Annotated in this window: 55 protein-coding genes and 1 riboswitch (2 of these 56 cut by a window edge); of the genes, 26 read left to right on the top strand and 29 right to left on the bottom strand. The window is 66.4% G+C overall.

Going from position 1 to position 56944, the window contains the following annotated elements:
* From JWS14_RS24190 to JWS14_RS24175, 4 genes are all read right to left on the bottom strand, one after another.
* Positions 1–111 carry the 5' end (the start) of a C45 family autoproteolytic acyltransferase/hydrolase gene (locus JWS14_RS24190; protein WP_206014552.1) on the bottom strand. The gene continues 1395 nt to the left of window position 1, outside the view, so the window shows 111 of its 1506 coding nt (coding positions 1–111); it begins with the start codon at positions 109–111; its stop codon lies off the left edge, out of view.
* Positions 108–947 carry a polysaccharide deacetylase family protein gene (locus JWS14_RS24185; RefSeq protein WP_206014551.1) on the bottom strand — a complete coding sequence of 280 codons (840 nt, stop codon included), beginning with the start codon at positions 945–947 and terminating at the stop codon, positions 108–110. Before JWS14_RS24185 ends, JWS14_RS24190 begins: the two co-directional genes overlap by 4 nt.
* Before the next feature lie 192 nt (positions 948–1139).
* On the bottom strand, positions 1140–2627 hold the full coding sequence (locus JWS14_RS24180; protein ID WP_206014550.1) for an APC family permease: 1488 nt from the start codon (positions 2625–2627) through the stop codon (positions 1140–1142).
* A gap of 113 nt (positions 2628–2740) precedes the next feature.
* The gene (locus JWS14_RS24175; protein ID WP_206014549.1) at positions 2741–4120 is read right to left on the bottom strand and encodes an aspartate aminotransferase family protein; all 1380 of its coding nucleotides are present in this window, start codon (positions 4118–4120) and stop codon (positions 2741–2743) included.
* Positions 4121–4411: 291 nt separating this feature from the next.
* On the opposite strand from JWS14_RS24175, the gene JWS14_RS24170 reads away from it, so the two are divergent.
* Positions 4412–5938: a gamma-aminobutyraldehyde dehydrogenase gene (locus JWS14_RS24170; RefSeq protein WP_206014548.1), complete on the top strand. Its 1527-nt coding sequence runs from the start codon at positions 4412–4414 to the stop codon at positions 5936–5938.
* Positions 5939–5940: 2 nt separating this feature from the next.
* Here JWS14_RS24170 and JWS14_RS24165 read toward each other — a convergent pair whose 3' ends face one another.
* Entirely contained in the window at positions 5941–6402 is a 462-nt protein-coding gene (locus JWS14_RS24165) for an Lrp/AsnC family transcriptional regulator (RefSeq protein ID WP_072939510.1), read from the bottom strand.
* A 253-nt stretch (positions 6403–6655) separates the two neighbouring features.
* Between JWS14_RS24165 and JWS14_RS24160 the strand changes: the two genes are divergently transcribed.
* On the top strand, positions 6656–8152 hold the full coding sequence (locus JWS14_RS24160; protein WP_206014547.1) for an APC family permease: 1497 nt from the start codon (positions 6656–6658) through the stop codon (positions 8150–8152).
* Between the two features lie 62 nt (positions 8153–8214).
* On the opposite strand, the gene JWS14_RS24155 is transcribed toward JWS14_RS24160, so the two are convergent.
* From JWS14_RS24155 to JWS14_RS24145, 3 genes are all read right to left on the bottom strand, one after another.
* On the bottom strand, positions 8215–11472 hold the full coding sequence (locus JWS14_RS24155; RefSeq protein ID WP_095863023.1) for an NAD-glutamate dehydrogenase domain-containing protein: 3258 nt from the start codon (positions 11470–11472) through the stop codon (positions 8215–8217).
* Between the two features lie 129 nt (positions 11473–11601).
* The gene (locus JWS14_RS24150) at positions 11602–12990 is read right to left on the bottom strand and encodes an aspartate aminotransferase family protein (protein WP_095863022.1); all 1389 of its coding nucleotides are present in this window, start codon (positions 12988–12990) and stop codon (positions 11602–11604) included.
* 20 nt (positions 12991–13010) lie between these two features.
* On the bottom strand, positions 13011–14528 hold the full coding sequence (locus tag JWS14_RS24145; protein WP_206014546.1) for a CoA-acylating methylmalonate-semialdehyde dehydrogenase: 1518 nt from the start codon (positions 14526–14528) through the stop codon (positions 13011–13013).
* Between the two features lie 140 nt (positions 14529–14668).
* Here JWS14_RS24145 and JWS14_RS24140 point away from each other — a divergent pair, with 140 nt between their 5' ends.
* Both JWS14_RS24140 and ald read left to right on the top strand, forming a co-directional pair.
* Positions 14669–16276 carry a PucR family transcriptional regulator gene (locus tag JWS14_RS24140; RefSeq protein ID WP_206014545.1) on the top strand — a complete coding sequence of 536 codons (1608 nt, stop codon included), beginning with the start codon at positions 14669–14671 and terminating at the stop codon, positions 16274–16276.
* A 212-nt stretch (positions 16277–16488) separates the two neighbouring features.
* A complete protein-coding gene (gene ald, locus JWS14_RS24135; protein ID WP_206014544.1) occupies positions 16489–17595 on the top strand; it encodes an alanine dehydrogenase in 1107 nt (368 codons plus the stop codon).
* A 4-nt stretch (positions 17596–17599) separates the two neighbouring features.
* Here the strand turns inward: ald and JWS14_RS24130 are convergent, their stop codons facing one another.
* On the bottom strand, positions 17600–18289 hold the full coding sequence (locus JWS14_RS24130) for a ZIP family metal transporter (protein WP_206014543.1): 690 nt from the start codon (positions 18287–18289) through the stop codon (positions 17600–17602).
* A 47-nt stretch (positions 18290–18336) separates the two neighbouring features.
* Between JWS14_RS24130 and JWS14_RS24125 the strand changes: the two genes are divergently transcribed.
* On the top strand, positions 18337–19218 hold the full coding sequence (locus JWS14_RS24125) for a 5-oxoprolinase subunit C family protein (RefSeq protein WP_206014542.1): 882 nt from the start codon (positions 18337–18339) through the stop codon (positions 19216–19218).
* Positions 19219–19231: 13 nt separating this feature from the next.
* On the opposite strand, the gene rlmB is transcribed toward JWS14_RS24125, so the two are convergent.
* The 5 genes from rlmB to carD are packed head-to-tail and all read right to left on the bottom strand — an operon-like array spanning position 19232 to position 23272.
* Positions 19232–20200, bottom strand: coding sequence for a 23S rRNA (guanosine(2251)-2'-O)-methyltransferase RlmB (rlmB, locus tag JWS14_RS24120; protein ID WP_072947412.1), 969 nt, complete (start codon positions 20198–20200; stop codon positions 19232–19234).
* A 2-nt stretch (positions 20201–20202) separates the two neighbouring features.
* Positions 20203–21597, bottom strand: coding sequence for a cysteine--tRNA ligase (gene cysS, locus JWS14_RS24115; protein WP_072947411.1), 1395 nt, complete (start codon positions 21595–21597; stop codon positions 20203–20205).
* Positions 21598–21608: 11 nt separating this feature from the next.
* Positions 21609–22085: a 2-C-methyl-D-erythritol 2,4-cyclodiphosphate synthase gene (gene ispF / locus JWS14_RS24110; RefSeq protein ID WP_005244898.1), complete on the bottom strand. Its 477-nt coding sequence runs from the start codon at positions 22083–22085 to the stop codon at positions 21609–21611.
* A complete protein-coding gene (gene ispD / locus JWS14_RS24105) occupies positions 22085–22765 on the bottom strand; it encodes a 2-C-methyl-D-erythritol 4-phosphate cytidylyltransferase (RefSeq protein WP_072947410.1) in 681 nt (226 codons plus the stop codon). The genes ispF and ispD overlap by 1 nt, the downstream gene beginning before the upstream one ends.
* An 18-nt stretch (positions 22766–22783) precedes the next feature.
* A complete protein-coding gene (gene carD, locus JWS14_RS24100) occupies positions 22784–23272 on the bottom strand; it encodes an RNA polymerase-binding transcription factor CarD (RefSeq protein WP_005262216.1) in 489 nt (162 codons plus the stop codon).
* A gap of 263 nt (positions 23273–23535) precedes the next feature.
* Between carD and JWS14_RS24095 the strand changes: the two genes are divergently transcribed.
* A complete protein-coding gene (locus JWS14_RS24095) occupies positions 23536–24168 on the top strand; it encodes a copper chaperone PCu(A)C domain-containing protein (RefSeq protein ID WP_095863017.1) in 633 nt (210 codons plus the stop codon).
* Between the two features lie 46 nt (positions 24169–24214).
* Positions 24215–25597 carry a DNA repair protein RadA gene (radA, locus tag JWS14_RS24090; RefSeq protein ID WP_072947408.1) on the top strand — a complete coding sequence of 461 codons (1383 nt, stop codon included), beginning with the start codon at positions 24215–24217 and terminating at the stop codon, positions 25595–25597.
* Between the two features lie 6 nt (positions 25598–25603).
* Here the strand turns inward: radA and JWS14_RS24085 are convergent, their stop codons facing one another.
* The gene (locus JWS14_RS24085; RefSeq protein WP_179377631.1) at positions 25604–26167 is read right to left on the bottom strand and encodes a PaaI family thioesterase; all 564 of its coding nucleotides are present in this window, start codon (positions 26165–26167) and stop codon (positions 25604–25606) included.
* A gap of 85 nt (positions 26168–26252) precedes the next feature.
* On the opposite strand from JWS14_RS24085, the gene disA reads away from it, so the two are divergent.
* Positions 26253–27338: a DNA integrity scanning diadenylate cyclase DisA gene (disA, locus tag JWS14_RS24080; RefSeq protein ID WP_012691546.1), complete on the top strand. Its 1086-nt coding sequence runs from the start codon at positions 26253–26255 to the stop codon at positions 27336–27338.
* 17 nt (positions 27339–27355) lie between these two features.
* Here disA and JWS14_RS24075 read toward each other — a convergent pair whose 3' ends face one another.
* Entirely contained in the window at positions 27356–28075 is a 720-nt protein-coding gene (locus JWS14_RS24075; RefSeq protein WP_095863016.1) for a FadR/GntR family transcriptional regulator, read from the bottom strand.
* 217 nt (positions 28076–28292) lie between these two features.
* On the opposite strand from JWS14_RS24075, the gene JWS14_RS24070 reads away from it, so the two are divergent.
* The 3 genes from JWS14_RS24070 to JWS14_RS24060 are packed head-to-tail and all read left to right on the top strand — an operon-like array spanning position 28293 to position 32160.
* A complete protein-coding gene (locus tag JWS14_RS24070) occupies positions 28293–29741 on the top strand; it encodes an aspartate ammonia-lyase (RefSeq protein WP_072947405.1) in 1449 nt (482 codons plus the stop codon).
* Positions 29738–31183, top strand: a complete 1446-nt coding sequence (locus tag JWS14_RS24065) for an amino acid permease (RefSeq protein WP_206014541.1) — start codon at positions 29738–29740, stop codon at positions 31181–31183. The genes JWS14_RS24070 and JWS14_RS24065 overlap by 4 nt, the downstream gene beginning before the upstream one ends.
* A 14-nt stretch (positions 31184–31197) precedes the next feature.
* Complete coding sequence (locus tag JWS14_RS24060; RefSeq protein WP_206014540.1) at positions 31198–32160, top strand: asparaginase; 963 nt, start codon at positions 31198–31200, stop codon at positions 32158–32160.
* Here the strand turns inward: JWS14_RS24060 and JWS14_RS24055 are convergent.
* Positions 32153–32917: a hypothetical protein gene (locus tag JWS14_RS24055; RefSeq protein ID WP_072947402.1), complete on the bottom strand. Its 765-nt coding sequence runs from the start codon at positions 32915–32917 to the stop codon at positions 32153–32155. The genes JWS14_RS24060 and JWS14_RS24055 overlap by 8 nt on opposite strands.
* Positions 32918–32976: 59 nt before the next feature.
* Positions 32977–33603, bottom strand: a complete 627-nt coding sequence (locus tag JWS14_RS24050) for a carbonic anhydrase (protein ID WP_095863013.1) — start codon at positions 33601–33603, stop codon at positions 32977–32979.
* Positions 33604–33703: 100 nt separating this feature from the next.
* Here JWS14_RS24050 and JWS14_RS24045 point away from each other — a divergent pair, with 100 nt between their 5' ends.
* Positions 33704–34606, top strand: coding sequence for an HhH-GPD family protein (locus JWS14_RS24045; RefSeq protein ID WP_072947389.1), 903 nt, complete (start codon positions 33704–33706; stop codon positions 34604–34606).
* Here JWS14_RS24045 and JWS14_RS24040 read toward each other — a convergent pair.
* Positions 34584–35579 carry a methyltransferase gene (locus JWS14_RS24040; protein ID WP_206014539.1) on the bottom strand — a complete coding sequence of 332 codons (996 nt, stop codon included), beginning with the start codon at positions 35577–35579 and terminating at the stop codon, positions 34584–34586. The genes JWS14_RS24045 and JWS14_RS24040 overlap by 23 nt on opposite strands.
* Before the next feature lie 2 nt (positions 35580–35581).
* Positions 35582–36838, bottom strand: coding sequence for a tryptophan 2,3-dioxygenase (locus JWS14_RS24035; RefSeq protein WP_206014538.1), 1257 nt, complete (start codon positions 36836–36838; stop codon positions 35582–35584).
* A gap of 217 nt (positions 36839–37055) precedes the next feature.
* Here JWS14_RS24035 and JWS14_RS24030 point away from each other — a divergent pair, with 217 nt between their 5' ends.
* The 5 genes from JWS14_RS24030 to JWS14_RS24010 all read left to right on the top strand — a co-directional run bounded on the left by JWS14_RS24030 (position 37056) and on the right by JWS14_RS24010 (position 44677).
* Entirely contained in the window at positions 37056–38108 is a 1053-nt protein-coding gene (locus tag JWS14_RS24030; RefSeq protein ID WP_206014537.1) for a cupin domain-containing protein, read from the top strand.
* Positions 38102–41545 (top strand): ATP-binding cassette domain-containing protein, encoded by a 3444-nt coding sequence (locus JWS14_RS24025; protein ID WP_206014536.1) that lies wholly within the window; start codon positions 38102–38104, stop codon positions 41543–41545. The genes JWS14_RS24030 and JWS14_RS24025 overlap by 7 nt, the downstream gene beginning before the upstream one ends.
* Entirely contained in the window at positions 41511–42437 is a 927-nt protein-coding gene (locus JWS14_RS24020; RefSeq protein WP_072947384.1) for a hypothetical protein, read from the top strand. The genes JWS14_RS24025 and JWS14_RS24020 overlap by 35 nt, the downstream gene beginning before the upstream one ends.
* On the top strand, positions 42438–43292 hold the full coding sequence (locus tag JWS14_RS24015) for an aminotransferase class IV (protein ID WP_095863008.1): 855 nt from the start codon (positions 42438–42440) through the stop codon (positions 43290–43292).
* Positions 43293–43417: 125 nt separating this feature from the next.
* On the top strand, positions 43418–44677 hold the full coding sequence (locus JWS14_RS24010; protein WP_072947382.1) for an ATP-grasp domain-containing protein: 1260 nt from the start codon (positions 43418–43420) through the stop codon (positions 44675–44677).
* A 25-nt stretch (positions 44678–44702) separates the two neighbouring features.
* Here JWS14_RS24010 and JWS14_RS24005 read toward each other — a convergent pair whose 3' ends face one another.
* The 5 genes from JWS14_RS24005 to JWS14_RS23985 form a co-directional block, all read right to left on the bottom strand.
* Complete coding sequence (locus JWS14_RS24005; protein WP_206014535.1) at positions 44703–45896, bottom strand: ATP-grasp domain-containing protein; 1194 nt, start codon at positions 45894–45896, stop codon at positions 44703–44705.
* A gap of 58 nt (positions 45897–45954) precedes the next feature.
* Positions 45955–46974 (bottom strand): methyltransferase, encoded by a 1020-nt coding sequence (locus tag JWS14_RS24000; protein WP_206014534.1) that lies wholly within the window; start codon positions 46972–46974, stop codon positions 45955–45957.
* A 146-nt stretch (positions 46975–47120) separates the two neighbouring features.
* Positions 47121–48311, bottom strand: a complete 1191-nt coding sequence (locus JWS14_RS23995) for a PIN domain-containing protein (RefSeq protein WP_095863006.1) — start codon at positions 48309–48311, stop codon at positions 47121–47123.
* A 19-nt stretch (positions 48312–48330) separates the two neighbouring features.
* Positions 48331–48789, bottom strand: coding sequence for a helix-turn-helix domain-containing protein (locus JWS14_RS23990; protein ID WP_241031451.1), 459 nt, complete (start codon positions 48787–48789; stop codon positions 48331–48333).
* Positions 48790–48851: 62 nt separating this feature from the next.
* Positions 48852–49607, bottom strand: coding sequence for an alpha/beta fold hydrolase (locus tag JWS14_RS23985; RefSeq protein WP_072947377.1), 756 nt, complete (start codon positions 49605–49607; stop codon positions 48852–48854).
* Between the two features lie 32 nt (positions 49608–49639).
* Here JWS14_RS23985 and JWS14_RS23980 point away from each other — a divergent pair, with 32 nt between their 5' ends.
* From JWS14_RS23980 to JWS14_RS23970, 3 genes are all read left to right on the top strand, one after another.
* Complete coding sequence (locus JWS14_RS23980) at positions 49640–49954, top strand: antibiotic biosynthesis monooxygenase family protein (RefSeq protein WP_012691525.1); 315 nt, start codon at positions 49640–49642, stop codon at positions 49952–49954.
* 50 nt (positions 49955–50004) lie between these two features.
* Positions 50005–50137, top strand: a riboswitch (cobalamin riboswitch).
* Between the two features lie 23 nt (positions 50138–50160).
* Complete coding sequence (locus tag JWS14_RS23975; protein WP_005244930.1) at positions 50161–50355, top strand: CbtB domain-containing protein; 195 nt, start codon at positions 50161–50163, stop codon at positions 50353–50355.
* Positions 50346–51143 (top strand): CbtA family protein, encoded by a 798-nt coding sequence (locus tag JWS14_RS23970; RefSeq protein ID WP_206014533.1) that lies wholly within the window; start codon positions 50346–50348, stop codon positions 51141–51143. The genes JWS14_RS23975 and JWS14_RS23970 overlap by 10 nt, the downstream gene beginning before the upstream one ends.
* Positions 51144–51183: 40 nt before the next feature.
* Here the strand turns inward: JWS14_RS23970 and JWS14_RS23965 are convergent, their stop codons facing one another.
* A complete protein-coding gene (locus JWS14_RS23965) occupies positions 51184–52128 on the bottom strand; it encodes a DUF5996 family protein (RefSeq protein ID WP_095863004.1) in 945 nt (314 codons plus the stop codon).
* Between the two features lie 143 nt (positions 52129–52271).
* On the opposite strand from JWS14_RS23965, the gene JWS14_RS23960 reads away from it, so the two are divergent.
* Entirely contained in the window at positions 52272–52727 is a 456-nt protein-coding gene (locus JWS14_RS23960) for a hypothetical protein (RefSeq protein ID WP_095863003.1), read from the top strand.
* On the opposite strand, the gene JWS14_RS23955 is transcribed toward JWS14_RS23960, so the two are convergent.
* Positions 52724–53389, bottom strand: a complete 666-nt coding sequence (locus JWS14_RS23955) for a DsbA family oxidoreductase (RefSeq protein ID WP_095863002.1) — start codon at positions 53387–53389, stop codon at positions 52724–52726. The two genes, JWS14_RS23960 and JWS14_RS23955, sit on opposite strands and share 4 nt — an antisense overlap.
* A gap of 236 nt (positions 53390–53625) precedes the next feature.
* Between JWS14_RS23955 and JWS14_RS23950 the strand changes: the two genes are divergently transcribed.
* The 5 genes from JWS14_RS23950 to JWS14_RS23930 are packed head-to-tail and all read left to right on the top strand — an operon-like array spanning position 53626 to position 55600.
* Entirely contained in the window at positions 53626–53820 is a 195-nt protein-coding gene (locus JWS14_RS23950) for a CbtB domain-containing protein (protein ID WP_072947372.1), read from the top strand.
* A gap of 22 nt (positions 53821–53842) precedes the next feature.
* Positions 53843–54286: an SH3-like domain-containing protein gene (locus tag JWS14_RS51180; protein ID WP_072947371.1), complete on the top strand. Its 444-nt coding sequence runs from the start codon at positions 53843–53845 to the stop codon at positions 54284–54286.
* Complete coding sequence (locus tag JWS14_RS51175) at positions 54283–54582, top strand: SH3-like domain-containing protein (RefSeq protein ID WP_072947370.1); 300 nt, start codon at positions 54283–54285, stop codon at positions 54580–54582. The genes JWS14_RS51180 and JWS14_RS51175 overlap by 4 nt, the downstream gene beginning before the upstream one ends.
* Positions 54579–55268 (top strand): thiocyanate hydrolase subunit gamma, encoded by a 690-nt coding sequence (gene scnC, locus JWS14_RS23935; RefSeq protein WP_072947369.1) that lies wholly within the window; start codon positions 54579–54581, stop codon positions 55266–55268. The genes JWS14_RS51175 and scnC overlap by 4 nt, the downstream gene beginning before the upstream one ends.
* Complete coding sequence (locus tag JWS14_RS23930; protein ID WP_072947368.1) at positions 55265–55600, top strand: SH3-like domain-containing protein; 336 nt, start codon at positions 55265–55267, stop codon at positions 55598–55600. Before scnC ends, JWS14_RS23930 begins: the two co-directional genes overlap by 4 nt.
* Positions 55601–55607: 7 nt before the next feature.
* Here the strand turns inward: JWS14_RS23930 and JWS14_RS23925 are convergent, their stop codons facing one another.
* Both JWS14_RS23925 and JWS14_RS23920 read right to left on the bottom strand, forming a co-directional pair.
* Entirely contained in the window at positions 55608–56045 is a 438-nt protein-coding gene (locus tag JWS14_RS23925) for an OsmC family protein (protein ID WP_005244949.1), read from the bottom strand.
* A gap of 39 nt (positions 56046–56084) precedes the next feature.
* Positions 56085–56944, bottom strand: partial view of a helix-turn-helix transcriptional regulator gene (locus tag JWS14_RS23920; protein ID WP_072947367.1) — the 3' portion only. The gene runs 91 nt beyond the window's last position; 860 of the gene's 951 nt are visible here — the last part of the coding sequence; its start codon lies beyond the right edge, outside the window — the gene reads right to left on this strand; its stop codon occupies positions 56085–56087.

Genomic DNA, 56944 nt, shown 5'->3' with positions numbered 1-56944 from the left:
CAGCCGCTGGTACGCGGCCACCGACGCGCCGACCTGTTCCGCGTGGGCACTGCCGAATTCGTGTCCGCGGTCCCACGGCCGGGTCTGCGTGGAGCGGAACCGGCGGGTCACGACGCCACCCGCAGCAGTCGCGGCGCCACCAACTCGGCGACCTCGTCGAGGCGGGCGAACCACACGTCGCCGGATTCGGCCATGTGCGCCACCACCTGCTCGAACTGGGCGAGCCGGTAGGGGCGTCCGATGACCTCGGGGTGCATCGTGAAGCTCGTGTGCCGACGTTCGGCGCGGGCGGACTCGAATTCGGCTGTCCAGCAACGGCGCAGCTCTTCGGGGTCGGCGACGTTGCCGCCGCCGTCGATGTTCCAGCCGAAGCGCGGCCAGTCGTCGAGCGACCAGTGCACGGGCAGTTCGAGGATCTCGAGGCCGTCCCAGGACTCGACGTACGGGCGGTCGTCGCCCATACAGCTGGAGTCGTAGAGGAATCCGCGATCGACGAGCAGAGCGAACGTCTCGGGGGTGAGTTCCCAGGACGTGGAGCGGTATCCCTGCGGCCGCGGGACGCCCAGCCGCTCGAGGGCTTCGAGGCCCCTGTCGATCTCGTCGATCTGCTGCTGCTCGCTCACCTTGTCGCTGCGCAGGTGCAGGTGTCCGTGATGGCCGATCTCGTGCCCCGCGTCGAGCAGGCTCTCCACCATCGCGGGATGGTGCTGCGCAGTGTGTCCGGGGACGAAGAACGTGGCCGAGATGTCGTAGCGGCCGAGCAGGTCGAGGATGCGCGGCACGCCGCGCGTGACGCCGTAGCGGCCCTCGGACAGGATGGTCAGACGGCGTGCGTACTCGTCGCCCTCCCCGAGCCAGCCGGCCTCCGCGTCGACGTCGAAGGTCAACGACACCGCGGCGGCCTTGCCGCCCGGCCAGTCTGCGGTGGGAAAGTCCTGAATCGTCAAGACACGCTCCTCTGATTGCGCCGCTTCGGCGGCGGGTGGGACCCGATGCTGCGCATTTCGGCATCCAATGGGGATTGATTCAACGCTTTGCGTGTTGCAGACCACATTAACAGCGCGCAAACCGACACACAACCCCAGAAATACCGAAACTTTGCGTCGAACTTTGTCGGCCCCGCTGCGCATTGCGCAGCGTCAGTCGCCGGTCTGCGGTTCGCCGTCCCGCAGCGCCGCGTAGGCAGCCGGGCGGGACCGTCGCATCCGCAGGGCGACGACCACACCGACGCCGTACGCGGCGAGCACCAGGCCTCCGATGATCAACGCGCCCAGCCGATCTCCGATGAGGAGTTCGAAGTTGGTCACGACGAGAGCGACGACCGCGAGCAGACCGAGGATCGCGAGCGACGGTGCCACGACCGTGTGCCAGCGGCGCTTGTCGAGATCGTGCCTGCGGAAGAACACGATGACCGCCAGATTGGTGAGCGCCATGAGCAGGACGATCCCGAGCGTCGCCGCACCGGACAGCCACGTGTAGGCCTGGGTGATCGGGTCGATACCGCTGAGCGCGACCACCGCGAGCAGCACTCCCGAGATCGCGGTCAGGACGATCGACGAGCGCGAGGGCGCCCCGTACTTCGGGCTGACCCGGCCGAGCGCCGACGGCAGCACTCCCATCGAGCCGAGCGTGAACTGGTATCGCGTGATGACGTTGTGGAACGACAGCACGCACGCGAAGACGCTGGTCACCACGAGAAGTTGCACGATGTCGTGCACGACCGCCCCCGCGTACCGGGTGGCGAGGTCGAACACCATGTTCACGGGATCGTCCGATGCCGTATCCACCGCATCGGTCGCACCGGCTCCGACGACCACCGCCCACGCGGACAGCGCGTAGAACGCACCGATCGACACGACCGCGACGTACGTTGCGCGCGGAACGGTGCGGTCGGGGTCGCGCGCCTCGTTCCGGAACACGGCCGTGGCCTCGAACCCGAAGAAGGCGAAGAACGCGAACATCAGACCCAGCCCGGGCGAGCCGTCGAACACCGTGGTCGGCAGCAGAGGGGCGGCTGTCAGTCCTGCTGCGCCGCCCTTGACCAGGATGGCGACGTCGAGCACGACGACGATGAGCGCCTCCGCGATCAGGAGTACCCCGAGAACCTTGGAACTGAGCTCGATGTCGCGGTACCCGAGCACGGAGACGATCCCGAAAGCTGCGAACGAGAACACCCACCAGGGGGCGTCGACATGCAGGTACTGCGCGGCGGCGTTGCTCGCCGCCACCCCTTGGTAGGAGTAGACGGCGATGAGGAGCATCGAATACGACACGAGCGCCAGCAACGCGGCACCGAGCCCGTTGATCCGTCCGAGCCCGGCCTGCACGTACGAGTAGAACGCCCCCGCATTGCGGACATGCCTACTCATGAGGGTGTATCCGACCGCGAACAGGGTGAGGATGACAGCGGCGATCAGGAAGAACAGCGGCGCACCGATGCTGCCGCCGAACGCGATGACGATGGGCACCTGGGCGGCGACGACGGCGAGCGGTGCGGCGGCGGCCACCACCATGAAGACGATGGCGCCGACGCCCAATCCGCGGTTCAGGGGATGCATGCTCTCGCCGCGATCGGGGCCGTCCGGGCCGGCACCGCCGTTCGCGGACAGCGAGGAGTGGGAAGTCATGATTCTGCCGTTCTCGTGAGAAGGTGCGATGCGCGCGTGAGGCGCACCGGAAACACGAAGGCGGCACCTCGACGCCGTTGTCGAAGTGCCGCCTTCGTGTGGGGCCTGTTGCGTTACAACAGGGTCCACGCTTCGGTGAGGACGCCGCGGAGGATGTTTTCCATTTCGTCGAATTCGGTTTGCCCGCAGGTCAGCGGCGGTGCGAGTTGGATGACCGGGTCGCCGCGGTCGTCGGCCCGGCAGTACAGGCCGGCGTCGAACAGGGCGGTGGAGAGGAACCCGTGCAGGATCCGCTCGGCCTCGGCGTCGCTGAACGACTCCTTCGTGACCTTGTCCTTGACCAGTTCGATGCCGTAGAAGAACCCCTCCCCGCGCACGTCCCCGACCATCGGCAGGTCGGTCAGTTTGTCGAGGGTGGCCCGGAACGCCGGCGCCTGCTCGGCGACGTGCGCGTTGAGGCCCTCGCGTTCGAAGATGTCCAGGTTCGCCAATGCCACCGCCGCGGCGACCGGGTGCCCGCCGAAGGTGTAGCCGTGCGCGAACATCGACGTCCCGTCCGCGAACGGTGCGAACAACCGGTCGGAGGCGATCATCGCCCCGATCGGCGAGTACCCCGAGGTCAGGCCCTTGGCGCAGGTGATGATGTCGGGCACGTACCCGAAGTTCTCGCACGCGAACATCGACCCGATCCTCCCGAACGCGCAGATCACCTCGTCCGAGACCAGCAGCACGTCGTACTCGTCGCAGATCTGCCGGACCCGCTCGAAGTAGCCGGGCGGCGGCGGGAAGCAGCCGCCGGCGTTCTGCACCGGTTCGAGGAAGACGGCGGCGACGGTGTCGGGGCCCTCGAATTCGATGGCCTCGGCGATCCGGTCGGCGGCCCAGATCCCGAACGCCTTCGGATCGGAGCCGAGGGGGTCGGGGGCGCGGTAGATGTTGGTGTTGGGGACCCGGAACGCGCCGGGGGTGAGCGGTTCGAACGGCGCCTTCAGCGCGGGGATGCCGGTGATCGCCAGCGCCCCTTGGGGGGTGCCGTGGTAGGCGATGGAGCGGGAGATGACCTTGTGTTTGCCGGGTTTGCCGACCTTCTTGAAGTACTGTTTGGCCAGTTTCCAGGCGCTTTCGACGGCCTCGCCGCCGCCGGTGGTGAAGAACACCCGGTTCAGGTCGCCGGGGGCGTAGCCGGCGAGGCGTTCGGCGAGTTCGATGGCGGGTTCGGTGGCGTAGGACCAGAGCGGGAAGAACGCCAACTGTTCGGCCTGTTTGGCGGCGGCCTCGGCGAGCTCGGCCCGGCCGTGTCCGGCCTGCACGACGAACAGCCCGGACAGCCCGTCGAGGTAACTCTTACCGGTGGAGTCCCAGATCCGGGCGCCGTCGCCGCGGGTGATGATCGGCGGGGTGATGTTGTCCCCGTGCCGGGAGAAATGCCCCCACAGATGGCGGCGGGCGGACGCTTCGAGTCCGGTCGTGGTTCTTTCGGTGACTGCAGTCATCGTAGTCCTCAATTGTGTTTCGGTTCAGTCGAATTCGGACTGTTCCAGCATCAGCGGCCGAATCCGGGCCGATCGCCTCGGCAGGCCGTCGAACGCCGAGGTCCGATCCGGCATGCGTCAATCGTGACGCCTTCTGCCCGCGAATTCAAGTAGCAACTTGATAAATATTGACGCAATGCGCAGGAAATGTTCCGGTTTGATGACCGAATTCGTGGCGTCGGGTAGCCAACACGAGTGCGCTCTTCTACTGTGGGTGAATCTTTTTTCTCGCCCCCGTCTTGGAGTGATCTCATGACCGTCTCGGTCCCTTTTCCGCCGTCCACCTCGCTCGACCTGCCCGCCACCGTGCCCGGCTGCTGGATCTCCGGATCCCCGGCCGAGGGCTCCGGCGACATCCACCGCATCATCGATCCGGCGACGAGCGCCCCCGTCACGGCACTGACCCTCGCGACCGCCCGGGACGTCGACGCCGCCGTCCGGTCGGCGCGTGCCGCCTTCCCCGGCTGGTCGGGTGCCGCCCCGGCCGAGCGCGCAGCAGTTCTCACCACCCTTGCCCGCGCACTCGAGCGCGACGCGGAACTGTTCGCCCGCGAAGAAGTCGCGCAGACCGGCAAGGCAATCCGGCTCGCTCGCGAGTTCGACGTCCCGGGCAGCATCGACAACATCGACTTCTTCGCCGGAGCCTCCCGCAATCTCGAGGGCAAGGCCGCCGCGGAGTACTCCCCCGACCACACGTCGAGCATCCGGCGTGACGCCGTCGGCGTCGTCGGGTCGATCACGCCGTGGAACTATCCGCTGCAGATGGCGGTCTGGAAGGTGATTCCTGCGTTGGCCGCCGGGTGCACGGTCGTGCTCAAACCGAGCGAGCTCACGCCCCTCACGACGCTCCGCCTCGCCCGGCTGGCCACCGAATCCGGGCTGCCCGACGGCGTGTTCAACGTGGTGACGGGCACCGGCGCCGAGGTGGGCGCCGCGCTCGCCGGACACCGCGGAATCGACGTGCTGACCTTCACCGGGTCGACCGCCGTGGGCCGCACGGTGATGGCGCAGGCATCGACGAACGGCACCCGCGTGCAGCTCGAGCTGGGCGGCAAGGCCCCGTTCGTCGTGTTCGACGACGCCGATCTCGAGGCGGCAGTGCACGGCGCGGTCGCGGCGTCGCTGATCAACGGCGGCCAGGACTGCACCGCGGCGACCCGCGCGATCGTGGCGGACTCGCTGTACGACGACTTCGTCGCGGGTGTGGCCGAACTGATGGAACGGGTGGTGGTGGGCGATCCCTACGACCCGGACACCGACCTCGGATCGCTGATCACGCTCGCGCATCGCGACCGGGTCGACGGCATGGTGCAGCGCGCCCGCGCCGCCGGCTTCCGGATCGTGACGGGCGGATCCGCCCCCGACCTGCCCGGAGCGTTCTACCTCCCCACCCTGATCGCCGACGTCACCGAGGATGCGGAGGTGTACCGCGACGAGGTGTTCGGACCGGTGCTCACCGTGAGCCGTCATTCGGGCGACGACGACGCGATCCGCCGCGCCAACGACACCGACTACGGTCTCGCCGCGTCGGCGTGGACGACGAACCTGTACCGCGCGCAGCGCGCATCACGGGAGATCGACGCGGGTTGTGTATGGGTCAACGATCACATCCCGATCATCAGCGAGATGCCGCACGGCGGGGTCGGCGCGTCCGGCTTCGGCAAGGACATGTCGACGTACTCGTTCGAGGAGTACCTGACCGTCAAGCACGTCATGAGCGACATCACCGGAGTGTCGCGGAAAGCGTGGCACCGCACGGTGTTCGGCGCGACGCAGTAGGGCTACTCCTTCGAGGGCGTGCCGTACCGCAGTTTGTGTACCTTGAGGATCGAGATGGTCTCCGTGGTGCGCACGCCCTCGATGGCGCTGACGTGCTGATTGAGGAAGGCCCACAGTTCGGCGTTGTTGGCGCTGCCGACCTCGACGCAGATGTCGCTCCGCCCCAGCAGTGTCGAGACGTACGTGATCTCGGGCATCTCGGTCAGCGTGTCCACGACGTCCTGGTGCCGGGCCGGGTCGACGGTGAGGAACACGAGAGCCAGTTGGGAGTCGCCCAGCCGCTCGGGATCGGCGAACGCGACGATGCGCAGGATGTTCAGGTCCTGCAGACGCTTCACGCGGGCTCGTACCGTCGCCTCGGACGAACCCAGGTTGCGGGCGATTTCCCGAAACGCTCGCCGCCCATCGTCTTCGAGTTGCCGCAGGATCGCGCGGTCCAGTTCGTCCAGAGTGTGCTGAGACATGGACCGACTCTATCCAGAACGACGAGATCAGTGGCGTTCCGGGCAAGAATAGCTGCATTTCGTGGATGTTAAGCGTCGATGAAGACGCATTGCGAGGGCAATTTCACCTTGTGCGACGCATTGCGCGGTGTTAGTGTCTTGAATCACATACTTGCGGCGGCCCGTCGGCCTCCACCCCACTCGACTCGAGTCACCGAGGGCCGCATTCTGAATACACACACTGCGCCGACAAGGCCCAGAACTGGAGAATCCCGTGAGCTTGCACGATTCCTTCGCCGACGACCACACCTATGAGAAGAACCTGCGGTGGTGGGACGGCTTCACCATCAGCCTCTCCATCCCGGCCGCACTGTTCGTCGGCATGGGCTACGCGATCGGCCTGATCGGCGCCTGGACGACGCTCGTCCTCCTCGGCGCTGTCGCCGTCCTGGCGTGCCTGCAGAATTTCATCTACTCCGAGATGGCCAGCATGTTCGTCGACAAGGTCGGCGGCATCTCGATGTACGCCCATCAGGGCTGGCGGACCCGCTCGACCCTCGTCGGTCCGCTCGCGACCTACGGCTATTGGTTCTCCTGGTCCAGTTCACTGGCCATCTACGGTCTGCAAATCGGGAAACTGGTCCAGGCCGAGTGGTTCCCCGAACAGACGTGGACGTTCTCCACGGGCCTGGCCACCATCGGACTACCCCACGTCATCGCACTGGGTGTCCTGTTCATGGGCTGGGGACTGAACGTCCTCGGGATGCGTCCCGCGATGTGGCTGATGTATGCGACCGGCGCCCTCGTCCTCGTCCCGATCGTCGTCTTCGCGGCCGCTCCGCTCCTGTCCGACAACTGGTCGATGAGCAACCTGCACTGGGACATCGCCGCCAGCGGTGAAGCGGGCTGGCGCACCGCCATCGCCTGGATGTTCGTCCTCGCCTGGTCGGTCTACGGCATCGAGGCGGTCGCCTCGTTCGTGCCCGAGTTCCGCGACACCATCCGCGACAGCCGAATTGCGTTGCGACTGGCCGGTTTCTTCGTCATCGCCGTCTACATCCTGGTCCCGTTCGGCGTCGGCGGACTTGTCGATCAGGCGGACGTCGCCGAGAACCCCGTCTCCTTCTACCTGACCGTGTTCGAAAGCCTCCTCCCCGGCGGCGACATCGTGATGGCGATCTGCCTCATCGCCGGCCTCGTTCTCCTGATGGTCATGACCACCGCCGACGGCGGACGCGTGCTCCACGGCAGCGCCCGCGAGGGCCTCACCATCAAGCAACTCGGTGAACTCAACCGTTTCAAGGTCCCGGGGCGGGCCATGTCGCTCGACCTGCTCGTCAACGTCATCCTGATCCTGTTCGTCGGCGAGGCCCTCGCCGTCATCGTCGCAGGCATCGTCGGCTACCTCATCTGCCACATCCTGTCGCTGACCGGCTTCCTCAACCTGCGCCGCGACGAACCGGACGCCCATCGCCCCATCAAGCTCGGCAAGCAGTGGGTGTACATCGCCGGCGTCCTCGTGGTCGTCGACACGATCATGGTCGTCGTCGGCGCTCTCAGCGCCTCCATCACCGGCTACGGCAGCACGAAGGAACTGATCGTCGGGGTCTTCGTCCTGTCACTGTCGATCGTGCTGTACGCCTACCGGCGCGTCGTCCAGGACGGTCAGCCGTGGGTCTGGAAGGAACCGGCGTCCGCCGTCGAGGCCGATTTCGTGCCCGACGACGACGAGGACGACGCCCCCACCGCCGATCCGGCACGCACCGTATAGCTTCGCCTGTGAGTACTTATTAACCGCGGGCGGTTAATAAGTACTCACAGGCGCGAAGCGCATCAGGCCATGGAGCGCACGTGGCGCGCCGCGACCGACAGTGACGCGAGATCGTGGGTGGACGCGGCGTCGATCTCCCCCAGCGTCCGGCGAGCGCGCTCGATTCTCGCCCGATTCGTGCTCTCCCACAGCAGAATCCGGGAGTCCGCCGAATCTCCGGATTCACCCGAGGACAACACGTCGCGGGTCAGGAGCCGGACGGAGCGGTACAGGTCGTCACGCAGCGCGACCCGGGCGAGGGTGTGCCACCGTTCACCCCGCGGAAGCGCCGACACCTTGATCAGCCACCGATCCACACCGAGGTGATCGGAGAGCGCGAAATAGAGCGGCGCCACCTCGGCGACGTCGTGGTCCAGTTCGCGGGCGACGTCGGCGATGTCGAGCAGGCTGAACCGGTAGAGGCCGTCCGCGACCCGTCGGGCGATGGACGTCTCGACGCCCGCCTCGTCGTAGATTCGCCGCGTTTCCTCCATCGCCAGTACCTCGGCGCCGCGGAGCCATCCGGCGACATCGCCGGAATGCGTGTGGACGGCACGCCGGAAGTCGTCGATCTCGGCGTCCACCGACAGCGGTTGGCGTCGGTTGGCGAGGAACCACCGCGACGCCCGGTCGAGCAACCTGCGGGCCTCGACGACCAGCTCGTACTCCGTCGCCGGCGGCAGTTTCGCCGCGGCGATGTCGGACCAGAGTTCCGCAAGCCCGAACACTTCCGACGTGATGACGAACGCGCGCACCACATCCGCGGGCCCGGCCCCCGTCTCTTCGCGCAACCGGTGCGCATAGGTGAGCCCGCCGCGGGCGAAGATGTCGTTCACGATCTCGGTGGCGAGGATCTCCTGGCGGAGGGGGTGCGCGTCGACGGGGAGGACGGAGCGCAGTGCAGCCGGGAAGTACGCGCCGAGCCGTCCGGAGAAGTACCCGTCGATGAAGACGGCCGAATCCACCAGTTCCGCTTTGAGATCCAGCTTGGCGTGCGCGAGGAGGGTCGCCAGTTCCGGTGAGGTCAACCCGAGCCCCGCCTCCGACAGTTCGGTGAAGCCGTCGGCGTTCGGCAGCGCCTCCAGTTCGCAGTCCAGGCCGCGCTTGTCGACCAGGTCGCCCACCATCCGTGCGTGCACGTCCACCATCCGGTGGGCGTTCGACCGGGCGTCGCCGAGAACCCGATTCTGTGCGCGATTGTTCGCGAGGACGAGTTCCGACACGTCGTCGGTGAGCGTCCCGAGCAGGTCCGAGCGCCGGGCCGGATCGAGCCGCCGGTCGACCGGCAGCGAGTCGAGCAGGATCTTGATGTTCACCTCGTGGTCCGAGCAGTCCACGCCGGCCGAGTTGTCCAGTGCGTCCGTGTTGACGCGTCCACCCGTGCGGGCGAATTCGATGCGGGCGAGTGCGGTCATGCCGAGGTTCCCGCCCTCGGCGACGGCCCGTGCGCGCAGCCGGCCGGCGTCGATCCGGACGTTGTCGTTCGCCTTGTCCCCCGCGTCCGTGTGCGACTCCGACGAGGCCTTGACGTACGTCCCGACGCCGCCGTTGAACAGCAGATCCACCGGGGCTGCGAGGATGGCGCGGATCATCTCCGGCGGCGTCAACGTCGTCACCGACGGAGCGAGACCGAGCACAGTCCGCATCTGGCTGCTCACCGGAATCGATTTGCTGTCCCGCGACCAGACACCCCCGCCCGCACTGATGAGCGTCCGGTCGTAATCGGCCCACGACGACCTCGGCAGCTCGAACAACCGGCGGCGTTCCTGCCAGGCCTGCTCGTGGCCGGGAGTGGGGTCGACGAAGATGTGCCGGTGGTCGAACGCGGCGACCACGCCGATCCCCGACGTCGCCAGCATGGCGTTGCCGAAGACGTCGCCACTCATGTCGCCGATCCCCGCCACCGTGAAGCTGTCACGATCGACGTCGATTCCGAGTTCGGACAGATGCCGGGTGACGCTCACCCAGGCACCCTTCGCGGTGATGCCCATCTTCTTGTGGTCGTAGCCGACCGAACCACCGGACGCGAACGCGTCACCGAGCCAGAAGTCGTATTTCCGGGCCACCTCGTTGGCGGCGTCGGAGAACGTGGCCGTGCCCTTGTCCGCCGCCACCACCAGGTAGGGGTCGTCGCCGTCGCGGCAGACGACGCCGTCCGGGTGAACCGATTCGGCGGTGTCCGAACGGTTGTCGGTGACGTCGAGCAACCCGGAGATGAACTGCCGGTAGCAGTCCAGGCCGGTGGACGACGGATTGCGCACGACGAAACCGCCCTTGGCGCCTGCGGGCACGATCACGGCGTTCTTCACCGCCTGCGCCTTGACGAGTCCGAGGATCTCGGTGCGATAGTCGTCGGGGCGGTCGGACCAGCGGAGGCCGCCGCGCGAGACGGGTCCGTATCGCAGATGCACACCCTCCATGTCCGGTGAATACACGAAGACCTCGTAGAACGGCCGCGGCCGCGGAAGTTCGTCGATCTCGCCGGAGCGGAACTTCAGCGACAGTTGGGGCCGGGCCGGGCCGAGCGTCCCGTCCCGGTAGAAGTTGGTGCGGGTCGTCGCCGAGACGAGATTCACGTACGCGCGCAGGATCCGGTCGGCGTCGAGGCCCTCGACCTCTTCGAGCAGTGACTCGACCGTGGCTCGGCAGGTTTCGACGTCGCCGGCAGAATGCCCGCGCGGATCGAAGTGCGCGTGGAACAGACCCACGAGCGCAGAGGCGAACTCGGGACGCGACAACAGCACCGCCTCGATCCGGCCCTGGTCGTAGGGCAGAGCGCTCTGCCGCAGGAAGCGCGCGTAGGCGCGCAGGAGCACGACCTCCCGCCAGTCGAGGCCGGCGGCGAGCACCAGCACGTTGAACCGATCCGCCTCCGCCCGGCCCGACCACATCGCCCGAAACGTCTCCACGACGGCCTCGGGCTCGACGGATCCCGCGGCCATCGCGGACGCGACGAGCGGTCCCGCGGACACCCGGAAGTCGTAGAGCCGGCACACCAGTCCGTCGGCGCGGCGGAATACGGACGTCCGCTGGTCGTCGACCGCGAGGTCGAGACTCCCGAGGAGGCGGAGCACCCGCTCGAGCGACACGGTCGAGCCGCCGCTGTAGAGCGTGACCCGGAACTGCGGATTCTCACCGGTTCCGGCGGTGTCGACGTGCAGGTCGAAGGCGTCGGCGGTCAGTCGGTCGAGGATGGCGACGTCGGGAAGCGGTGGCCGATCCCGTTCTTCGACATAGCCTTCCGGCAGGGACAGGGCGATCGTGGACGAAATCGAGCTCATAGATTCTCTCCGTTGAGATCCGGGCGCCGAGTGGTTGTCGTGGAATAGAGAAAGATCCGCCCCGCGGGCGCCATTGACCGCGGGACGGATCGAGTGCCGGGACACGGGTGTGTCGTCGGACGGGGTGTGTCAGGAGTTGCGGTGTGCGTCCGCGATGTCGAGAACCGTGTCGAGGATCGCGAGACCCTCACGGGCCTCGGCCTCGGTGACGGTGCACGGCGGCACCGCGTGAATACGATTGAAGTTGGCGAACGGCAGCAGTCCACTTGCCTTGCAGGCCGCGATCACCTCGTTCATCGCCGGACTGGACGCGCCGTACGGGGCGAGCGGCTCCTTCGTGGCACGGTCGGCGACGAGTTCGATCGCCCAGAACACGCCGAGCCCGCGCACTTCACCGATCGACGGGTGCCGGTCGGCGAGGCCACGCAGTCCGGGACCGAGAATCTCGCTGCCGATCCTGGCCGCGTTCTCGACGATCCGCTCGTCCTCCATCGCATTGATCGTCGCGACCGCGGCGGCGGTGGCGAGCGGATGTCCCGAGTAGGTGAGTCCGCCCGGGTACGGCCGGTTGGCGAACGCCGCCGCGATCTTCTCGCTGATCGCGACACCGCCGAGCGGAACGTAACCGGAGTTGACCCCCTTCGCGAACGTGATCAGGTCGGGTACGACACCGAAATGGTCGATCGCGAACCACTTTCCGGTCCGGCCGAACCCCGACATCACCTCGTCCGCGATGAACACGATGCCGTAGCGGTCGCAGATCTCGCGGACGCCGGCCATGTAACCGGGCGGGGGCACCATGATCCCCGCGGTCCCGGGAACCGATTCGAGCACGATCGCCGCGATCGAGTTCGGCCCCTCGAGGCGGATCAACTGATCGAGGTGCTCGAGCGCGCGCTCGGTTTCCTGCTGCTCGTTCTCCGAGTGGAACTGCGACCGGTACAGGAACGGTCCGTGGAAGTGGACGACTCCGCTGTTGCCGTAGTCGTTGGGCCACCGACGCGGGTCGCCGGTGAGGTTGATCGCGGTGTCCGTGCCACCGTGGTACGAGCGGTAGCGGGACAGCACCTTGTACCGGCCGGTGTGCAGGCGGGCCATGCGCACGGCGTGCTCGTTGGCGTCGGCGCCACCGTTGGTGAAGAACACCTTGTTCAGATCGCCCGGGGTTCGTTCGGCGATCAGCCGCGCGGCTTCGGAGCGGGCGTCGTTCGCATACTGCGGTGCGATGGTGCACAGCTTCGCGGCCTGGTCCTGAATGGCAGCAACGACTTTGGGGTGCTGGTGCCCGATGTTCGTGTTGACCAGCTGGGACGAGAAGTCCAGCATGCGGTTCCCGGCACCGTCCCACACGTACGAACCCTCGGACGCGAGGATCGTCATCGGTGTGATCTGCTCCTGCGCGGACCACGAGTGGAACACGTGCGCGCGGTCGAGCGCGTAGGCGCGCTCGCCCTCGGCACGGGCCGCGTCGAGGGGCTGACCGGTGGGCAGGAGTTCCTGGGAGACTGTCGTCGTCATGACCGTGGGTCCTTTCCTGCTCAGTTGTTCTGGGGGAAGCCGAGGTTGATGCCGCCGTGGCTCGGGTCGAGCCAACGGCTGGTGACGACCTTGCCGCGGGTGAAGAAGTGGACACCTTCGGCGCCGTGCGCGTGGGTGTCGCCGAACAGCGAGTTCTTCCAGCCACCGAAGGAGTAGTACGCGGTCGGGACCGGAATCGGCACGTTGATTCCGACCATCCCGACCTCGACCTCGTTCTGGAACCGCCGGGCGGCGCCGCCGTCGTTGGTGAAGATCGCGGTGCCGTTGCCGAACGGGCCGGAGTTGATGAGTTCCAGCGCCTCGTCGTAGCTCTCGACGCGGATCACGGACAGGACGGGTCCGAAGATCTCGTCGGTGTACACGGACATGTCGGTGGTGACGTGGTCGATCAGCGTCGGGCCGAGCCAGAACCCGTCCTCGGCACCGTCGGCCTGCACCTGCCGGCCGTCGACGACGATGGTGGCCCCGGCGGCCTCCCCGGCGTCGATGTAGGACGCGACCTTGTCGCGATGCACCTTCGTCACCAGCGGTCCCATGTCGGAATCTTTGGTGCCGTCGCCGATCTTCAACGTGTTGGTGCGTTCGGTGATCTTCGCGACCAACTCGTCGGCGATGTCCCCGACCGCGACCAGGGCGGAGATCGCCATGCACCGTTCACCGGCGGACCCGAACCCGGCGTTGACCATGGCGTCGGCGGCCAGATCCAGGTCGGCGTCCGGCAGGACGATGGCGTGGTTCTTCGCCCCACCCAATGCCTGAACTCGCTTGCCGTGGGCGGTGCCGGTGGCATACACGTACTGCGCGATCGGGGTAGACCCCACGAAGCTGATCGCCTTGACGGCCGGGTTGGTGAGGAGCTCGTCGACGGACGTCTTGTCGCCCTGCAGCACGTTGAACACCCCGGCGGGCAGGCCGGCCTCGGCCCACAGTTCGGCCATCCAGATCGCGGCGGTCGGGTCCTTCTCCGACGGCTTCAACACCACCGTATTGCCGGCGGCGATCGCGACGGGGAAGAACCACATCGGGACCATGGCGGGGAAGTTGAAGGGGGAGATGATCGCGACCGGTCCGACGGGCTGACGGATCGAATGCACATCCACATTCGTCGACGCGTTCTCCGTCATGCCGCCCTTGAGCAGATGCGCAATGCCACACGCGAATTCGACGACCTCCTGGCCGCGGCTCACCTCACCGAGGGCGTCGGAGACGACCTTGCCGTGCTCGGAGGTGATGATCTCGGCGAGTTCACCCTTGCGCTCGTTGAGCAGTTCCCGGAACTTGAAGATGATCTGCGTCCGCTTGGCAAGCGAGGTGTCACGCCACGCCGGGAAGGCGGCGGCGGCCGAGTCGATGACCGCGCGGGCGTCCTCGACGCTGGCGAGGGCGACCTGACCGGTCACGGCACCGGTCGCCGGGTTGGTGACGGGGGCGGTGTTACCGCTGGTGCCGGCGAAACTCTTGTTGTCGAACCAGTGGGAGATCGTTCGGGTCTGCGCGGCGCCGTCGCTGTGTGTCATGAATGGGTGTCCTAACCGGGAGAGAGCGGATACCGGGGCGATCCGCACGGATCGCGTGATGCCTCTACTCTGGTCCCCGAACCAGCCCTCAGACCCCGACGATCTGTATGGCAATCCGCCTTCTGATTTACACTGCGTAAATGCTGCCCACCATCGTCGACATCCTGGCGCTCCCGGTCGTTCAGGCCGGGACGCCCGAGGTGATCGGCGGCGGAACACTCGACAGGCCGGTGCGATGGGTGCACGTCAGCGATCTACCCGACCTGTCGAACCTCCTCCAGGGCGGCGAACTCGTCCTCACCACCGGGCAACCCCTCGCCGACGACTCGTCGAGCGTGGAATACCTGGAAGGACTGGCCGCGGCGGGCGCAGCCGGACTCGTCGTCGAACTCGGCGTCCACGTCGACACCGTCCCGGACGGGGTGGCACGCGCCGCCGACAGACTGTCGTTCCCCGTGATCGCGCTGCACCGTCAGATCAAGTTCGTCGAGGTCACGGAGGCGGTGCACCGATCGATCGTCGCGGAACAGTACGACGAGGTCGCGTTCGCACGGCACGCCCACGAGGTCTTCACCGACCTCAGCATGAAGCGGGCGTCGCTCGGCGAGATCGTCGACGCCGCGGCCGGCATGCTCGGCGCCCCGATCGTGCTCGAAGACCTCAACCGGCAGGTGCTGGCGTTCGCGGCGCAGGGCACCGCGACGGCGGACCTCCTCGCCGAGTGGGAACGCCGGTCGCGGCTCACGCCCGTGTCGCAGCAGACCGCGGTCGACGGGCCCGAGTCGTGGACGACGACGCCCGTCGGCGCACATCGGCAGGAATGGGGACGACTCGTCGCCCCCCGCCCCGTCGCCGCAGAAGGTCGTGCGCGGATGACCCTCGAACGCGCGGCCCAGGCGCTCGCACTGCACCGCATGGTCGAGCAGGACCGGACCGCACTCGAGCAGCAGGCACAGAGCGGGCTCATCGACGAACTCCGCCGCGGACGCATCCAGGACGAGGCCGAGGCGACCGCACGCGCCCACGCACTCGGTCTCCGGCCGGCACTGACCTACCTGCCGATGACGGTCCGGGTCGGCGAAACCGCCAGCGCAGACCAGGTTCTGGCACAGCGACGCCGGATCACCATGCTCGACGCCGTGCGTCACGCGGTCCGGACGTCGCGGCAGACGGCACTGACCGCGAACACCCGGGCCGGGCAGATCGACCTGCTCCTGTCCCATCCGCCGGCGTCCGCACCCGGCGCGCTGACCGAACTCTGCGGGGCGATCCGCGCCGCACTCGCCCGGCTCGACGGCGTCCTGCACTGCACGATCGGCGTCGGCCCCGAATCGACCCGGCTGCTGGACGCCGCGGGCGGCCTCACGGAATCCGCGCACATCGCCGACGTCGCGCTGTCGTTGCCACCGGACGACAAGGCTTTTCACCGGGCAGCCGACATCCGGTTGCGCGGGCTCCTCGCCCTCATCCGGACCGATCCGCGGGTGCAGGCGTTCGCCGAAACCGAACTCCGCGGCCTGCTGGAGCATCGCGCGCGCCACGGCGGCGACAGCGTCGAAGTCCTGCGGAGCTTCCTCGAACTCGGCGGCAACAAGACGGAACTCGCGAAGAGGCTCCACCTCTCGCGCCCCACGCTCTACGCGAAGCTGGCCACGATCGAGCGCCTGCTCGGTGTCGACCTCGACGACGCCGAGTCCCGGACGTCGCTGCACACGGCCATACTGATCCTGCAGCTCCGCCGCCCGTGAGTACTTATTAACGTCGGGCGGTTAATAAGTACTCACGGGGCGTGGCCACTCTCGAACATCGTTCGACGAGAACCGGCTCAGGGTGCCAACATCCGAATAGTCGCGATCCGGAACCCCGATATTGAGAATTATCTTCAGAACTGTTGGCATGAATGATCGCTTTCTTCACTATTGGCACCTACCAATCGAATTTCCAACAGCACGGAGTTCTCATGAAGATCGGCATCCCCCGCGAAATCAAGAACCACGAATACCGCGTGGCCATCACCCCCGCCGGTGTCCACGAACTTGTCGGCCGCGGCCACGAGGTGATCATCGAAACCGGGGCCGGCGTCGGCTCGTCCTTCGCCGACGCGGACTTCAAAGCCGCAGGCGCCCAGATCCTCTCGACCGCCGACCAGGTCTGGGAGAGTGCCGACCTGCTGCTGAAGGTCAAGGAACCCATCGCCGAGGAATACCCCCGCCTCCGCCAGGACCAGGTGCTGTTCACCTACCTGCACCTCGCCGCATCCAAGGAGTGCACCGACGCCCTGCTGGCGTCGAAGACCACCTCCATCGCCTACGAAACCGTCACCGGCGCCGACGGCTCCCTGCCGCTGCTCGCCCCGATGAGCGAGGTCGCCGGACGCCTCGCCCCGCAGGCCGGCGCCTACCACCTGATGCGCCAGGGCGGCGGCCGCGGTGTCCTGATGGGCGGTGTCCCCGGGGTGCGCCCGGCCAAGGTCGTCGTCATCGGCGCCGGCGTCTCCGGCAAGAACGCCATCGCCATCGCACACGGCATGCACGCCGACGTCACCGTCCTCGACCTGTCCATCGCCCGGCTGCGGGAGATCGACGCCCAGTACCACGGTCAGGTCAAGACCATCGTCTCCAACAGTCTCGAACTCGAGCAGGCCGTGCTCGACGCCGACCTGGTCATCGGAGCCGTCCTCGTCCCCGGCGCAAAGGCCCCCACCCTCGTCTCGAACAACCTGGTCTCCCGGATGAAGCCCGGCTCCGTGCTCGTCGACATCGCCATCGACCAGGGCGGCTGCTTCGAGGACTCGCGGCCCACCACCCACGCCGACCCCACCTACCAGGTCCACGACTCGGTGTTCTACTGCGTCGCCAACATGCCCGGCGCCGTCCCCCGCACGTCGACCTACGCGCTCACCAACGCGACCCTGCCGTACGTCGTCGCCCTCGCCGACAAGGGCTGGCAGGAAGCGACCGCGACCGTTCCCGGCCTCGCAGAGGGACTGTCCACCCACGACGGCAAGCTGCTGTCCACCGAAGTCGCTGCCGCGCACGGCTACCCGGCCGCGACACTGCCCGCCTGAGACGCTAGGCGCCGAGCCCGAACGCGACGAGGAACCCGAGCGCGGTGGACAACCCGACCCACCACCCACCTTCCCGGTAGGCCTCGGGCATCAGCGAGTCCGCGAGCACGGCGATGGTCGCGCCACCGGCGAACGCCTGGATGGTCGCGATGGTGCCGTCGGAGATGGTGTCGGACACGGCATCGGCGCCGATCACCACCAGCACCAGCAGTACGGCGGTCGCCACCCACACCGACAGGGCGCGGCCGCGGCTGAAGTGCGGCTGAGACCGCATGGACGCCGCGCCCGCGACCGCCTCGGGCACGTTTCCGACCGCGACGGCGACGAGCAGCACCACCCCGCCTGCGCTGCTGATCGTCACCCCGAGGGCGGTGTTCTCGGGGATGCCGTCAAGCAGCGCACCGAGCATCAACGCCCAGCCGAGAGCGGCGGCACCGAGTTTCTGCTCGATGAGCCGGTCTGCGACCACGTAGACGAGTGCCCCCGTGAACAGGGCCGCGCCTGCCGTCCAGATCCCTTCGGTCTCGAACGCGGGCTGGAACAATTCGGTGGACACGGCGGCCACCATCGTTCCCGCACCGAACGCCATGAGTGCCGCGAGGACCGGCCGCGGCAGGTCGTAGCGCAGCCCGACGACGGCACCGATCAGCAGGGGTACGGCCGTGCCGAGGCCGTACAGACTCGCGGTCAACATGGTCGAGAGCGTATCCAGACGACGCCGGGATGCGGGACAATCGGACGATGGCTTGGCTCGAGGTCGTGCGCACCGGACCGTTCACCACCGTGCAGGATCGCGGCCGCCCCGGCTATGCGTCCATCGGTGTCGGCGAGTCGGGTGCCGCCGACCGCGAGGCGCACGACAGCGCAAACAGGTTGGTGGGCAACCACTCCGGCGCAGCCACACTGGAGGTCACGCTCGGCGGGCTGGCCGTGCGGGCGACCGGGACCGTCTCCGTCGCCGTCACGGGCGCCCGCAACCCCGTCACCGTCAATTCCGAACCCCGACCCGACTACACGATGCTCCACCTGAACACGGGAGATCTACTGGAGATCGCGTTCGCGACCGAGGGGCTGCGCAGTTACGTCGCGGTGCGGGGAGGGTTCGACGTACCCGCGGTGATGGGGAGCCGGTCCACCGACACACTGTCGGGCCTCGGCCCCGATCCCGTCGCCGAGGGTGACCGGTTGCTCGTGGGTGCGGATGCCGGCGACTGGCCCGCGGACGAGATCATCCCGCCACCGGTCACCCCCGAGGATCCGTTGACGATGCGCGTCCGCCTCGGACCGCGGGACGACTGGTTCACGCCCGCGTCGGTCGACGCCCTTCTCCGCGAGACGTGGACGGTCAGTTCCGACACCAACCGGGTGGGGGCGCGACTCGAGGGCCCGGGAGCGCTGCACCGATCCGTGCGTGACGAGATGCCGAGCGAGGCCATGGTGGCGGGTGCCCTGCAGGTGCCCCCGAACGGTCAGCCGATCCTGTTCCTCGCCGACCATCCGGTGACGGGCGGCTACCCGGTGATCGCCGTGGTCGCCGAGGCTGATCTGCCGATGGCCGCGCAGTTGCGACCCGGGCACCGGGTGCGCTTCCACCGGGTGGTGACGTCGCCGATCCCGAAGTGATCGGGGCGGAAATCTAACTCCGGCGGCGCCGGGCGATGTCGGCGAGCACAACACCCGCGGCGACGGACGCGTTGAGCGATTCGACGGGGCCTGCCATCGGGATGCTGAGGATGGCGTCGCAGTTCTCGCGCACCAGACGCGACAGTCCCTTGCCCTCGGAGCCGACCACGACGACCACCGGGCCGCTGCCGTCGAACTCGTCGAGCGTGGTGTCGCCACCCGCGTCAAGCCCGACCACCTGGACGCCCTTGGACGCCCAATCCTTCAGCGTGCGAGTGAGATTGGTGGCGCGGGCGATGGGCAGACGCGCGGCGGCGCCGGCGCTCGTGCGCCACGCCACCGCGGTGACCGACGCACTGCGCCGCTCGGGGATGACCACACCGTGACCACCGAACGCAGCCACCGACCGGACGACGGCACCGAGATTGCGGGGGTCGGTGATGTTGTCGAGGGCCACCAGCAGCGGCGCCTCCTGGTGCTTTCGAGCTTCCGCGATCAGGTCGTCGGGGTGCGCGTAGCGGTACGGCGGCACCTGCAACGCGATGCCCTGGTGCATGCCGTTGGCGCTGAGCCGGTCGAGATCCGTGCGGGGAACCTCGAGGATGGAGATGCCCGCGTCGGCCGCCCGCTGGACGGATTCCTTCAGACGGTCGTCGCTCTCGGTCCCGACCGCGACGTACAGTGCGGTCGCGGGGACACCGGCACGCAGGCATTCGACGACGGGGTTGCGGCCCAGCACGTTCTCGGGGCCGTCGAGCACCTTGCGACCCGCGGTCTGACGACCGCGGCCCGGCTGCTTCTCGGCGTCCCGGGCGGCGCGGGCGGCCCGCTTCGCGGCGGGGTGCTTGGTGCGGGCCTCCGCGGGCGGCGTGGCGCCACGGCCTTCCAGCCCCTTGCGACGCTGGCCACCGGAACCGGCGACCTGGCCCTTCTTGGTGCCGGCCTTGCGGATGGCTCCGCGCCTACTCGAATTTCCAGCCATTACTACTGTCCTGCCTTGAGAGACCACTCGGGCCCGTTGGGGGTATCGGTGACCTCGATGCCCGCCCGGATGAGACGGTCACGCACCTCGTCGGCCACAGCCCAGTTCTTCTCGGCGCGGGCAGTCTGCCTGCGCTCGAGTTCGGCCCGGACCAGAACGTCCAGGGCATCGGTTGCCGCGGACGCGTCCGCGGTCTCCTGAGTCCAGTGCGCGTCCAGCGGGTCGACGCCGAGGATTCCGAGCATGGCCCGGACCTGCGACGCGATTGCGCGCGCGCCTTCGAGATCTCCCCCGTCGAGCGCGATATTGCCCTCGCGGACCTTGCCGTGCACCTCGGCGAGTGCGGCGGGGACGGCGAGGTCGTCGTCGAGAGCGCGAGCGAACGCGTCCGTCCACCGGCCGACCGCGACCTCACCGGCGCGCTCCTGCGTGCGCGTGACGAACGATTCGATGCGGCGGTACGCGGCCGCGCCCTCGTCGAGCGCGGTGTCGGAGTACTCGAGCATCGACCGGTAGTGGGCACTGCCGAGATAGTACCGAAGCTCTTGCGGCCGAACCTTTTTCAGCACGTTCGGCACGGAGAGAACGTTGCCGAGCGACTTCGACATCTTCTCGCCACCCATGGTGACCCAGCCGTTGTGCAGCCAGTACTGCGCGAAGTCGTCGCCGGAGCACTTGGCCTGCGCGATCTCGTTCTCGTGGTGCGGGAACACCAGGTCAAGGCCACCGCAGTGGATGTCGAACGCCGCCCCGAGATAGAACTCGGCCATCGCGGAGCACTCGAGGTGCCAGCCCGGCCTGCCACGGCCCCACGGCGTCGGCCACGACGGCTCGCCCGGCTTCTCCGCCTTCCACAGCGTGAAGTCGCGGGGGTCGCGTTTGCATTCGCCGGCGCTCTCGCCCTGGTGCACGTCGTCCAGTTTGTGCCCGGACAGGCTGCCGTACTGCGGGTAGCTGCGGACGTCGAAGTAGACGTCGCCGCCCGCCGCGTACGCGTGGCCGTTGTCGATGAGGCGCTGCATCATCTCGACCATCTGCGTGATGTGCCCGGTGGCGCGCGGCTCGACGGAGGGCGGCAGCACACCCAGTTGCTGGTAGGCCCACGTGAAGGACCGCTCGAACGTGGCGGCCCACTCCCACCACGGCCTGCCCGCCTCGGCGGCCTTGTTCAGGATCTTGTCTTCGATGTCCGTGACATTGCGGACGAACGCCACGTCGTAGTCGTGGGCGAGCAGCCAGCGTCGCAGCACGTCGAAGGCGACGCCGCTGCGTACGTGACCGATGTGGGGGTCGCCCTGCACCGTGGCGCCACACAGGTACACCGATGCGTGTCCAGGGGCCAGCGGAGCGAAGTCACGCAAGGCCCGCGTCTCGGTGTCGAATAGGCGCAGGGTCACGACCAGCGATCCTACCTGGCGCTTCGATCGGGAATGACCAATGCGGTGGCCATCGCGGCGATCCCCTCGCCGCGGCCGGTGAGACCAAGCCCGTCCGTGGTGGTCGCGGACACCGAAACCGGGGCTCCCAGAATGTCGCTGAGCACCTTCTGGGCCTCGTTCCGGCGCGGGCCGATCTTCGGCCGGTTCCCGATCACCTGGACCGCGGCGTTGGCGACACCGAAATCGTCCTCTTCCAGGAGCCGGCGGACCTCCGCCAGCATCGCGGCGCCGCTCACCCCGGACCACTCGGGTCTGCCGGTTCCGAAGACGGAGCCGAGATCGCCGAGGCCGGCGGCGGAGAGCAGGGCGTCGCAGAGTGCGTGGACGGCGACGTCGCCGTCGGAGTGACCCGCGCAGCCGTTCTCGTCCTCGAACAGCAGGCCCGCCATCCAGCACGGCCGTCCCTGCTCGATCGGGTGGACGTCCGTCCCGATTCCGACTCGCACTAGTGCGCTCCCTCTTCCACCAGCGCGCGGGCCAGGACGAGGTCCAGCGGCGTGGTGATCTTGAATGCTGTGGGTTCTCCGACGATGCTGCGGACCCGTTCCCCGAGCCGCTCCACCAGGCCGGCGTCGTCCGTGGCGATGCCGTCGGCGGCGGCGTACGCGCGGCGGAGCAGTTCCGCGGTGAAACCCTGCGGCGTCTGCACCGCCCGCAGTTCGGACCGTTCGGGGGTGCCGGTGACCGCGCCGAGAACGTCGACGGTCTTGATGGTGTCCGCCACCGGGAGGACGGGAATCACCGCGGTGCGGCCACACCGCAGCTCCGCGACCACCCGCGCGATGAGCGACGGCGGCGTCAGAGCGCGGGCGGCGTCGTGCACGAGGACATATTCGGCGTCGTCCGCGACGGCGAGTCCGGCGCGAACCGAATCGGTCCGCTCACTCCCACCGGCGACGACGGTGACGTCACCGGGGAGGAGGCTGCGCGTCGACTCGACGAGTTCCTCCGGGACGATCACGACGACGCGGTCGACAGCCCCCGACTGCAGGAGCCCGTCGACCGCGCGTGTCAGCATGGTCGTCCCCCCGAGATCAACGAATGCCTTGGGCTTGTTCTCACCCAAACGCACTCCCTGACCTGCGGCGGGAACCAGCGCGACTACAGGACCTTGTCCCTCGGCCACTGTGTGTATCGCGACTGTCTAGGACGCGGCCGCGAGGACCTCGTCGAGGATGGTCTCGGCCTTGTCGCTGTCGGTGCCTTCGGCGAGTGCGAGTTCGCCGACGAGGATCTGCCGCGCCTTCGCGAGCATGCGCTTCTCTCCCGCGGACAGACCGCGGTCCTGCTCACGACGCCACAGGTCACGAACGACCTCGGCGACCTTGTTGACGTCACCGGACGCGAGCTTTTCGAGATTCGCCTTGTAGCGGCGTGACCAGTTGGTGGGTTCTTCGGTGTGCGGAGCCCGCAGTACCTGGAAGACCTTGTCGAGACCTTCCTGGCCGACGACGTCGCGTACGCCCACGTACTCTGCGTTGTCTGCGGGAACCCGTACGGTGAGATCGCCCTGAGCAACCTTGAGAACGAGATATTCCTTCTGCTCACCCTTGATGGTGCGGGTTTCAATAGCTTCGATCAGCGCCGCACCGTGATGGGGGTATACGACGGTGTCTCCGACCTTAAAAATCATCTGTCCCGTGCCCCTTTCGATCATTCGAGTTTAACACGTGTCCGGATCCTGGTCGCATCAACGGTGCAGGTCAGGGGCATCATGGCCTGACCCTAGGGGTTGACAGGGGTCCCGATACGTGCATTCCGGACACCCCGATCCGGCCGTTCTCCGGCACCGAAACCGCACGCAGACAACCATTGTGAGTACCCAGCGAGCAGGCCACGCGGGGGAACTACTACTCTGCCTAGTTGAAGTGCGAACCTGACACCGGAGGACAACTCGTGACTGCTCTCGACAAGTCGACTCGCCGAGTCGCTACCGCCGTCGCTCTCGCTGCCGGCGCAGCCCTCGTGCTGTCCGCGTGCAGTGCGGGCCAGATCACTCAGACGTCGAGTCAGGTCGCCGCGGTCAACGGCAACAGCGCGGAGGCCGGATCGATCGCCCTGCGCAACGTGCACGTCGTCTACCCCAACTCCGCCGAGTACAGCCTCGAGCCGGGGAGCAACGCCGTCCTGGCGTTCACCGCGATCAACAACAACGAGGACACCCCGGACACGCTGACCCGCATCAGCACCGACTTCGCGCAGTCCGTCACGCTCGGCGAGAAGTCCGGCGGACTCGAGATTCCGCCGCAGAGCGCGCTCGTCGCCGGCCTGCCGGTCGGGGACGCCGAAGCCGGCGCGGACGCCGCCGCCGAGACGGACAAGAGCGCCGACGCGCCGACCGACGTCGTCTTGGTGACTCTGAACAGCCTGAAGGAAGGCGTCCGCCCGGGCCTCACCTTCCCCGTCACGTTCTCGTTCGAGAAGGCCGGAGACATCACCGTGTCCGTTCCCGTCGACGCGGGCCACGAGACCGAGCGGCACGTCTCCGACAAGTCGCCCGGCACCGAAGCCGAGGGCGGCGGACACTAGCAGCCGTATCGGGTCCGCTGTCGGACCCGATACCTAGGCTGGCCGGGTGGCCAAACTCAAATCCAGCTTCCGCTGCTCGTCGTGCCAGTGCACGGTTCCCAAATGGGTCGGGCGGTGCCCCGAATGCGGTAGCTGGGGCTCGATGGACGAGGCCCCGATCGTCGCAGCCGTCGCGAGCCGCTCCGGCGCCTCGCTCGCGAAAGCGGGAGCCGGAGCGGTCCTTCCGTCCACCCCGGCCACTCCGATCACGCGGATCGACAGCACGTCCACCCGCGCCAAGCCCACCGGCATCGACGAACTCGACCGTGTTCTCGGCGGCGGTGTGGTGCCCGGTTCCGTCGTTCTCCTCGCAGGCGAACCCGGCGTCGGCAAGTCGACCCTGCTCCTCGAGGTGGTCCACCAGTGGGCCCGGCGAGGCCCGGACGACCGGTCGCTCTACGTCACCGGCGAGGAATCCGCCGGGCAGGTGCGACTGCGGGCCGACCGCACCGGCGCCGTCCACGAGCGGGTCTATCTCGCCGCCGAATCCGATCTCGCGACCATCCTCGGTCACGTCGAGCAGGTGCGTCCCACCCTGCTGATCGTCGACTCCGTGCAGACCATGCTGGCCGCCGACGTCGACGGCGTGGTCGGCGGCGTCACCCAGGTGAAGGCCGTCACCAGCGCCCTCACCTCCCTCGCGAAGGCCAGCGGCGTGCCGGTGCTCCTCATCGGCCACGTCACCAAGGACGGTGCGGTCGCCGGTCCGCGGTCGCTCGAGCATCTCGTCGACGTGGTGCTGCACTTCGAGGGCGACAAGCATTCGACGCTGCGGATGGTGCGCGGCGTCAAGAACCGTTTCGGTGCCGCCGACGAGGTCGGTTGCTTCGAACTGCGCGAAGACGGCATCGCCGGAATCAGCGACCCGTCCGGACTGTTCCTCCACCACCGCGCCGAAGCCGTTCCCGGAACCGCCGTCACCGTCATGATGGACGGCAAACGGCCACTCCTCGGTGAGGTGCAGGCACTCGTCGCGGCCACGTCCATGCCCGCACCCCGGCGCGCCGTGAGCGGACTCGACAGCGCCCGGGTGGCCATGGTCCTGGCCGTGCTCGACCGCCGGTGCGGGGTGCCGATCGCGAAGAACGACGTCTACGCCGCCACCGTCGGCGGGATGCGGATGACCGAGCCGTCCGCTGACCTGGCGCTGGCCCTCGCCGTCGCGTCCGCGGTGAAGGACCGTCCCGTTCCCGACGGGCTCGTGATCCTCGGCGAAGTGGGACTGGCCGGTGAGGTTCGCCGGGTGCCCGGCGTCGGGCGCAGGCTCGCCGAGGCGCACCGCCTCGGGTTCACCCGCGCGATCGTTCCCCTCGACTCCGGGGCGGCGCCGAAGGGCATGAAGGTCACCGAGGTCGGGAACCTGGGAGCAGCGATCGCGTCGCTGCGGTGAGATTGCTCAGATCGACGAGGTTCCGAACGGGCGCTCCGGCACGCCGTCCACGAAGTCCTTCGTCTTCTCGAAGTGCTCGGCCGTGACGGTGAGGAACAGCCCCCTCGACGTCGCCACCACCACGCCAGGGTCGGCGGTGGGCCCCTCGACGATGCGCGCCTCGGCGCTCGCGTACACCTTGCGCCGGATCGACCCGTCGACCCGCGCGTGGAATTCGAGGACGGAACCCAGCGGTATGGGCCTGGTGAAGTCGATCTCGAGATGCCCGGTGACCACCGGTCCGTCGACGATCGACCGGCACACCATGCCCAGCGCCTCGTCGAACGCTGTCGACAGGATGCCGCCGTGGATCACTCCCGGACCGCCCTGGTAGCGGGGTGCCACCTCGAGCCGGCCCCACACGTCGAGCCCGTTCCCGGCCGTGAAGCTCATCGACATGCCGGCGGGCGACTGGTCTCCGCACCCGAAGCACCTCGACCAGTGGTGCGGCACCGGCTGACCTGCGGCGGGAAAGCTGTCGACCCGGCCGGGCAGGGTCAGGTCGTCGGGCAAAGTCCAGGTACCACTCATGGATAGGTAATCTAAACGCGGGTCCGGACGTGTTTCCGCGGCGGTCCCCGACAAGTGACGTCTACCTCAGCGGGAGTATTGCGCGATGAACGATGCCGAGTCGTCGTCTGCACTGCGCGAAACGATTGCCCGGCTGGCTCCCGGAACTGCACTTCGCGACGGCCTGGAACGCATTCTGCGCGGCCGCACCGGTGCGTTGATCGTCCTCGGCTACGACGAGCAGATGGAAGAGATCTGCGACGGCGGCTTCGAACTCGACGTGGAGTTCGCCCCGACCCGCCTGCGTGAGCTGTCGAAGATGGACGGCGCCGTGGTCCTGTCCACCGACGGGTCCCGCATCGTGCGCGCCAACGTCCAACTGGTGCCCGACCACAAGATCCCGACCGTCGAGTCCGGCACCCGTCACCGCGCCGCCGAGCGGACGGCCATGCAAACCGGATACCCGGTGGTGTCGGTCAGCCAGTCGATGAGCATCGTCAGCGTGTACGTCGGCGGCATCCGGCACGTCATCGACGGGTCCGCCACGATCCTGTCGCGCGCCAATCAGGCGGTCGCCACCCTCGAGCGGTACAAGGCGCGGCTCGACGAGGTGACCCGCCAGCTGTCGGTGGTGGAGATCGAGGATTTCGTCACGCTCCGCGACGCCCTGACCGTGGTGCAGCGCCTGGAGATGGTGCGGCGCGTGTCCGTCGAGATCGAGCAGGACGTGCTCGAACTCGGGACGGACGGGCGGCAGCTCGCACTGCAACTCGAGGAACTCGTCGGCGACAACGACGTGGCGAGGGAACTCATCGTGCGCGACTATCTGGCCGGTTCCGGCCCGGCGCCCGCCGAGGACGTCGAGAAGTCGCTCACCGCGCTCGACAGGATCACGGACGCAGACCTTCTCGACCTCACGACGCTGGCACGGGCGTTCGGCTACCCGGGCACCATCGAGGCGCTCGAGGCGCCGATGAGCCCCCGCGGCTACCGCGTCCTCACTCGCGTTCCCCGGTTGCAGTTCAACCAGATTCACCGGCTCGTCGGCTCGTTCGGAACCCTGCAGTCACTGCTGGCCGCGACGGCCGCCGACCTGCAGTCGGTGGAGGGGATCGGCGGGCTGTGGGCGCGCCACATCCGCGAGGGCCTGTCCCGGCTCGCCGAGACGTCGATCTCCGGCCCGTACGACTAGTCGTCGGTGGTCGCAGTTCACCGTCGGTGGTCCGGGCTGCCTTCTCCGACCACGGATTCCAGTGCGACCCGCACCGCGTCCAGGTGCTCGGCCATGGCGCGGGCGGCCTTGTCGTAGCTTCCGGATGCGATGCCGTCCACGATCCGGTCATGCTCGTCGTTCGACTTCTGCTGGCGTCCCGCAACCAGATTCAGCGTTTCGGACTGGCGGGTGAGGGCTTCGCGGATGTCGACGATCACGGATTCGAATACGCGGTTCCGGCTCGTCCGGGCGATGTACGCGTGGAACTGTGCATCCAGCGACACCCACACGAGCGGGTCGTCCTCGTCCCGCATCTGGTCCACCAGGCCACGCAGGGCGGCGAGGTCCTCAGCGGTGTGCCGCTGCGCCGCCCATCCGGCGGCGGGAATCTCCACGTGCGGGCGCGCCTCGACGAGTTCGTTGGCCGCGTAGTTCCCGAAGTCGAGGTCGCGGGCGATCGAATCGCTGACGACGAACGTACCGAGGCCCGACTTCGTCTCCGTGAGTCCGAGCGCGTGACAGGAACGCAGGGCCTCCCGGATCACCGACCTGCTGACTCCGTGCCGCGCCGCGAGGGACGCTTCGGACGGAAGTCGCTCACCGACCGACAGCTCACCCGAGGTGATCGCGTCCCGCAGATCCGCGAGGACCGCCTCGGCGGCACTGACCCGCGCCGTGACAGGGCGCCTGGCTGCCCAGCTGTCTGACAGGTTCATGGGGATATTCTGCTCACGCCCCGGCGGCGGCGTCAACACGGCGCGGTCCCGGTTGACGGCTGCGAGTGAGCGAGGTAACAATTGCACCTGTCTGACAGCCTGGCAGGTGGATAGCCGGGTGGCTCGACCGAGGAATCTACCTCTTCGAGCAGCAGACTCCGTCCACCGCATCCGTGCAGAGCAACGGCTCGCGCGAATCCCCGTGAGGAATGATCAAGTGCTCGAAACGCGAACAGAACACGATCTGCTCGGCGACCGCCAAGTGCCTGCGGATTCCTACTGGGGAATCCACACGCTGCGGGCCGTGGAGAACTTCCCGATCACCGGCCGGCCGATCTCCACGAACCCCTACCTGATTCGCGGACTCGCCTACGTCAAATGGGCCGCAGCGAGCGCCAACGAGAAACTCGGGATCCTCGATCACCGCCAGGCCGACGCGATCGGACAGGCGTGCCGGGAGATCGTCGACGGCCGCTGGCACGAGCAGTTCGTCGTCGACGTCATCCAGGGCGGCGCCGGGACGTCGACCAACATGAATGCCAACGAGGTGATCGCCAACCGGGCACTCGAGATCCTCGGCCACGGGCGCGGGGAGTACACGGAACTCCATCCCAACGAGCACGTGAACCTCAGCCAGTCGACCAACGACGTCTACCCCACCGCGGTCAACATCGCGACGATCTTCGCGATCGACGACCTGCTGGACGCCATGCGGGTCCTGCAGGAGGCCTTCGCGACCAAGGCAGTCGAGTTCGCCGACACCGTGAAGATGGGGCGCACCCAACTCCAGGACGCGGTGCCGATGACGCTGGGCCAGGAGTTCGCCACGTACTCGGTGATGATCGACGAGGACCGCGCCCGTCTCGGCGAGGCCGCTCTCCTCGTCCACGAGATCAACCTCGGCGCCACCGCGATCGGCACGGGCCTGAACGCACCCGCCGGCTACGCCGAGGCGGCGTGCGACACACTCCGGGAACTCACCGGACTCCCCCTCGTCCTCGCCACGGACCTGGTCGAGGCAACCCAGGACGTCGGTCAGTTCGTCCACCTCTCCGGCGTGCTCAAGCGGATCGCGGTCAAGTTGTCGAAGGTGTGCAACGACCTCCGCCTGCTGTCGTCGGGGCCGCGCGCGGGCCTGAACGAGATCAATCTCCCACCGGTACAGGCCGGTTCGTCGATCATGCCCGGCAAGGTCAACCCGGTGATCCCGGAAGTCCTCAACCAGGTGGCCTACGAGGTCATCGGCAACGACGTCACCATCACGATGGCCGCCGAATCCGGCCAGCTCCAGCTCAACGCATTCGAACCGATCATCGTGCACTCCCTGTCCGAGGGGATGCGCCACCTCGGTGCCGCCTGCCGGATCCTGGCCGACCGCTGCGTACTCGGCATCACCGCCAACGCCGATCTGCTGCGGGCCCGGGTCGAGGACTCCATCGGACTCGTCACCGCGCTCAACCCGTACATCGGCTACACCGCCTCGACCCGGATCGCACAGGAAGCGCTGGTCTCCGGCCGCAGGGTCGCCGACCTCGTGATCGAGGCGGGCCTGCTCGACCGTGAGGAACTCGACCGCCTCCTCAGTCCCGAGCATCTCGCGAATCTGAGAGCGTCCGGTTCGCCACGGCAGACACCCGTCGCCGCTGCCGCGGAGGTGGTCTCGTGACGATCGAGAAGGACGACACCTCCGGCGCCGACATCTTCGTCGAGGAAGACCTCGGCTACCGGAAAGCGCTCGGCCCGAGACAGATCCAGATGATCGCGATCGGCGGTGCGATCGGCACCGGCCTGTTCATGGGCGCGGGCGGACGCCTCCAGCAGGCCGGCCCCGCACTCGTCCTCGTCTACGCCCTCTGCGGGTTCTTCGCCTTCCTGATCCTGCGGGCCCTGGGCGAACTCGTGATGCATCGCCCCACCTCCGGGTCGTTCGTGTCGTACTCGCGGGAATTCTTCGGCGAGAAGATGGCCTTCGCCGCGGGCTGGCTGTACTGGATGAACTGGGCGATGACGGCCGTCGTCGACGTCACCGCAGTCGCGCTGTACATGAACTTCTTCAAGAAGTACTGGGCACCGCTCGGAAACGTCGACCAATGGGTCTTCGCCCTCGCCGCAGTCGTACTGGTCCTCGGGCTGAATCTCGTCTCCGTCAAGGTGTTCGGCGAACTGGAGTTCTGGTTCGCCCTCATCAAGGTCGTCGCCCTCGCCGCGTTCCTCGGCTTCGGCATCTACTTCGTGCTGTTCGGGACGCCGATCGAAGGACATTCGTCGGGATTCAGCATGATCACCGACAACGGCGGACTCTTCCCCAACGGCCTGTTGCCCGCCGTCGTCGTGATCCAGGGCGTCGTGTTCGCGTACGCCTCGATCGAACTCGTGGGCACCACCGCCGGCGAGACGAAGAACCCCCAGAAGGTCATTCCCAAGGCGATCAACACGGTCATCATCCGGATCCTCGTCTTCTACGTCGGATCCGTGCTGCTGCTGTCGCTGCTGCTCCCCTACACCGAGTACCACGCCGGCGAAAGCCCGTTCGTCACGTTCTTCGGTTCCATCAATGTGCAGGGCGCCGACGCGATCATGAACCTCGTGGTGCTCACGGCCGCGTTGTCGTCTCTCAACGCCGGCCTGTACTCCACCGGACGAATACTGCATTCGATGGCCATGGCAGGGTCGGCCCCGTCGTTCGCCGCCCGGATGAACAAGGCCGGAGTTCCGTACGGCGGCATCGCCCTCACCGGATTCGTCATCCTGCTCGGCGTCGGACTCAACGCCGTCGTTCCCACGCAGGCATTCGAGATCGTTCTGAACCTCGCCGCACTCGGGATCATCAGCGCCTGGGCCGTCATCGTGCTGTGCCAGCTGAAACTGTGGAAACTCGCGAAGGACGGCACCCTCACCCGCCCCGGCTTCCGGATGTTCGGCGCCCCCTACACCGGGCTCCTCACCCTGGTCTTCCTCGGATGCGTCGTCATACTGATGGCATTCGATCACCCGGTCGGAACCTGGACCGTCGGATCCATCGCGATCATCGCCCCGCTGCTGGTGATCGGATGGTACGGCGCGAGGAACCGCATCCGGACCCTGGCATCCGACCGCCCCAACGCCTAGCAGGAAGGACAACAGTGCCGAAAGTCGCCGTCGTCACCACCGGAGGCACCATCGCCAGCACACGGGACGGGCAGGGTGTCAGCAGGCCCGTGGTCGCAGGCTCCGATCTGCTGGGCAGCACCCGAACCGGAACGGAAATCCGTGTCGTCGACGTGATGTCGAAGGACAGTTCGAGCATGACGTTCGCCGACATGGACCGGGTCCGCGACACCGTCACCTCGGAGCTGAGCGACCCCGATCTCGACGCGGTGGTCGTGCTACACGGAACCGACACCATGGAGGAGACCGCATTCCTGGTCGACCTCCACCACGCCGACCCGCGGCCGGTGGTCTTCACGGGTGCGCAGCGCACCTTCGACCATCCGGAATCCGACGCCCGCGCCAACCTGACCGACGCGATCGCCGCGGGAACGAACCCCGCCCTGCGCGGAGCGGGTGTCCTCATCGCGTTCGGAGGTGCCCTGCACCGGGCGTCCGGAACGCGCAAGGCGGACACGACGTCCCTCGACGCGTTCCGATCCGTCCACCCCACCGGCGACCTGCTGCCGCAACGTCCCGATCCGCTGTCGTGGCATCCGATCTCCGGAACCCGCGTCGACATCGTGGCCGCCTATCCGGGCGCGGATCGCGTCCAGATCGACGCGTGCCTTGCGGCCGGGGCCCGGGGGCTGGTGCTCGACGGGCTCGGATCCGGGAACGCGAACCCCGCGATCGTCGAGGCGGTCCGGGACTGCACGTCCGCCGGAATCCCGGTCGTGGTCACCACCCGGGTGCCGCACGGCCCGACCTCCGCCACGTATGGCGGCGGGGGCGGCGGACACGACCTCATCTCGGCGGGGGCACTGTTCTCCACCGACCTCAGAGCAGGTCAGGCCCGCATCCTGCTCGCGGCGCTGCTCGCCGACCCCGAGCACACCGACCTCGACAAGGAATTCGATCGACGCTCACGCATCGACCCCGCACCGAGGATCAGCTGAGATTGAACGGCTCCGGCGCACTGCGGAGCTGACCGAGCTGCCCGACCACCGTGTACGCGCCGGGCCCCACCGGATCACGCTGGGGTTCCGGCTGCGTCAGGCAGTCGGGCGCAGACGTCTTGGCCGACCACTTCACGGTGAACTGGGCTTGCTCGCCCGCGGCGAGGGTGCGCGCATCGGCCGCGGACTGCGGGAAGCAGTCGATGTTGGACCACAGGCGCACGGCACCGTCGATCGTGTAGACGAGCACCTGCTGCAGGCTGCTGCCCAGATCGCGTTCGCACGGCGTGGTGCCGATGTTGGTGACGACCGTCGTGAAGCTCGGCTCCTCACCGGGCAGGTACGTCGGCTTGTCTGCCGCCACCTTGATGGCCAGCGACTGGTCCGGGCACTGTCCCGCAGCGACCGGCTGACCGCTGGGAGCTGCGCTGCTCGAGGCGCCGCTGCTCGACGCCCCCGACGAACCGGACGTGCCCGACGACGCCTCGCCGCCGGCGGCAGCGGCGCCACCGCCGCCGCCACCGGAACCGCCCGAACCACCGCTGGACGTGGACGAACCCGAGGCTGTCGGGGAAATCGACACAGGAGTGGTCAACGACGAACTCGCTGCCGCCGGATCCGTCTCGGAGTCACCGCCACCACGCAGCGAGTTGATCAACCACACCACGAGCAGCAACACGACGATGGCGCCGCCGATCGCCAGCGCCCTGCGGCGCCAGTAAATCTCGGGGGGCAACGGTCCATTCGGTTCCAGCACGACGTCAACGGTAGTTCGGCGTCGCGCGGCAACGGCTCAGCGGCTGCGGCGTGTCGCGGTCAGTCCGTGAGCTCACCGATGTCCCCGACAGCGCCCTGCAGGTGGGTACGGCCGTCGGACAGCTTGTACGTGACGCCCGCGATGGCGCACGCGCCGCTCTCCACCTTCTCCGCGATGATCCGCGAACGCTGCATGAGCAGCGCACCGGTCTCCACCACATGGCGACCCTCGAGTTCGTCGACGGTGCTGAGGCCCTCTCGCCGTCCCATGAGGATCGACGGCGCGACGCGTTCCACGATGCTGCGGATGAAGCCGGGCGGCACGTTGCCGTCGTCGAGGGCGTCGAGCGTCGCCTTCACGGCACCGCAACTGTCGTGACCGAGCACGACGATCAGCGGGACGTTCAGCACGCCGACCGCGTACTCGATGGACCCGAGCACGGCGTCGTCGATCACGTGACCCGCGGTGCGGACGACGAACATGTCGCCCAGACCCTGATCGAAGATGATCTCGGCGGCGACGCGGGAGTCTCCGCAACCGAACAGGACGGCCGTGGGGTGCTGGCCGCCGACGAGCTTCGCCCGATCGGCGACGCCCTGGCTGGGATGGAGCGAGGTGCCGCTGACGAATCTGTCGTTACCCTGACGAAGGGCTTTCCATGCGGACACCGGGTTCGAATTAGGCATGGGATCATTGTGCACCGGGCGTGTGGCACCGTCGCGACGGGATTATGACGACCCCGGAAATTCTGTTTCACCCGTGAACGAAGGGACTTGTGAGGACGAAGTGGCCGTTGACTCCTCCGCGCTGATCAACTGGTACGAGGCCCAGGCCCGGGATCTGCCGTGGCGCCGCGACGGCGTCACCGCCTGGCACATCCTGATGAGCGAGATCATGCTGCAGCAGACACCGGTCGTCCGGGTGGCCCCGATCTGGGAGGAATGGGTGCAGCGCTGGCCCGTCCCCTCCCGCATGGCCGCGTCGAGCCAGGCCGACGTCCTGCGCGCGTGGGGGAAGCTCGGCTACCCGCGTCGTGCGCTGCGACTCCACGAATGCGCCGGTGTGCTCGCCTCCGAACACGGCGACGTGGTGCCGAGCGACGTCGACACCCTCCTCGGCCTGCCCGGCATCGGCGCCTACACCGCGCGGGCCGTCGCCTGCTTCGCCTACGGACAGCGGGTCCCCGTCGTCGACACGAACGTCCGGCGGGTGGTCGCCAGGGCCGTGCACGGCAGCGCCGAGCCCGGGAACCCGTCGACGACCCGTGACCTCGCCGACGTGTCCACCCTGCTCCCCCGGACGCGTGCCCGGGCCGCCACGTTCTCCGCGGCCCTGATGGAACTCGGCGCCACCGTCTGCACCGCCCGCTCCCCCGAATGCTCCCGCTGCCCGCTGCCGAACTGCGCCTGGGTCGACGCCGGACGTCCCGCGCACACCGGAGAGCGCCGGAAGGTGCAGAAATTCGCAGGCACCGACCGTCAGGTGCGCGGCAAGCTCATGGCCGTACTCCGCGAAAGCACCGCCCCGGTCGAACGCGTCCTGCTCGACCAGGTGTGGCTCGACGACCCCGGGCAACGCGACCGCGCCCTCCACTCCCTGCTGATCGACGGCCTCGTCGAGCAGACCGACGACGGGCTCTTCGCCCTCGCGGGCGAGGGCAGCCAGCTCACACCGGAACCGCTTCGATGACGGATGACCGGGGACCTTGCGTGATCGAATCCAGCGTGAATCCGTGGTCGGTCAACAGTCGGCGCCATTCGGTGATCGTGCGCTCGCGACCTCCCAGGAGAACCAGCATGTGGAGATCCAGCAGAGCCATGGGGTGGGTTGTCGCCGATTCCGGCAGGACTTGCTCGACAATCATCAATCGTCCGCCTGGCGGGATCGCTTGCCGGCAACTGCTGAGGATCTTGCCTGCGGACGCGTCATCCCAGTCGTGGAGAATCTGAGACAGTACGTACACGTCACCATTGCCTGGGACGTCGTCGAAGAAACTTCCGCCCACGACTGTCGTTCGTTCACCGATGCCGGCCGAACCGAACGTCGACGGCGCTTCCGCGACCACATGAGGCAGATCGAACAGAATTCCGCGTAGATGCGCGTGCCGATCGAGCAACCGGTTGATCAGCGCGCCGGTCCCGCCACCGACGTCGACGACCGTTCCCACATCAGACCAGTCGTGGTCGAGCAAGGGCAGCAAACGCAGCTCGACCAGCCCTGCTTGGCCCCGTGCGAACTCATCGGCTGCCGACGGATTCTCGGACAACCACTCGAAGTACGGCTTGCCGAACGCCGCTGAAAACGATTCCTTCCCCGTCCGGATCGAATGCGCTGCGTTCCCCCACACGAGGTAGGCCTCGTTCGACATCAAGCCGACCAAGTGACGAAGCGAGCCCGGAGTGTCTGCCCGCAGAAGCTCACCGGCCTCCGTCAGCGCAAATCGCCCTCCACCGTCTTCCGCAAACAAGCCTTCCGCGACGAGGACCCGCAGGAATCGACCGAGTGCGTCGGCGTCGGCGCCCACGCTCGCCGCGAGATCGCCGAGCAAGCACGCATCGTCCGCCAATCGGTCGGGCACACCCAGCTCGCAGACGGCTGAAATAGATTGGGAAACAATGTATCCCATGATTTGTTTTCTCACTCGGTGGTTGATATCGCTCATGTTCACGCGACCTCGGACAGCCGCGGGAAGAGTGACGTCATCGCAGCATGTTTTAAATACGACGCGCCTGCCGTCCCGCCGGTGCCAGGCACCGTTCCGATGACTTTCAGGGTGATGCCCCAGTGGCCGCGCTTCATCGCAACCCACGCACGGTCCAGGCGCCGCATCGCCTCCTCGAGAACGTGTGCATCCGGATGCGTCTTGCGCATCGCGAGATAGACGTCCTGCAATGTATCCTCCCCGACATCGATTTTCCCAACGTGCTCGAAGTCACGGGACTCAGGTGGAGCGCAAGCGAACTCGACCTCACGAAACGCGCGCGACTGCACCGCACTCCGCCCATGCGTGAAGCCGCGAATAATCGAGAAGGCGTCAACCGGCATCGTCGTGAGAACCCGGAAGAGCGCAGGCACCGCTTCGAGGCGGATCGACGCCCGGTCGAGGCGATCCTTCGCCGCTGCAGCAAGACCGTCGCGCAGGTCACGGATCGACCTCGAAATCGCCGTCGCGACTTGCCGATACAGACCTTCGAAGATCTGGATGCAGCGGATGAACATCTGCTCGTCGTGCAGGCGCGTCGTCGGCAGCAACGTCAGCCGAACTGCACTTCCGATCTCTTCGGGGACACCGTTCAGCGCCGGCGCGGCGACTGAAGCAAACGAACCGTAGTCGGCGCCCGGCTGAGCCAGCGCCGCGAGACCGGCCGCAGCGACGGAAGGATCGAGCGAGAAATCGGGTGCGAGCCTGTCGAGTTGGGTCACGACCCGTGTCACTGCGCGCGTCCGGACCACCTGGGGTGCGTGTGCCGACCTCCCGAGTGCTCGCGCCTCCAGCAACGCGAGGTCCATGGCCGCGGCAGCAACGAATGCGTCCACGCGCTGCGCGTCATCGGACCGGACGACCTGGTCGAAATAGTCGAGCCCGACATATGACAGATAGTCGCCATTTTGCGCATCGAACGTCATCGGTAGCCAGGCACCGAGAACATGATGCGCACGGTTGTTGTCATGGAAGTTTTGCAGCATGGCGACCAGGTGGGGCCGGACCCCGTTACGCCCGACCGTCTGATAATGGGCCGCGACGGCCGCATGGGGAAACTCCGCGTCCCCCGCCTCCCAATGTCGGAGCGCATTCTCGATATTACGTCCAGACAATTCATCGGTCGTCGCTTCAGCAGCCTGAACGCACGTGCCCCCGACGCCGACCACGCCGGAACGAACAAACTTCTGCTCGGCTTCGAGCAGCGTTTCGGAAATCAATGCGAAACCCGCCTCTCATCCTTACTGCGGTGTTCAGCAATCTTCGACGACGCGCGGCGAATGCGGATAGACACCCTAGGGAGACTTCTCGGCACCCTTTCCGCTGGGGGGGTGGCGGTTTCAACCCTGGGGTGCCTGTTCCGCCCGCAGGCACGTGCCCAGGATTGGGAGCGATACAGAACTCGAGGCAGGTCGATCCCACAGAAGGAAGAAATCTATGCACATAATCGCCAGAAGCGCACTCGAGACGATCAACGAAGCCGTTGTCGGCGGGAGCGTCCACAACCTGGGTGTCGTCAAGATATTCAGCCAGCACCCTCAGTTGGCGCAATTCATTCCTGCTTCCAGCAATTTGGCGATCAGCTGGGTCAGGTTGGAGTGCGGTGAGGTGCTGGCGGTGCACAAGCACCCGGAGCCCAGCCTGATCCTGATCTGCGAGGGCTCCGGACGAACGATGGGCAGTGCAGAGCAGGAGGTCGATGCGGGAGACATGATCCTCGTACCCGGCGACACCTGGCACGGCTTCGAAGGAACCCAGGACGGTTTCTGGGCGCTCTCGATCCAGTTCGACGGCAAGGCACTCTACGAGGACGCCGAGCAGCCCAACGCGGTGTTTGCAGGCGAGGTACCGAATCGGGCGGCTGTGCTCCTGGCGGACAACGAGAAGTACCTGCAGCAATTCGGAACCAGCAGCCTGCTGCGGCTGATCGACGACCCCTCGTTCGACAACCCACACGTTCGGGAACGGCTGCTCGACTGCCAGCAGACCTGGTCGGACGTGTTTCAGGACCTGCTGCACCTGCGTGTCGCGATGACTACCGATACGGCGCACAAGCAGGTGGCGCTCGACCATCTGGTCGAGGAACTGGGCCATAACGACAACCTGCGCAACCAACGGGGATCAGCGCACGCGCCGGTCACCGATGAGACGTTCGTATCGACAATGGAGTGGTTCAGGCATCAAATGCTGTACCGGAGCGACATGGTGCGCACTCTGCTGATGCATGTGGTGCTGGAAGGTAGTGGCGAAATCTGGCACCGGGAAGCGGCGCGAGCATTTCCGGCAATTCCGCACTTCCAACAACACGGAGAAGACGACGGCGAGCACGTGAGTATGGGGATCGATCTGCTCGATCGAGCAACGCCGGCCGAGATTCGAGAACTCCGTGAATCACTTGCCGAGGGATGGAAGATGATCACGCAATTGTGCGACAGAATCGCGTCGATCGCCTTGGCCGACACGGCGGTCCCCACGTACTCCACATGCTGAGCGTCCTCAGGAAAATCGTCTGGTTCGAGGTTCCCACACCCCGAACTCGACTCGACCCTGTGCCCAACGCCTCACACCTTGCCAGATGGCAGCGGTGGTGTGACGCGGCGCAGCGGGACAGCGTGAACGCGCCCCGAGGCGAGCGACTGAGCAGATCCGTCTTCGGCGGACTTCGTCGTGACATCATGCTCGGGCTCGTTGCCATCGCGATCAATGCAGGATGCGCCTTCGGTGCTGCGATCACGCTGAAATCGCTGATCCAGCACCTCGTCACCGGCGATTCAGCACTCACGACGAACCTCACGCTCGGTATCACCTGCATCGTGCTGACCTACTTGGCGTGGCTTGCCTTGAATCACACCTTCATGCAAGCCGACGTGGTAGGCATCGGAGCCCGGACATACATAGAACAAAGGCTGCTGCGCAAGAAACGCAGCAATGCCCCTTCCGACCAACCGGCCGACCTGGTCACGCTGCTGGACCGGGAGGCAGCACGCGTCGAAAACGTGTGGTCCGGACTCATTTTCATCATTCTGGCACTCGCAACCATCACCTTCACCTCCGCGTACTTCTTCGTGGCGTTGGGACTGAGCGCTCTGGCGGCACTGTCGGTGATTCTCGTCAGTTCCGCGGTGATCTACTGGAACGCCAAACAATTGAATGCCGCGCACGCTGCACTGTCGGCGACGGCGGCAGATCGCATCGAAGTCGGCCTGTTCTCGCTGAACAATCGCCTGCTCGCGTGGCTCAAGAACTGGAACGACGAACTGTTTCGGCGCTATGCCGACAAGCGAGATGGCGAGGAGCGCGCGCTCCTGAAAGCGGCGCGTCTCATCGCGCGGATCAACCTCATATCGACACTCACTCCGATCGTTGCCATGCTGGCCGCGGTGTTCACCCAGCTGGCCCACCTTGGTTACGTCGATCCAGCAGGCCTGTTGTCCACAATGGCGCTGGTCGGAGGCTTGAAATCCGTCGCCAACAATATTCCCTTCATTGTTCAGAGTCTGTCCCAGGGCATTGTCGGGCACACCAACGTTGCGAAGTATCTATCCAGTCCGCACCCGCTGGACACCGATGCGACCGCAACGCGCCTACCGGCAACAACGGCGAAGCACATCGCCGTCGTCGGCGCCGCGGGCAGTGGCAAGACATCCGTTCTGAAAATCGGTGCACGTCACAGCAGCCAGGTGAACAGCAAAACGTTCTTCGTACCGGATGAACCGTGGATATTCCCTGGCGGGCTCTACGAGAATTTGTGTCTCTATCGAAGCGAATTCACCGACGACGAGGCCCGTCGAGCCTTGACACTGTCCCGACTTCCCGAAACCTTCTACGGCGACTACCTCTCGAGCAAGTCACGCGACCGGACCGAGGGCTGGAACGTGTCCCGCGGGCAGGGGAAGCGACTGGAACTGGCACGGGCACTATTGGCCGAACCGAAGTTCGTGTACCTGGATCAGCCCACAGCAGGGCTGGACGACGACCTGGCGAATGGGCTGCTGGCCGCCCTTCTACGCGGGCCGTGGCACGACACCACGGTCATTTATGCAACGGACAAGCCCGATGAAAAAGATGCCGCAGACGAGATATGGGTAGTGGCCGGAGGCGAGGTCGTGGAGGTGATGCGAAACCTCACACCACGTGCGGCGAATCCTGTTCGAGACCGTACAGGGGCGCTCGCTCACGAGGATCGGTCGGTCGCTCGCCGTCCCCAGGGCGTGGACCGACCGGAATTCTCGACCTCGTCACGCCGCAGTCTGATGAGCCTGGGCGTCGCGAAGGTCGCGGTTGTCGCATGCGTCCTGTTTGCGTGCCGCGACGTTCTGACAATTGTCGGTGACTACACAGCTGCCAGCGGAATTTCGACCACGAATGCGCGGACAGCAGCGACAATCCTCATCGCCGCACTGTCCGCCGGGGCACTCCTGTCGATTTTCACCTCCCTGTTCATCGTCAAACGCAGCATCATGGCGGCATCCCGAAAGTGTCGGAATTACTTCTCGACCGTCATGAGTCCAAAGCCCTCCAGGTCGGCCTTCGACGAGGTCGATCAGGACTATCAGAGCAAACTGACATGGGATCAACGACGTATCGACGAACTTCTGCCAGAAGTACTTCTGAATACGCTGGGTGCGGTTACATTGCTGCTCACGACCGCCGCGTTCGTATTGAGCAAGAACATCTTCGTCCTGCTGCCCCTTGTCGGGATGTGCTTCGCCTACTGGCACAGTTCGAAGCGATCGGGAAGGCGACTGCAGGACTTCAACGATAGAGAGATCGGTACGACGTCGACCGTGTTGGAGCGGGTCGAGGCCATTACCTGGAGCTCAGCGAGATTCGATTTGGCACGCGACAACTCGGCCCTCGTCAATTGGCTGAACAAGAGTTTGATGAATCGCGCCTTCGCTTCGATGGACAATGCGGGCGCGCGCCGCTGGTTCAATTACAAGCTCGACTTGATGGGTGTGCTCTTCCTGTCGGTCGTCGTCGGCTCCACCGTATTTGTCCAGGTCGGCGGCGGATCCGGCCTCAGCGGTGTTCTCGCGCTCAGTCTCTCGTACAGCCTCATCGCCGTTTTCGCCCGAGTGGGCCGTTGCCTGGTGGACCTCAGACAGGTTCTCGACAGCGCGGATCGCCTCCTCACGCCTCCGACCGGCCCGGCGCCGTGCTGGACCGGCTCAGCAGTTGACGACGCAGCGCTCGTGTCGTTTTCGGAGGTAGCGTACGTCGCGCCGCACACCGGGGCGGTGCTGCTGGAAGAGCTTTCCGAGTCCTTTGCCAGCCGAGACGTCGTGGTCATCATGGGGCCGAGCGGGGTCGGCAAGTCGACATTTGCGAAGCTGGTTGTGGGCAGTCTGCAGCCGACAACAGGCGTCCTCTCGACATTGGGCCGGACGACGGGATACGTCTCGAATTCCCACGCCGAAGACATCCTCCTCCTGACGTCGAGTCCGATCTTCAAGCCAGGCAAATTGATCGAACACTTCAACAGCCCGTTACCGCTCGAATTGGCTCGCGTCGTCGACTATCTCGACGTGGCAGACGTCGTCGGGCGACTACCGTCCGGATTCGACGAGCACGTCCCCGCCACCGGTCAGTTGAATCTGAGCAAGACGGAACTGCAGCGGCTGGCGCTCCTCGACCTGTTGATCAATCGCCCGGCGATCGCAATTCTCGACGAAGCAACATCCGAGTTGAGTACAGCAGCAGAGCTCTCGATATTGCAGGCCGTGATTTCTGCCTTGCCGGACACGCTCTTCTTCATCATCACGCACAATCCCGGGCTGACCGAACTTGCCAGCCGAGTCTTCCACTTCAACGGCGAGCGACGCCTCCTCGAGAATTCCGGCCAGTCGCACACGAGAGCCGATCGGAACTGGAATGGAAAGGAGGAAGACCATGGAATGGCTGCCCCAACGCGATGCGTTCTGTAACAGTCACAACGTTCCACGGCCACAACTTCCGCTGAGGAACATCGCGCACTGGAACGCGGTACTCCAGGGCAGCGTGAGCAGCGATGACGCCCTGCACCACGAGCGAGCGTACGTCGCACCCGGATACTTCTACATGCCCGTGTGCGACGAGCCCGACGATCGGGCACTGGCGGAGTTGTCGAGCCTGGCGTCAACCGCCGACTGGTTGCTGGTCCCTTCCCTTCGCAGATCCGATCGCCGCCGGCGCGCCGACGTCATTGCAGTTCCATTCATGAAGGCGGCATTCTTCCGGTCTTCGCGAAGTGTGGACCTCGCCCTGCGAACCGCGGTAGGAGCCAGCCAATACAAATCGATCGTCAGGCTCACGAGGAAGGCCGAGGCGGCGTGCACAACCGAGATACACCGTCTCTCGGACGTGGCAGAAGACAATCGGGTCCTGCGCGATTTCGCCTGCCTTCAGGCCTTGAATGTGGCCAAATACGGACACGCCAAGAACCTCTATACGAACGATGTGCTGCGTATGCTGGCAGGCTCGTCCGAAGGTGAGAAATACTTCGTGAAGCTGGACTACGACAAGTATTCGAATACTCCGTTGGCCGGATCACTGAGCTACGCCGACGACCACCGTGGCGTGTTTACGAAACTCGTTCGGGGACTGGACCATGACCGAATTCCGCGCGGATTGAATCTGTACATCGCCGACTACTACCAAATGTATCATTTCGCGGATCGGCTGGGTTTCGCGGACGTCTGCCTCGGCCGAGGCGCCATCGACGCGAAGGTCCGGGTAGGCGCAATTCACATTGTCGACCTGGACAACTGGCTGATTCCGGTCAACACGCGGCGTACGCAGGCGATGCGGGACTACGCGAGATCGCGACTTGGAGACTAGATGATCAGCGAAATAGCCTGGGCAGATGGACGATGCGTGCGATTCGACGAGGTGAGCCTGTCACCTGCCACCCATGGGTTGTCGTATGCCACATCGGTGTTCGACGGTATCCGCACATACGGCGGCAGCATCTTCAAATGTGACGACCACATAGCGAGGTTGCGGCGGTCCGCCGAGTTGTTCGGGCACACCGTGCACTATTCGGATGCGGACTTGGCCGATGCTTGCCGCGAATTGGTGAGGGCCAACGACCTTACCGATGCGTACATCAAGTGCTTGGTCTTCTATGACGACACCGATGTGAGTTTCAAGGCGCAGGGCTCGTCCAGCAAGGTGGTCCTGTTTGCGCTGCCCTTTCCTTCGTATTCGGCCGCGGAGCACTATCGGCTCTCGACGGCAACGTGGCGGCGTGCACCCGCCTCGTGCCACCCGTATCAGGCGAAAACGTCGTCTACCTACGCGTTGAGCTACTTGAGCCACCGCGGGCGGGCCGACGGTTACGATGATGTGCTCTTCCTCTCGACAGCCGACGCTGTGTGCGAGTCGAGCGGCTCGAATGTGTTCTTCGTCAAGGGAGACGCATTGTTCACGCCCACTGCCGAATTGGCCCTCGACGGGATTACCCGAAGGGTGGTCATCGATGAGTTGTGTCCGCGACTGAAGCTCTCGGTAACGGAACGCGACATCGCCTACGACGAGATCGGATCGTTCGACGCCGCATTTCTGTGTGGCACTGCGATCGAAATCATGGGGGTTTCCGGCATCGACGAGATCCGGTATGCGAAGTCCGCAGTGGTCGATGCGATTGCAACCGAGTATCGGCGCTTGACCAACGGCCGGTCCGCGATCCGATGACGACCACACAAGGTGGGCGATCTTTCCCCCCAGGGTTCCTAGCTTCACGGCCGTCGGCTCGGGATAGTACTGGAAGGTGAAAGTCCTATTCGCCGAACGGTATTCCATCCAGCGGGGTCTTCCGAATGAAACTGCTCATCCTCCATCGCGTTCCGTATTCCTTCATCGAATACCATCGTGTCATCGATCATGGAATTCACGATGTCGTCTACGTGGGCTCGAGCGCGCAACTTGCGACCCTGCCGCCCGACCTTCCCTGCACGAGGGTTGAACGCCCGGGTCGAGCAGGTCTGGCCGAGGAAGTTCGCACCCTGTTCTCCACCGACGATGCCTTCGACCGGGTCATCAGCGTCTCCCAATACGAGATGATGGAGGCGGCGCAGATAAGACGGAGCCTCGGAGTAGAAGGGACATCACCGGAGCAGGTCCACATCGTGAACGACAAGGTAGCGATGAAAGCCGCGGTCGCAGGATGCGGACTTCGCGTGCCCAGATTTGTTCGCTGCGACGAGGCGCTCACCGCTGCGTCCGCCGATGTCGCTCCTTGGGCTGGGAAGACGGTGCTCAAACCACTCGATGGAACCGCCAGCAAGGATGTTTTCGTTTTCGCCACCTACGCTGACGCCGGCGCTGCGATTCTCAATCACCCTACAGGTCTGGAGGACTGGGATCCGGAACGCTTCCAGCTCGAAGAATATGTGGAGGGGCCGATCTTCCACTTCGATGGCGTGATGCTTGCCGGTGCGCCGGTGGCGATCGTCGCCAGCAGATATCTGGGCACTTGCCTCGAGTTCGCCCAGGGAGTTCCGCAGGGATCGATTCAAGTCGACGACGACGGTGGGCGTTGCAAGGTAGCGGTCGAGTACCTTCGGGCCGTGGGTATCGACAATGGCCCATTTCATCTCGAAATGATCGAGGCCGCAGATGGAATGGTTTTTCTGGAGGTCGGCGCCCGCCCCGGCGGCGGACATATCAAGGAGACGTTCCGGCTTGCCACAGGCATCGACTTGGTCGCGGCCGGTTTGGCCTGCAACCTCGATTGGTCACCTCTCGACATCAATCCACTGAAACGATGGTTCGAAAGTACGGCGAGCAGCACGGTCTACGGGGATTTCATGTTCCCGGGTCACCTGCTTCCGTCGCGGTACTGCGCGATATCGGGTGGAGAACGGTTTCAAGCCCACCCAGACGTTGTTCGATGGAAGGAGCTGGACGCGGGCGCTTCTCTTCCGGAGACGGTGAGCTATTTCGATTTCGAATTACCCGTCAGCGGCATCGTCGCCGGCCGGTCGAGCTCGGAAGTGACCTCACTCATTCGCGAAATCCTGACGACCGTGCAAGTCGTACCGATCGAGCAGCCCACGCAATGCCCCACACCTGGCTGACCGGGCAGAACATGAATCTGCCCGGTCAGTGCGGGAGCGGACTCGTCTCCACCCGAATCCGAGCCTGCGCGTCAGCCAACCGGCGCTCGGCGTCCACGAGATCGGTGCCGACCGCGACTATGACACCTTGACGATCCGCAGAGGACCGGAGCGGACCGAGGTGTTGCCCTGGTTCGAGAGAACACTGCAACCGGATTATCCCCTCGGCCTGACGCGCGGCCTCGATGCCCTGCACGCGTTCGATCACCACATTCTCGTAACCAAAGAATGCGACGCAGCCGGCTCCAAGCCCGGGTGTTCGCGATTGCGGCGGCAGCCCGGCAAGGTGACAGATCGACTCCCGGACCAGATCGCGACCCATCGCACGGTGCACCAGCTCCCAAATGAAATCGCCTCCAGGACGGGTATTGCCCTCGATGATCCGGGGCCCGGCCGAACCGATACGCACTTCGGTATGGGCCGGCCCAAAGGAATGACCGATCGAACTGAGGAAATCGGTGACGAGACCGCGGAGCTCGGCAAGGGCCGATACCGCGAGCACGGCCGGCATCAGATGACCGGTTTCGATATACCGTGGCGGGCCGGTGGTGGTTTTTGCGGTCACTGCGATGATGTCGTGCCGGCCATCCATGGTGAAGGATTCAACGCTGTATTCGGGGCCGTCGATGAACTCTTCGACGAGGGTCGGCCCGGGGTACTCGCCTCGAGAGCAGGCGAATGCGGATTCGACCTGGTCAAGGCTGGAGACGCGAAGAACACCGGAGCTGCCGGCGCCTTCAGCCGGCTTGACGATGATCGGGCCGCCCACTGACTGAAGAAAGCTCCGTACCTCGGAGGCCGAATGGCAGCTTCGAGTCCGCACAGCTCCGAGATCACGGCCGGCCAGGTGCTCGCGCATGGCGATCTTGTCGCGGGTCAACCGGACGGCTTCCCGCGCATTGCCCTTGATGCCCAATGCCTCTTTGATCACGGCGGCCGGCATGAGGCCGTGCTCGGTGAAGGACACGACCGCATCGACGGGTTCGACCTCGTGCAGCTCCCGCGCCATGCCGAGCGCCTCTGCCTGGTTGCGGTAGTCGAATACGCACAGCCGGTGGGCGCGCCTGGCCTGCTGCGCGGTGACCGATTCGGAATTCTGAAACACAGACAGCTCGACCGGTAGATCTTCGATCATTCGGAAAGTCTCGTCATGTCCGCCGACGATCAAGATGTGAGCCATGCCGACCCAGCTCCCCGAGGTCCGCTGATTCCCGGAGGTCGCGCTCGTCCGGCCGGTCTCACTTCCGGCCCTCGATTACGCTGAAGCCGCAGGGCAGGAGCGTACTGCCGGTGAGTCCGAGGCCTGCGCGCTCGTAGAGGCGCGCGTAGTCCTGAATCGTTCGCTCCCGGCCGCCCGTCATGACCAGCATGGCGACGTCCACCACATTTCCCCAGACGTATCCGCCGTCCTCGCTGATCACCCGCTCCAGGACCAGGATCCTGCCGCCGGGCTCGAGTGCGTTCGCGCAATTGGTGAGGACACGTACCGAGTCGTCGTCGTTCATCGTGTGAAGAACGCTCTTGAGCAGATGGACGTCGCCCCCGCCAGGCACCTCTGTGAAACCGTCGCCGGGCACAATGCCGCACCGCTCATCGACGCCATATTCCCGCAAGGTGTGACCGGCCCTGGCCAGCGAGAACTCCAGGTCGTAAATCGTGCCCCGCAGATGATCGTATTTGCGCAACAGCTGGGCGGTCACGATGCCGTAGCCACCGCCGACATCGACGACATGCCGATTGTCCGCGAAATCGATCGCTTCCGCGGTCTCGAGACCGGCGCGGATCGAGATCTCGTGCCAGCCCAGATGGAAGCGCTGGGCGGAGTCGGGGTGCTCGGCCAGGTACTCGAAGAGGGATTTGCCGAAGAACTGGCCGAATCCTGTCTGCCCCGTACGAGCGCATTGGAGCAGCTCGCTCCAGGCCAGGTACGTTTCTGCGCCGGCAAAGAGCTCCACCTCGCTTGCGATCGATTCCGGATTGTCCCTGCGCAAGAATTCGGCTCGCGGCGTGAGTGCGCATCTGTCCTGCTCGTCCACGGAGAAGATCCCCGCGCTCATGAGTAGGCGCAGGATCCGCTTCAGCGCATCGGGATCAGTGCCGCTTCGTTGGGCGAGGTCGGCAAGCGCCAGTGGGCCCGCCGCCAGCAGATCGGCGAGCTCCAACTCGACGGCTACGAACAAGCAGCTGGATATGTTGTAGCCGTGAACCATTTCTTTGACACAGAGACGGTCGGGCTTGTCACGAAAGTCGAAGTACATTGTGCGCCTTTGAATAGGTCGTGGAGTACAGCAATACGTGGAACTCCCGGACTCCCGGGCGTTCCACCAGCGTGAGGTTTCACCGCGTCGCGCGATAGATACCCAGGGGCTGGCAACCATTCACCCCCGCCCGGACCGACGTAGGCTCAGGTGGTAGTCGCAGGGTCCGACTCCGACCCCAGATTTCGCACCAGCCAACGCCCGTCGACGAGATGCATGAGGACCGGGCACACGTACCGGGGATCGTTCGGCTGCCACAGGCCGCCCTCCAGCGCCGAGGCGTCGAGTACGTAGAGCGCCTCGACCCCCGGGGCGACCATCCTGGTGGCTGAACCGATTCCCCACGTCGCCGGATCCGGCAGCATCGCCCGGAACGACCGCAGATGCACGCGTTCGAAATGCACCCACAGCGGATGATCCGGCACAGGCCCGGCAAGGGCCGCCTCAACCGCCTCACTGTCCCAACCGTCAACAGTCATCTGGTAGTGGTTGTCACGCACCCACTTCTGCGCGAGTACCGCCCGGAAGTCGGGGTCCACGTTCGGCCATACCGACAGCAGATCCCCGTCCACACACACCGGCATCAGGAATGCCCACGCCGCATTCACCAGATCTGTGTGCCCGAGAAACCGCACCAGTTCGGCCGGATCCACCGCACGAATCTGCCGGTACGTCTGCCGCACCTCGGGCGGCAACGAGTCGATCTGCTCGTCGGTCAGCTCCGGAAGGGCGGACACCGCCGGCACCGCACCGCGGTCCGAGGCGTCGTCCCGGTCGACCAGCAATGCCCGGACCGCGTCGACGAACCGTGGGGTCAGCCGGTCGAGTAACTCGAGCAGCTCCCCCACCGTGCGCGGCGGGAGCGTATTCCGGGCGACCAGCACGTGGATCCGCTCGAACACCGCTTCGGAGTCCAGATCGAGCTGATCGCAGAGGAATTCGTCGGGGTGGATCGCCTCGACGTCGAACGGGTCGAGGGCCGCAGGTGGGAAGTCCTTCGGATTCGCGGTCACGATCAATGCCGCACCGGACCGTACCGCCGCGGCCAGGACGTGCCGGTCCTTCGGATCGTTGGTCATCGCGGGAATCAACTCGCGGTACCCGCGTGACTCCTCCTCCGCGAACGGGAACGTTCTGCGCATCTGCTGAATCCGCCGCGCCGCCTGCTCCGGCGACTTACCGAACCTCTCCCCGGCCAGGTTGTGCTCCACCTCGTCGAGCAGATCCGGCGTCCACACCGGCCGGAACAACTCGGCATCGGCCAGGGTGAGCAGCAGGTTGTTCAGAGCCTGCGGAAGCAGGACGCACGCGTCGAGAACCACCCGAAAGGCAGCCACCGGTTGCCCTGCCCCTCGATCAGCGGGTCGAGACGAAGCCGTCAGCGGCGTCGCCGGGGTCCGGGGTTTCCTCGTGCGCCATCTCCTCGAACACCTGACCGCGTCGCGCACGCTCGTGTTGTCGGAAGGCCAGCACATCCGCCAACTCCACCCGCCGATGCCGGCCCGGCGACGAGTACGGAATCTTCCCGGCCTCCAGCAACCGCACCAACGTCGGCCGGGTAATGCCCAGCAGTTCGGCGGCCTCCTGCGTCGTCAGCACCGTCCGGTGCGGCTCCACCGTCACCGCCTGCCCCCGATCCAGAGCCGTGACCGCGTCGACGAGCAACCCGCGGACACTGTCCGGCAACCGCGCCGAACCCTCCGGGGTCGAGATCGTCACATCGCCCTGACCAGCGAGAACAAACTTCAACGCGGTGAGAAGGTCCCGATCGTCGGCGCCCGGCGGCAACACCGTGTGGTTCATCAGAGCGGCCATACCTCAACCATAAAACGAAAAAAACGAACACACAATGTCCTGAGCAGCGGACGAGGTGGCTCTCAGCCGAGTTCGTCGAGGAATTCCTCGACCACTTTCCGGTACTGCTCCGGCTGGTCGTCGTGGACGAGGTGCCCGGCCTGCGCGATGCGGACGTACTCGGCGCCGGGATGCCGCTCCGCCATGGTCCGCATCTGACCGTCCGGGGTGATGGTGAACTCCCCCTCGATCAGCAGGGCCGGAACGGTGATCGACGCCCACTGGTCCCAGAAGTGCCGGTCGCCCCACTCCGCCGAGATGTCGCGGAACGTGTCGACGTCGCCGTGCAGGTACCAGCCGTCGGCGCGCTTCTCGAACGACTCCAGGAAGTACTGTCCGGCAACCGGACCGAAGAACTCGAACAGATCCTCCCGGGTCGCGAACGGCTGCGGCCAGTTCGAGATCATCGCCGCCCAGTCGTCGGCGGTGCGGCCACGGAAGTCGGGGGCCATGTCTTCGAGGACGAGCGCCGACACCTTGTCCGGGTGCTCGGCCGCCAGGCACCAGGCGTGCAGGGCGCCCATCGAATGGCCGATCACCACCCACGGCTCGGTGAAGGCCGCGAGAGCCGCGGACAGATCTGCTACGAATGCTTCCGTCGTCAACCGCGACGGCGCGGGCCTGCCGTGGCCTGCGGCGTCAAACGTGAAGACGTGGCCGTGCTCGCGCAGCCACGGCACGTGCCGTCCCCACGTCCGGGCACTGCCCATCAGTCCGTGCAGCAGCAGAATCGGCTGTCCCGTCCCACCCTCGTCGTGCAACGCACTCTCACCCGCCACCACTCCGACGCTAGCGGAGTAATCTCGCCCGCATGGCAGTGGTGAAGATCAACGCAATCGAAATCCCCGAGGGTGCGGGGCCCGAACTCGAGAAGCGCTTCGCGGCGCGCGCGCACGCCGTGGAGAACTCTCCCGGCTTCCTCGGCTTCCAGCTCCTGCGTCCGGTGCAGGGCGAGAACCGCTACTTCGTCGTCACGCAGTGGGAGAGCGAAGAGGCATTCGCGGCGTGGCGCGACGGTCCGGCCCGGGAAGCACATGCGGGTGAGCGGAAGAAGCCGGTGGCGTCCGGGGCGTCGCTGCTGGAGTTCGAGGTCGTACTCGACGTCGCGGCGGCGAACAAGAGCTGAGCGGCGGGGGCGGGCCGAGGATTGACACGACGGCCCGCCGGGTGCAAAAGTTCGCAGGACAATGCGATGGTTCGGCAGGAATCCGGTGCAATCCCGGAGCGGTCGCGCCACTGTAAATCGGAGTAGTCCTTCACGGGAACCACCTCGACAGCCAGATACTGCGGCCATCGCCTGGACCTAGGGGACGCGAAATCCCAGGAGGAACTATGGCACTCGCCTACGCACCCGGCTCGTCGGTCGACACGACCCGTCTCGCCGTCATCTCTTTCGCGATCGTTCTGTTCGCGATGCTCGCTCTCTACCTCGTGGGATTCGACCAGGGCGCGATCTCGCGCAGTGGCATGTACATGCATGAATTGATGCACGACGGCCGCCACCTCCTGGGTCTGCCATGCCACTGACCGATTCCTTCACGAAACTCCTCATCCGCGGTCTGCTGGCCGGCCTGATCGCAGGCATCCTGGCCGGTGGCGTCGCGTTCGTTCTCGGTGAGTCGCACATCGACGCGGCCATCGCGATCGAGGAATCGCACAGCGCCGCCGAACCCGAAGGCCACTCACACGACGCCACCCAGGCGGACGAGCCTGCCGGGCACTCGCACGACGAGGAGGAAGCCCTCGTCAGCCGCGACGGGCAGCGCTTCGGACTGTTCCTCGCCACGTCCCTCGCCGGACTGGCTCTCGGAGCGATCTTCGCCGTCGTCCTCCACTACGCGCGACGGCTGACCACGCTGTCGGGTCCGGTCTTCGGCATGTCGCTGGCCGCGCTCGGCTGGCTGGCGATCGAGGCCGTGCCGTTCTTCAAGTACCCCGCCAACCCGCCGGCCGTCGGCGATCCCGACACGATCAACCAGCGCACGTGGTTGTGGCTTGCCGCAGTCGCGCTGGGCCTGCTCGCCGTGGTGGCGTCCGTCTTCGCGGCGAAGGCCGTCGCCGCACAGGAGTTCCTGTCGGTGCGGATCGCGGCGCCGGTTGTCGCGTTCCTCGTGGTGGCGACCATCGGATACCTCGTGCTGCCCACGATCAACGAAGTGGGTGACGACTTCCCCGCGGTGCTGCTGTGGCAGTTCCGGCTGTCGTCCCTCGCGACGCAGGCCACGCTGTGGCTGGTTCTCGGACTCGTGTTCGCGTTCCTCACGGAGCGTGCCACCCGGGCCACGGCGCCCGCGTCGGCGAACGCCTCTGCCTGACCATGTGAGTGGCACGGTGTGCTGGAGCACACCGTGCCACTCACATGGGATGGGTGTCCCAACGGGCCGGGTCCGTCTCCAGGGCGGCCCGGTCCCAGCCACCCCGATCGGCGGCCGCATCGTACGTGCTGTGCAGGAACTTCAGCAGAGCCGCATCGGGGTCGTCCGCGGTGCGGACGGTCTCGTACGGCAGCAGGAACTGCCGGAACTCCGCGCTGTAGAACGCGCCGTCCGGCCCGACCGGGTAGTCGGCGAAGCCGTCCGGTTCCGGATAGGCGTACGCGTAGAACGCGCCCTCGACGCCACCGCCGGGCCAGAATCCACAGCTGCTCAGCTCGTGTGAGTAGCCCTCGACCATCACCCAGTCGCCGCAGTTCGGCGCTCCCCCAGGATGAGTGGGCGCGCTTCGACCGGAGAACCGGGTACAGGCCAGGTCGAGCGCACCCCAGAAGAAGTGCACGGGACTGACCTTCCCGATGAAGTGGGCACGGAACTCGTGCAGCACACGATCCGCCTGCACGAGCTGCCGCCAGAACCGGTGCACCGACTCACCGTCGTACGAGCAGTGCTGCGTGTCCTCTGCGAACGGAACAGCCGTCTCCACCTCGTTGGGCCTGGCCAGGATGGTCGTCGTCACGCCCAGTTCGGCCAGCGTGTCCATCGTCTCCGCATAGAAATCGGCCACCGACTTCGGTTCGAGCGCAACCGTTCCGGTTCCGCCCGCGCTCGTGCGGATCACCAGCCGATGGTCGACGAAGTCGAATTCGATGTCGAAACACTCGGTGCCGTACGGGACGGTCGACGTGGTGAGACCGCGGGGGCTCACGTACAGCGGCACCTGCCACCAGTGGTTGATCAGCGGTGCGTGGGCCAGGCGGATCTTCCCGACGATCTGCGTCCACATGTGCAGGGTGTCCCTCGTCGGCGTCCACTCGTCCACCTTCAACGCCGGCCATGCATCTCCGGATCGTGTCTGCTCGCGCACAGTGCCTCCCTGCCGACGACGTGCTTTTCAATGTGCTCCCCGTCCGGAGTGATGGCAAGGTGCCGCACCGATACCCGAGTAGGGGTGGCCGCCACTCCCCGGGGTGATGTGCCCGCGATGTCACCGATACCAGCATTGGGGACATGACCACTCGCACCGCACCACCGGCCCCGCAGACGGTCGAACACGCGTTCTGGCTGCTCGGGCTCGCCCTGTTCGCCGGCGTGGTGGAGGCGATTGCACACGCGTCCACCGCACTGGAGAATCCGGACGCCGACGTCGCCGGGCTCGCCGGACAACTCGCGGTCCGTGTTCTCGTCTACGCCGCGGTGCTGTTCGTCATGACCCGGTTCCGCAGCGGCAGGGCGTGGGCGCGGGGTGTCCTCGCGATCAGCCTCGGCGCCTTCGGCGTCACGTCGCTCGTGGCGGAGCCGATCGCCTGGATGACGGCGTGCGATGACCCGATGTCCGCCGTCTCCGGTCTGACGCTCGACGTCGCGGTGATCGCGCTCGCCCGGCTCACGCACCTCGCGGCGGTGATCGCCGCACTGGCACTCATGTTCCGGGCTGACGCCAACCGGTACTTCGCCCGCTGCTAGGTGACCGGCGCCGCGCTCGCCTGCGTCAGGAGCTGCAGGAACACGTCCTTCGGCTGCGCACCGGATACCGCGACCCGGCGGTTGGCGACGAAGAACGGCACCCCCGACACCTGCAACGCACGAGCGGTGTCGAGATCGGCCCGGACCGCGTCCGCACCGGCATCGGAATCGAGTTCGGCGCGCACCGTGTCGGCGTCGAGCCCGGCCCGCGCCGCGATGTCGACGAGCACCTCGCGGTCGTCGATCACGGCGCCCTCACCGAAGTGGGCGCGGAACAGTCCCTCCACCACGGCATCTCGCCTGTCGCCCGCGAGGTGGATCAGCCGGTGCGCGTCGAAGGTGTTGGCGGCGACGACCGTGTCGAAGTCCAGTCGCAGACCCTCGTCGGCCGCCGTCTGCGCGACGTGCCCGAACATCTGACGGACCTGCTCCGCCGACAGCCCCTTGCTCTCCACCAGGGCGTCGAGTTCGGTGCGCCGCTCCCCGACCGGGGTGTCCGGGGACAGCTGGTACGACCGCCACGTCACGTTGACCCGGTCGCGCCCCTCGAACTCGTCGAGGGCCGACAGGAAACGGCGCTTGCCGATGTAGCACCAGGGGCAGGCCACGTCGGACCAGATCTCGATCTCGATGTCGCCGTCGTGCTTCTGCTGTGTCGTCACAGTTCAGTGGAACAGATCGGTGCCGGATTCTGTTCCGGCTCGTTCCGCTCAGAGGATGTCTTGGCTCGCCGTGGTGTATTTACGCCCGCCGAATTCGACCGAACGGTACGGTGAGGGTGTCGACACGGCGAGAGTAACGTCGTATCGATCGTGCCGCTGAACGAGGGGCGCTCGTCGCGATGCCCGGACAATCGACGGCCGATGGTTGCGGAACCCGAACTCCTCCAGGAGTAGCCATGGTTTACGTCTCTTCACCGAGCAAGTCCGTCGAATCAGTCGGAATCGTGCTGATCGCCGTCGGAGTCGTCCTGCTCTCACTTCTCACCCTCTACCTGGTCGGCTTCGACCAGGGTGCGATCTCCCGAAGTGGCATGTACCTGCACGAATTGATGCACGACGGACGCCATCTCCTGGGAGTCCCCTGTCACTAGGTCCACCCCTACGGAGCGCGCGATGAACTCTCCAGCAGAATTCGAAGCACAGGCGAACAGAGTGGCGGGGTACGGCCCCCTCCATCACGAAGAGATGGATTCGCCGTACTACCTCCCCAATTCCGCGTTCGACGCGCTGCGGCACGTGCTGCACGACGTCGGCGGCCAGCCCGCCCTTCCCGTCGCGTACGAGGAGAAGGTCGAAGAGGACTGGGAGATGAGCACGTACGTCACGTGCGAATGCCTCGGCTGGCGGGGCGTGTGGAACTCGGAGGAACGCCGTCGCGCCGAGAACGACCTGGGTGCCACGCTCTACTTCGGATTGCCGTACTACGCGCGGTGGATCACGGTGGCTGCCAAGACACTCATCAACAAGGGCCTGATCACGCCGGACGAACTCTCCGCCAAGATCGACGAAGTGCGGGCCCGGACCGCCGGCGGACCTACGGCGGGAGGCCGGTCATGACGAAGTTCGAGATCGGCGACCGCGTCACCGTCAAGGATGCGACGTCGATGTTCCACACCCGCACGCAGGCATTCATCCGCGGGCACACCGGCGTCGTCGTCGAACACCGCCCGGCGTGGGTGATCCCCGAGGACGAGGCGTGGGGACGCGTCGACGACGGCCGGACCGAGCCGTTCTACGTCGTCCGCTTCCAGCAGACCGACCTCTGGCCCCGCTACACCGGATACGAGATCGACACCTTGGAAACCGAGTGCTCCGAGCGCTGGCTCGAGCCGGCAGGAGAGGCCGACACATGACGCATTCGCACGACGATCACGCCCCGATCCAGGCCTCGGAGGAGGTCAGCGAATTCGAGATCCTGGAAACCGCCATCCGGGAACTGTCCATCGAACACGGACTGTTCTCCCGCGAGGATCACCGGCGCTTCTCGGAATGGGCCGAATCGGTAGGGCCGTCGGGTGGTTCGAAGTTGGTCGCGAAGGCGTGGGTGGATCCGGAATTCAAGAAGCGCCTACTGGCCGACGGCACCGAGACCTGCAAGGAAGTGGGGATCGACTGGCGCGACCCCACCGGGTCGGGCACACCGAGCGACTACACGTACTTCTACGTACTGGAGAACACCCCGAAAGTGCACAACGTCATCGTCTGCACGTTGTGTTCGTGCTATCCGCGGCCCGTCCTCGGCATGTCCCCGGACTGGTACCGCACACCCAACTACCGCCGCCGGCTGGTGCGCTGGCCCCGCGAGGTGATCGCGGAGTTCGGCCTGCACTTCCCGTCGGACGTCGAAGTGCGCGTGCATGATTCGAATCAGAAATCGCGATTTATGGTGATGCCGATGCGCCCCGAAGGCACCGAGGGGTGGAGTGAGGAACAGCTGGCGTCGATCGTCACCCGCGACACCATGATCGGCGTCGCCGTCCCGCAGGTCGACTGGACGGCGACCACACCACCCTCGGACAACGGAGGAGCCGCGCGATGATGGCAGACAGGGGCTACGACGTCATCCTGAACACGTTGACACCGGCGACAACTCGCGACGACGTGACGCTCCCGGACCTCGACCGCAAGCCCGACCCGTGGGAATCGAGCATGCAGGCCACCGCGGAATGCCTGTCCTGGCGTGGCGCCTGGGACAATCTCGACAGGCGCCACACCGAGGACCAGCTGGGCGAAACCATCTACCGCGACTTCCCCGTCCGCTCCCGGTCCGTCGTCGCCACCGCGCACGCGCTGATGGACAAGGGCGTCATCAGCCCGGACGAACTCCAGGCGAAGATGGAGGAAGTGCGCGCACGGGTCAACCGTCGGTAGCCGGCACTCAGGATTCGAGTGCCGCGTCCAACGTGATCTCGACGCCGGTGAGTGCCTTGCTCACCGGGCACGACTCCTTCGCGGCCTGAGCGGCCTTGGCGAAGCCGTCTGCGTCGAGCCCGTCCACCTCACCGCGGACCGTCAACTTGATGCCGGTGAGCTTGAAACCCGGGTTGTCCGGCCCGAGTGAGACATCGGCCTTCACCTCGAGGCTCTGCGGGGTTCCGCCTGCCTCCGCGATGAGTGCGGACAGCTGCATCGCGTAGCAGGACGAATGCGCCGCCGCGATCAGCTCCTCCGGGCTGGTGGTTCCACCCGCCTCCTCCGCCGCGCGCTTCGGGAACGAGACGTCGAAGGTCGCGACACCGGAACTGGTGAGTTCCACCTGGCCGCTTCCCTGTTCGAGTGATCCGTTCCAAGCGGTCCGTGCGGTACGTGTCGGCATGCCACATCCTCTCGTGGTTCTTCGGTTTACGTGTCGAACCTACTCGTACCTGGCGCACATCCGCAGCGCCCGGGAACGCAGGGCGGCCCGCAGATCGTCCGGCGCCAGCACTTCTGCGTCCTCGCCGAGCGACCACAGCACGCCGCTCGCGTGGGAGTCGTCGCCGAACACCACTTCCAGGCGCACCCGGTCGCCGTCGGCGGGCTGCTCGGATCGGACGGCGTAGGCACGCTCCGCCAGAACGTCGCGGCACTCCCGGCGGACGAGAACGTCGACGACGATCGGTGTGCCGCGTGCCCGGAACGCCGAACGGCGATGCTCCCAGATCGCGGCGAGGTCGATGTCGGCCGGTCGCTGTGCCGGTTCGTCGAGTTCGCGGACGTCCGCGATCCGCTCGAGCCGGTACGTCCGGTCGCGGCCGGCGTCCGTCGCCACCAGGTACCACCGTCCCCCCGCGTGGATGAGACCCTGCGGGTCGATGACCCGCCACACCGGTTCGTTGCCCCGCGACGGGTAGAGGATGCTCAGGCGCCTGCCCACGAACACCGCTTGCTGGATCAGCCCGAGGTGGTCGTCGACCGGTTCCGGATCGGTCAGCCACGAACCCTGGGTGACGAACACCCGCTCCGCCACCTTCGTCGCCGCGGCCCGGTGCGCGTCCGGCATCGCCGCGACCACCTTGCGCATCGCCGACGCGAACGCCGGCGCCATGCCCAGCGACTCCGAGGTCACCGCGGAGCCCGCCGCCAGCAGGGCCTTGGCCTCGTCGACGGTCAGGCCCGTGAGGTCGGTGGTGAATCCCGGGAGCAACTCGAAACCGCCGTCCCGGCCGCGTTCGGCGTACACCGGGATCCCCGCCGTCGACAGCGCATCGATGTCTCGCAGCACGGTGCGCGGCG

Origin of the sequence: Rhodococcus koreensis (genome assembly GCF_017068375.1) — a bacterium.
Taxonomy (GTDB): Bacteria; Actinomycetota; Actinomycetes; order Mycobacteriales; family Mycobacteriaceae; genus Rhodococcus_F; species Rhodococcus_F koreensis.
Note: the sequence above shows the minus strand (reverse complement) of the source record. Positions and strands in the feature narration are given on the sequence as shown.

Excerpts from the sequence above, each read along its gene's own strand:
- JWS14_RS24040 (WP_206014539.1), bottom strand. The coding sequence starts at position 35,579 with ATGAGCGATATCAACCACCGAGTGAGAAAACAAATCATGGGATACATT.
- JWS14_RS24010 (WP_072947382.1), top strand. The coding sequence starts at position 43,418 with ATGAAACTGCTCATCCTCCATCGCGTTCCGTATTCCTTCATCGAATAC.
- JWS14_RS24140 (WP_206014545.1), top strand. The coding sequence starts at position 14,669 with ATGCTGCCCACCATCGTCGACATCCTGGCGCTCCCGGTCGTTCAGGCC.
- JWS14_RS23930 (WP_072947368.1), top strand. The coding sequence starts at position 55,265 with ATGATGGCAGACAGGGGCTACGACGTCATCCTGAACACGTTGACACCG.
- JWS14_RS24170 (WP_206014548.1), top strand. The coding sequence starts at position 4,412 with ATGACCGTCTCGGTCCCTTTTCCGCCGTCCACCTCGCTCGACCTGCCC.
- JWS14_RS24085 (WP_179377631.1), bottom strand. The coding sequence starts at position 26,167 with ATGAGTGGTACCTGGACTTTGCCCGACGACCTGACCCTGCCCGGCCGG.
- JWS14_RS23975 (WP_005244930.1), top strand. The coding sequence starts at position 50,161 with ATGGCACTCGCCTACGCACCCGGCTCGTCGGTCGACACGACCCGTCTC.
- JWS14_RS23960 (WP_095863003.1), top strand. The coding sequence starts at position 52,272 with ATGACCACTCGCACCGCACCACCGGCCCCGCAGACGGTCGAACACGCG.
- JWS14_RS24030 (WP_206014537.1), top strand. The coding sequence starts at position 37,056 with ATGCACATAATCGCCAGAAGCGCACTCGAGACGATCAACGAAGCCGTT.
- JWS14_RS24020 (WP_072947384.1), top strand. The coding sequence starts at position 41,511 with ATGGAATGGCTGCCCCAACGCGATGCGTTCTGTAACAGTCACAACGTT.
- JWS14_RS24150 (WP_095863022.1), bottom strand. The coding sequence starts at position 12,990 with ATGACGACGACAGTCTCCCAGGAACTCCTGCCCACCGGTCAGCCCCTC.
- JWS14_RS23925 (WP_005244949.1), bottom strand. The coding sequence starts at position 56,045 with ATGCCGACACGTACCGCACGGACCGCTTGGAACGGATCACTCGAACAG.
- JWS14_RS23980 (WP_012691525.1), top strand. The coding sequence starts at position 49,640 with ATGGCAGTGGTGAAGATCAACGCAATCGAAATCCCCGAGGGTGCGGGG.
- JWS14_RS23970 (WP_206014533.1), top strand. The coding sequence starts at position 50,346 with ATGCCACTGACCGATTCCTTCACGAAACTCCTCATCCGCGGTCTGCTG.
- JWS14_RS24015 (WP_095863008.1), top strand. The coding sequence starts at position 42,438 with ATGATCAGCGAAATAGCCTGGGCAGATGGACGATGCGTGCGATTCGAC.
- JWS14_RS24155 (WP_095863023.1), bottom strand. The coding sequence starts at position 11,472 with ATGAGCTCGATTTCGTCCACGATCGCCCTGTCCCTGCCGGAAGGCTAT.
- JWS14_RS24175 (WP_206014549.1), bottom strand. The coding sequence starts at position 4,120 with ATGACTGCAGTCACCGAAAGAACCACGACCGGACTCGAAGCGTCCGCC.
- JWS14_RS23950 (WP_072947372.1), top strand. The coding sequence starts at position 53,626 with ATGGTTTACGTCTCTTCACCGAGCAAGTCCGTCGAATCAGTCGGAATC.
- JWS14_RS24075 (WP_095863016.1), bottom strand. The coding sequence starts at position 28,075 with ATGAACCTGTCAGACAGCTGGGCAGCCAGGCGCCCTGTCACGGCGCGG.
- rlmB (WP_072947412.1), bottom strand. The coding sequence starts at position 20,200 with ATGGCTGGAAATTCGAGTAGGCGCGGAGCCATCCGCAAGGCCGGCACC.
- JWS14_RS24165 (WP_072939510.1), bottom strand. The coding sequence starts at position 6,402 with ATGTCTCAGCACACTCTGGACGAACTGGACCGCGCGATCCTGCGGCAA.
- JWS14_RS24050 (WP_095863013.1), bottom strand. The coding sequence starts at position 33,603 with ATGCCTAATTCGAACCCGGTGTCCGCATGGAAAGCCCTTCGTCAGGGT.
- JWS14_RS24125 (WP_206014542.1), top strand. The coding sequence starts at position 18,337 with ATGGCTTGGCTCGAGGTCGTGCGCACCGGACCGTTCACCACCGTGCAG.
- scnC (WP_072947369.1), top strand. The coding sequence starts at position 54,579 with ATGACGCATTCGCACGACGATCACGCCCCGATCCAGGCCTCGGAGGAG.
- JWS14_RS24025 (WP_206014536.1), top strand. The coding sequence starts at position 38,102 with ATGCTGAGCGTCCTCAGGAAAATCGTCTGGTTCGAGGTTCCCACACCC.
- JWS14_RS51180 (WP_072947371.1), top strand. The coding sequence starts at position 53,843 with ATGAACTCTCCAGCAGAATTCGAAGCACAGGCGAACAGAGTGGCGGGG.
- JWS14_RS51175 (WP_072947370.1), top strand. The coding sequence starts at position 54,283 with ATGACGAAGTTCGAGATCGGCGACCGCGTCACCGTCAAGGATGCGACG.
- JWS14_RS24145 (WP_206014546.1), bottom strand. The coding sequence starts at position 14,528 with ATGACACACAGCGACGGCGCCGCGCAGACCCGAACGATCTCCCACTGG.
- JWS14_RS23990 (WP_241031451.1), bottom strand. The coding sequence starts at position 48,789 with ATGGCCGCTCTGATGAACCACACGGTGTTGCCGCCGGGCGCCGACGAT.
- ald (WP_206014544.1), top strand. The coding sequence starts at position 16,489 with ATGAAGATCGGCATCCCCCGCGAAATCAAGAACCACGAATACCGCGTG.
- JWS14_RS24000 (WP_206014534.1), bottom strand. The coding sequence starts at position 46,974 with ATGTACTTCGACTTTCGTGACAAGCCCGACCGTCTCTGTGTCAAAGAA.
- disA (WP_012691546.1), top strand. The coding sequence starts at position 26,253 with ATGAACGATGCCGAGTCGTCGTCTGCACTGCGCGAAACGATTGCCCGG.
- JWS14_RS24180 (WP_206014550.1), bottom strand. The coding sequence starts at position 2,627 with ATGACTTCCCACTCCTCGCTGTCCGCGAACGGCGGTGCCGGCCCGGAC.
- JWS14_RS24130 (WP_206014543.1), bottom strand. The coding sequence starts at position 18,289 with ATGTTGACCGCGAGTCTGTACGGCCTCGGCACGGCCGTACCCCTGCTG.
- JWS14_RS24005 (WP_206014535.1), bottom strand. The coding sequence starts at position 45,896 with ATGGCTCACATCTTGATCGTCGGCGGACATGACGAGACTTTCCGAATG.
- carD (WP_005262216.1), bottom strand. The coding sequence starts at position 23,272 with ATGATTTTTAAGGTCGGAGACACCGTCGTATACCCCCATCACGGTGCG.